This window comes from Azospirillum himalayense (assembly GCF_042657465.1).
GTDB classification, from domain to species: domain Bacteria; phylum Pseudomonadota; class Alphaproteobacteria; order Azospirillales; family Azospirillaceae; genus Azospirillum; species Azospirillum himalayense.
The window spans coordinates 1-57,386 of record NZ_JBHSLC010000003.1 but is presented as its reverse complement, the minus strand read 5'-3'; the positions used below and the strand labels follow the sequence as shown (position 1 = coordinate 57,386).

General features: G+C 69.9%; 45 protein-coding genes. 24 read left to right on the top strand and 21 right to left on the bottom strand.

Annotated features, from left to right (window positions below):
* The first annotated feature begins 64 nt into the window (after positions 1 to 64).
* A complete protein-coding gene (locus tag ACFPMG_RS01280; RefSeq protein WP_376993450.1) occupies positions 65 to 2,074 on the top strand; it encodes an NAD(P)-binding protein in 2,010 nt (669 codons plus the stop codon).
* Positions 2,075 to 2,087: 13 nt separating this feature from the next.
* Positions 2,088 to 3,467, top strand: a complete 1,380-nt coding sequence (locus ACFPMG_RS01275; RefSeq protein WP_376993449.1) for an OmpP1/FadL family transporter — start codon at positions 2,088 to 2,090, stop codon at positions 3,465 to 3,467.
* 39 nt (positions 3,468 to 3,506) lie between these two features.
* Here ACFPMG_RS01275 and ACFPMG_RS01270 read toward each other — a convergent pair whose 3' ends face one another.
* Together ACFPMG_RS01270 and ACFPMG_RS01265 are read right to left on the bottom strand one after the other, a co-directional pair.
* Positions 3,507 to 4,472: an acetoacetate decarboxylase family protein gene (locus ACFPMG_RS01270; protein WP_376993448.1), complete on the bottom strand. Its 966-nt coding sequence runs from the start codon at positions 4,470 to 4,472 to the stop codon at positions 3,507 to 3,509.
* Positions 4,469 to 6,766 carry an NAD(P)-binding protein gene (locus ACFPMG_RS01265; protein ID WP_376993447.1) on the bottom strand — a complete coding sequence of 766 codons (2,298 nt, stop codon included), beginning with the start codon at positions 6,764 to 6,766 and terminating at the stop codon, positions 4,469 to 4,471. The genes ACFPMG_RS01270 and ACFPMG_RS01265 overlap by 4 nt, the downstream gene beginning before the upstream one ends.
* Positions 6,767 to 7,030: 264 nt before the next feature.
* Here ACFPMG_RS01265 and ACFPMG_RS01260 point away from each other — a divergent pair, with 264 nt between their 5' ends.
* Complete coding sequence (locus tag ACFPMG_RS01260) at positions 7,031 to 12,790, top strand: trifunctional serine/threonine-protein kinase/ATP-binding protein/sensor histidine kinase (RefSeq protein WP_376993446.1); 5,760 nt, start codon at positions 7,031 to 7,033, stop codon at positions 12,788 to 12,790.
* A gap of 12 nt (positions 12,791 to 12,802) precedes the next feature.
* Here ACFPMG_RS01260 and ACFPMG_RS01255 read toward each other — a convergent pair whose 3' ends face one another.
* From ACFPMG_RS01255 to ACFPMG_RS01220, 8 genes are all read right to left on the bottom strand, one after another.
* The gene (locus tag ACFPMG_RS01255; protein WP_376993445.1) at positions 12,803 to 13,681 is read right to left on the bottom strand and encodes an isocitrate lyase/PEP mutase family protein; all 879 of its coding nucleotides are present in this window, start codon (positions 13,679 to 13,681) and stop codon (positions 12,803 to 12,805) included.
* A 23-nt stretch (positions 13,682 to 13,704) separates the two neighbouring features.
* On the bottom strand, positions 13,705 to 14,442 hold the full coding sequence (locus ACFPMG_RS01250) for an ABC transporter permease (RefSeq protein WP_376993444.1): 738 nt from the start codon (positions 14,440 to 14,442) through the stop codon (positions 13,705 to 13,707).
* Positions 14,443 to 14,447: 5 nt separating this feature from the next.
* A complete protein-coding gene (locus ACFPMG_RS01245) occupies positions 14,448 to 15,197 on the bottom strand; it encodes an ABC transporter permease (protein WP_376993443.1) in 750 nt (249 codons plus the stop codon).
* Positions 15,194 to 16,054, bottom strand: coding sequence for an ABC transporter ATP-binding protein (locus tag ACFPMG_RS01240; protein WP_376993442.1), 861 nt, complete (start codon positions 16,052 to 16,054; stop codon positions 15,194 to 15,196). Before ACFPMG_RS01240 ends, ACFPMG_RS01245 begins: the two co-directional genes overlap by 4 nt.
* Positions 16,055 to 16,122: 68 nt before the next feature.
* Positions 16,123 to 17,082, bottom strand: coding sequence for an ABC transporter substrate-binding protein (locus ACFPMG_RS01235; protein ID WP_376993441.1), 960 nt, complete (start codon positions 17,080 to 17,082; stop codon positions 16,123 to 16,125).
* A 57-nt stretch (positions 17,083 to 17,139) separates the two neighbouring features.
* Positions 17,140 to 17,766 (bottom strand): 3-isopropylmalate dehydratase small subunit, encoded by a 627-nt coding sequence (gene leuD, locus ACFPMG_RS01230; RefSeq protein WP_376993440.1) that lies wholly within the window; start codon positions 17,764 to 17,766, stop codon positions 17,140 to 17,142.
* A gap of 1 nt (position 17,767) precedes the next feature.
* Complete coding sequence (gene leuC / locus ACFPMG_RS01225) at positions 17,768 to 19,183, bottom strand: 3-isopropylmalate dehydratase large subunit (protein ID WP_376993439.1); 1,416 nt, start codon at positions 19,181 to 19,183, stop codon at positions 17,768 to 17,770.
* A 14-nt stretch (positions 19,184 to 19,197) separates the two neighbouring features.
* Positions 19,198 to 20,070: an isocitrate lyase/PEP mutase family protein gene (locus ACFPMG_RS01220; protein ID WP_376993438.1), complete on the bottom strand. Its 873-nt coding sequence runs from the start codon at positions 20,068 to 20,070 to the stop codon at positions 19,198 to 19,200.
* 159 nt (positions 20,071 to 20,229) lie between these two features.
* Here ACFPMG_RS01220 and ACFPMG_RS01215 point away from each other — a divergent pair, with 159 nt between their 5' ends.
* Complete coding sequence (locus ACFPMG_RS01215; protein WP_376993437.1) at positions 20,230 to 20,931, top strand: GntR family transcriptional regulator; 702 nt, start codon at positions 20,230 to 20,232, stop codon at positions 20,929 to 20,931.
* Between the two features lie 126 nt (positions 20,932 to 21,057).
* Here ACFPMG_RS01215 and ACFPMG_RS01210 read toward each other — a convergent pair whose 3' ends face one another.
* The 5 genes from ACFPMG_RS01210 to ACFPMG_RS01190 all read right to left on the bottom strand — a co-directional run bounded on the left by ACFPMG_RS01210 (position 21,058) and on the right by ACFPMG_RS01190 (position 25,979).
* Positions 21,058 to 22,071, bottom strand: coding sequence for a proline racemase family protein (locus tag ACFPMG_RS01210; protein ID WP_035681829.1), 1,014 nt, complete (start codon positions 22,069 to 22,071; stop codon positions 21,058 to 21,060).
* Between the two features lie 68 nt (positions 22,072 to 22,139).
* Positions 22,140 to 22,928 (bottom strand): ABC transporter permease, encoded by a 789-nt coding sequence (locus ACFPMG_RS01205; RefSeq protein ID WP_035681830.1) that lies wholly within the window; start codon positions 22,926 to 22,928, stop codon positions 22,140 to 22,142.
* Positions 22,925 to 23,788 (bottom strand): ABC transporter permease, encoded by an 864-nt coding sequence (locus ACFPMG_RS01200; RefSeq protein ID WP_145675296.1) that lies wholly within the window; start codon positions 23,786 to 23,788, stop codon positions 22,925 to 22,927. Before ACFPMG_RS01200 ends, ACFPMG_RS01205 begins: the two co-directional genes overlap by 4 nt.
* A complete protein-coding gene (locus tag ACFPMG_RS01195; RefSeq protein ID WP_376993436.1) occupies positions 23,785 to 24,882 on the bottom strand; it encodes an ABC transporter ATP-binding protein in 1,098 nt (365 codons plus the stop codon). The genes ACFPMG_RS01200 and ACFPMG_RS01195 overlap by 4 nt, the downstream gene beginning before the upstream one ends.
* A 26-nt stretch (positions 24,883 to 24,908) precedes the next feature.
* The gene (locus ACFPMG_RS01190) at positions 24,909 to 25,979 is read right to left on the bottom strand and encodes an ABC transporter substrate-binding protein (RefSeq protein ID WP_376993435.1); all 1,071 of its coding nucleotides are present in this window, start codon (positions 25,977 to 25,979) and stop codon (positions 24,909 to 24,911) included.
* A gap of 119 nt (positions 25,980 to 26,098) precedes the next feature.
* On the opposite strand from ACFPMG_RS01190, the gene ACFPMG_RS01185 reads away from it, so the two are divergent.
* Together ACFPMG_RS01185 and ACFPMG_RS01180 are read left to right on the top strand one after the other, a co-directional pair.
* Complete coding sequence (locus ACFPMG_RS01185; RefSeq protein WP_376993434.1) at positions 26,099 to 27,127, top strand: GlxA family transcriptional regulator; 1,029 nt, start codon at positions 26,099 to 26,101, stop codon at positions 27,125 to 27,127.
* 187 nt (positions 27,128 to 27,314) lie between these two features.
* Positions 27,315 to 29,378, top strand: coding sequence for a methyl-accepting chemotaxis protein (locus tag ACFPMG_RS01180; protein ID WP_376993433.1), 2,064 nt, complete (start codon positions 27,315 to 27,317; stop codon positions 29,376 to 29,378).
* Positions 29,379 to 29,469: 91 nt separating this feature from the next.
* Here the strand turns inward: ACFPMG_RS01180 and ACFPMG_RS01175 are convergent, their stop codons facing one another.
* A complete protein-coding gene (locus ACFPMG_RS01175; protein ID WP_376993432.1) occupies positions 29,470 to 30,114 on the bottom strand; it encodes a response regulator in 645 nt (214 codons plus the stop codon).
* Positions 30,111 to 31,475 carry an ATP-binding protein gene (locus tag ACFPMG_RS01170; protein ID WP_376993431.1) on the bottom strand — a complete coding sequence of 455 codons (1,365 nt, stop codon included), beginning with the start codon at positions 31,473 to 31,475 and terminating at the stop codon, positions 30,111 to 30,113. The genes ACFPMG_RS01175 and ACFPMG_RS01170 overlap by 4 nt, the downstream gene beginning before the upstream one ends.
* A gap of 313 nt (positions 31,476 to 31,788) precedes the next feature.
* Here ACFPMG_RS01170 and ACFPMG_RS01165 point away from each other — a divergent pair, with 313 nt between their 5' ends.
* Together ACFPMG_RS01165 and ACFPMG_RS01160 are read left to right on the top strand one after the other, a co-directional pair.
* Positions 31,789 to 33,699, top strand: a complete 1,911-nt coding sequence (locus ACFPMG_RS01165) for a methanol/ethanol family PQQ-dependent dehydrogenase (RefSeq protein WP_376993430.1) — start codon at positions 31,789 to 31,791, stop codon at positions 33,697 to 33,699.
* Between the two features lie 106 nt (positions 33,700 to 33,805).
* On the top strand, positions 33,806 to 34,426 hold the full coding sequence (locus tag ACFPMG_RS01160; RefSeq protein WP_376993429.1) for a pentapeptide repeat-containing protein: 621 nt from the start codon (positions 33,806 to 33,808) through the stop codon (positions 34,424 to 34,426).
* 44 nt (positions 34,427 to 34,470) lie between these two features.
* Here the strand turns inward: ACFPMG_RS01160 and ACFPMG_RS01155 are convergent, their stop codons facing one another.
* From ACFPMG_RS01155 to ACFPMG_RS01145, 3 genes are all read right to left on the bottom strand, one after another.
* The gene (locus ACFPMG_RS01155; RefSeq protein WP_376993428.1) at positions 34,471 to 35,787 is read right to left on the bottom strand and encodes an aspartate aminotransferase family protein; all 1,317 of its coding nucleotides are present in this window, start codon (positions 35,785 to 35,787) and stop codon (positions 34,471 to 34,473) included.
* A 6-nt stretch (positions 35,788 to 35,793) separates the two neighbouring features.
* Positions 35,794 to 36,843 (bottom strand): phosphotransferase, encoded by a 1,050-nt coding sequence (locus ACFPMG_RS01150; RefSeq protein WP_376993427.1) that lies wholly within the window; start codon positions 36,841 to 36,843, stop codon positions 35,794 to 35,796.
* Between the two features lie 108 nt (positions 36,844 to 36,951).
* Complete coding sequence (locus ACFPMG_RS01145; protein ID WP_237906883.1) at positions 36,952 to 37,635, bottom strand: GntR family transcriptional regulator; 684 nt, start codon at positions 37,633 to 37,635, stop codon at positions 36,952 to 36,954.
* A gap of 418 nt (positions 37,636 to 38,053) precedes the next feature.
* Here ACFPMG_RS01145 and ACFPMG_RS01140 point away from each other — a divergent pair, with 418 nt between their 5' ends.
* The 3 genes from ACFPMG_RS01140 (at position 38,054) to ACFPMG_RS01130 (ending at position 41,851) form a co-directional block, all read left to right on the top strand.
* Positions 38,054 to 38,668, top strand: a complete 615-nt coding sequence (locus ACFPMG_RS01140; protein WP_376993426.1) for a glutathione S-transferase family protein — start codon at positions 38,054 to 38,056, stop codon at positions 38,666 to 38,668.
* Positions 38,669 to 38,725: 57 nt separating this feature from the next.
* The gene (locus ACFPMG_RS01135; RefSeq protein ID WP_376993425.1) at positions 38,726 to 40,801 is read left to right on the top strand and encodes a 2Fe-2S iron-sulfur cluster-binding protein; all 2,076 of its coding nucleotides are present in this window, start codon (positions 38,726 to 38,728) and stop codon (positions 40,799 to 40,801) included.
* Positions 40,802 to 40,960: 159 nt separating this feature from the next.
* Positions 40,961 to 41,851, top strand: coding sequence for a LysR family transcriptional regulator (locus tag ACFPMG_RS01130; protein WP_376993424.1), 891 nt, complete (start codon positions 40,961 to 40,963; stop codon positions 41,849 to 41,851).
* A gap of 16 nt (positions 41,852 to 41,867) precedes the next feature.
* On the opposite strand, the gene ACFPMG_RS01125 is transcribed toward ACFPMG_RS01130, so the two are convergent.
* On the bottom strand, positions 41,868 to 42,617 hold the full coding sequence (locus ACFPMG_RS01125; protein ID WP_376993423.1) for a TrmB family transcriptional regulator: 750 nt from the start codon (positions 42,615 to 42,617) through the stop codon (positions 41,868 to 41,870).
* A 337-nt stretch (positions 42,618 to 42,954) separates the two neighbouring features.
* Here ACFPMG_RS01125 and ACFPMG_RS01120 point away from each other — a divergent pair, with 337 nt between their 5' ends.
* The 13 genes from ACFPMG_RS01120 (at position 42,955) to ACFPMG_RS01060 (ending at position 56,731) form a co-directional block, all read left to right on the top strand.
* On the top strand, positions 42,955 to 43,752 hold the full coding sequence (locus ACFPMG_RS01120; RefSeq protein ID WP_376993422.1) for an ABC transporter permease: 798 nt from the start codon (positions 42,955 to 42,957) through the stop codon (positions 43,750 to 43,752).
* A 17-nt stretch (positions 43,753 to 43,769) separates the two neighbouring features.
* On the top strand, positions 43,770 to 44,612 hold the full coding sequence (locus tag ACFPMG_RS01115; protein ID WP_376993421.1) for an ABC transporter ATP-binding protein: 843 nt from the start codon (positions 43,770 to 43,772) through the stop codon (positions 44,610 to 44,612).
* A complete protein-coding gene (locus tag ACFPMG_RS01110; protein WP_376993420.1) occupies positions 44,609 to 45,667 on the top strand; it encodes an ABC transporter substrate-binding protein in 1,059 nt (352 codons plus the stop codon). Before ACFPMG_RS01115 ends, ACFPMG_RS01110 begins: the two co-directional genes overlap by 4 nt.
* An 84-nt stretch (positions 45,668 to 45,751) precedes the next feature.
* Positions 45,752 to 46,483, top strand: coding sequence for a flavin reductase family protein (locus ACFPMG_RS01105; protein ID WP_376993419.1), 732 nt, complete (start codon positions 45,752 to 45,754; stop codon positions 46,481 to 46,483).
* The gene (locus tag ACFPMG_RS01100) at positions 46,480 to 47,451 is read left to right on the top strand and encodes a carbon-nitrogen hydrolase family protein (RefSeq protein ID WP_376993418.1); all 972 of its coding nucleotides are present in this window, start codon (positions 46,480 to 46,482) and stop codon (positions 47,449 to 47,451) included. Before ACFPMG_RS01105 ends, ACFPMG_RS01100 begins: the two co-directional genes overlap by 4 nt.
* Positions 47,452 to 47,692: 241 nt before the next feature.
* Complete coding sequence (locus ACFPMG_RS01095; protein WP_376993417.1) at positions 47,693 to 48,664, top strand: ChuX/HutX family heme-like substrate-binding protein; 972 nt, start codon at positions 47,693 to 47,695, stop codon at positions 48,662 to 48,664.
* A gap of 17 nt (positions 48,665 to 48,681) precedes the next feature.
* Positions 48,682 to 49,557, top strand: coding sequence for a heme/hemin ABC transporter substrate-binding protein (locus ACFPMG_RS01090; RefSeq protein ID WP_376993416.1), 876 nt, complete (start codon positions 48,682 to 48,684; stop codon positions 49,555 to 49,557).
* Positions 49,554 to 50,663, top strand: coding sequence for a FecCD family ABC transporter permease (locus tag ACFPMG_RS01085; protein ID WP_376993415.1), 1,110 nt, complete (start codon positions 49,554 to 49,556; stop codon positions 50,661 to 50,663). Before ACFPMG_RS01090 ends, ACFPMG_RS01085 begins: the two co-directional genes overlap by 4 nt.
* Positions 50,664 to 50,665: 2 nt before the next feature.
* Entirely contained in the window at positions 50,666 to 51,487 is an 822-nt protein-coding gene (locus tag ACFPMG_RS01080; protein WP_376993414.1) for an ATP-binding cassette domain-containing protein, read from the top strand.
* Between the two features lie 62 nt (positions 51,488 to 51,549).
* Complete coding sequence (locus tag ACFPMG_RS01075; protein ID WP_376993413.1) at positions 51,550 to 52,218, top strand: response regulator transcription factor; 669 nt, start codon at positions 51,550 to 51,552, stop codon at positions 52,216 to 52,218.
* Entirely contained in the window at positions 52,205 to 53,677 is a 1,473-nt protein-coding gene (locus ACFPMG_RS01070; protein ID WP_376993412.1) for a sensor histidine kinase, read from the top strand. Before ACFPMG_RS01075 ends, ACFPMG_RS01070 begins: the two co-directional genes overlap by 14 nt.
* Before the next feature lie 87 nt (positions 53,678 to 53,764).
* Entirely contained in the window at positions 53,765 to 54,313 is a 549-nt protein-coding gene (gene hutX / locus ACFPMG_RS01065) for a heme utilization cystosolic carrier protein HutX (protein ID WP_376993411.1), read from the top strand.
* Positions 54,314 to 54,412: 99 nt separating this feature from the next.
* Complete coding sequence (locus tag ACFPMG_RS01060; protein ID WP_376993410.1) at positions 54,413 to 56,731, top strand: TonB-dependent hemoglobin/transferrin/lactoferrin family receptor; 2,319 nt, start codon at positions 54,413 to 54,415, stop codon at positions 56,729 to 56,731.
* The last annotated feature ends 655 nt before the right edge of the window (positions 56,732 to 57,386 follow it).

Below are 57,386 nucleotides of genomic sequence, written 5' to 3'. Positions count from 1 at the left end.
GCGACAACCGGCGATGCCAAGCACAATCCCCCGGCAAAACAACCGGGGGCTCGGGGTGGCTGCGATGGGAAAGACGCGTGTGCTGGTGCTGGGCGGCGGGCTTGGGGGCGTGTCCGCCGCGCTGACTCTCACGGCGACCGAGGCGTTGCGCGAGACGTTCGACGTGACGCTGGTCAGCCACGGCTGGCGGCTGGGCGGCAAGGGGGCCAGCGGCCGCAACGCCAAGCAGGGCCAGCGCATCGAGGAGCACGGGCTGCACATCTTCCTGGGCTTCTACGACAACGCCTTCCGGATGGTGCGCGGCGCCTACGCGGAGTGGGACAAGCCCGCCGACTACGCCTTCCAGACCTGGCAGGACGCCTTCCGCCCGCTGTATCAGGTGACGCTGATGCAGGACATCCCGCGCTTCGGCAAGACCCGCTGGCACTCCTGGAACCTCGACTTCCCCGAGCGCTCCGGCACGCCCGGCGACCCGCGGTCGCTCGGCCCGAACGGCTTCGCGGCCTTCCTGATCGGTGCGCTGCAGAATCTGGTCGCCAAGCACGACCATCTGCCCGGCCACCTCACCGCCAAGCTCGGGCTGGACGCCCTTGACAAGGCGCGCGCCCACATCGAGGAGGCGGGCGACGGCGCCCTGGACCACGGGCTGATCGTCGATCTGCTCAAGCTCGTCCAGAAGGGCTTCCAGGCGGTCCTGGAACCGCTGCTGAAGCTGTCGGACGAGGGCTGGGAATTCGCCTGCTTCGCCGATTTCGGCCTCGCCTTCGCCATCGGCTGCTTCGCCGACGTGCTGCCCTACGGCAAGGACGGCTTCGACCGCATCAACGGCGAGGACTTCCGCGAGTGGCTGCAGAAGAACGGCATCTCCGAGACCTTCGCGTGGTCGGCGCCGGTGCGCCTGCTCTACGACATGTGCTTCTCCTACAAGAACGGCGAAGCGACCGACGGGCCGGAGAACGCGCGCTTCGCCGCCGGTGCGGCGGCGGAGATCCTTCTGCTGATGGGCTTCGCCTACAAGGGCGCGCCGCTGTGGAAGATGAACGCCGGCATGGGCGACACCGTCTTCACGCCAGCCTGGTTCGTGCTGAAGCAGCGTGGGGTGGACATCAAGCTGTTCCACCGCCTGACCAAGCTGGAAACCTCGGAAAACGGCGCCTGGGTGGAGCGGGTGCGCCTGAACCGGCAGGTCGATCTCGTCAACGGCGCCTACGACCCGTTCGTCAAGGTCGGCTACGGCGACGACGGGAAGTGGCTCTACTGCTGGCCGTCCGAGCCGGACTGGAGCCAGATCGTCGACGGCGACAAGATCCGCGACGCCGGCATCAACCTGGAATCGGTGTTCTGCCATTGCACCGCCGGGGAATCGGTGCTGGAGGTCGGCAAGGATTTCGACCTCGTCGTTCTGGCCATGCCGCCCGCCGCGCTGGCCGACCCGGCGGCCGAGCTGATGGACGCCAATCTGCGCTTCAAGCAGATGGTCGAGGTCACCCCGGCGGTGCCGACCCAGGCGGTCCAGCTGTGGATGACGCCGAGCATCGAGGAGATGGGCTGGAAGGCCGGCCCGACCGCCATGACCAGCTATGTCGAGGAACTCGACAGCTGGGGCGAGATGAGCCACCTCATCCCCGCCGAATCCTGGCCGCCCGGCACCGTCAAGGCCGTGGAGTATTTCTGCGGCACCGCCCGCTGGCCAGCCGGCGCCCCGCCCTACGCCTGCGGCCTGCCGCAGCGGATGGCCGCGGACGTCCGCCGGGACGCCACGCAGTGGCTGAACGCCAACATCGGGGTTCTGTGGCCGAACACGGTCAAGGACGGCGTGTTCGACCAGAGCCAGGTCTATTCCTCCTACTACCGCTACAACCTCGACCCGTCGGAGCTTTACGTGCAGTGCTTCCCGGCGACGGTGGAGACCCGGCTGACGCCGGGCGACAGCGGCTTCGTCAACGCCTTCCTGGCGGGTGACTGGACGCGGACCTGGTTCAGCGCGGGCAGCGCCGAGATCGCCGTCCTGTCCGGAAAGCAGGCCGCCGAGGCCATCGCCCGCCAGACCATCGACCTCACCCCGTCCGATTGAGAACCCTGATTCAATGCGCGTAATCGCAGCGTTTGCCGCGGCGGCCACCCTGGCCGCCGCGTTTCCGTCCCATGCCACCGACGTCTACACCTTCGAAGGGTTCGGGGCCGTGTCCATGGGCATGGGCGGCACCGGGGCGGCGTCCGACATCGGCGGCGCCGCCATGATCTTCAACCCGGCAACCCTGACCCAGCGCTCCTCCTCCTACCTGGAGGGCGGGCTGGTGGTTGCCGCCCCGACCGGGCTGCGCGCCACGCAGACGCAAACCGGCGAGGTGGCGCACGGCAAGGACACCTTCCCCTTCCAGGGCTACTACATCCCCCAGGGCGGCTTCGTCTGGCGGCATGAGACTCTCGCCCTCGGGCTGGGCGCCTACGCCCAGGGCGGTTTCGGCACCGAGTACGGCGAGGGCAGCTTCATGGCCCGCCTGCCGTCCGGCGTCGACAGCGGGCTGCGCACCGGCAGCGAGGCGATGTTCATGCGCGTCCCGCTGGCCGCCGCTTGGGACGTGACGCCGAAGGTCACGGTGGCGGGCGCCATCGACTATGTGCGGGCAGGCCTGGGCTTCCGCGTCCTCCAGGGGGCCGACCAGCTCGGCGCGCTGGCCGCCACCGGGCGACTGACTGGACAAGGGCCGATGCTGGGCGCGGCCAGCGCCATGGTCGGGATGGGCGGCGGCGTCTATTTCGACATCTTCGACCCGTCGATCGCCCGCGCCGGCGTGGAGGGCGACGGGGTCAGCGGCCGGCTCGGCCTGACCTGGAAGCCGCAGGCCGACACCACCGTCGGCGCCTTCTACCAGTTCCGCACGGCGCTCAACAACCTGACCGGCGACGGCTCGGTGATCGTGCTGGCGCCCGACGGGTCGCGGCTGACCCAGCCCGCGAAATACACGCTGGGCAATTTCCAGCTCCCCGCCGAGTTCGGAATCGGCGTCAGCCACCGAGTGCGGCCCGACCTGACCGTCGCCTTCGACTACCGGCGGGCCTTTTGGGCGCAGGCGCTGCGCCAGTACAACATCCGTGTCGACGTGCCGGGCCTCGGCACGGTGTGGGAGACGCTGCCGCAGCGCTACCGCGACATCAACATCTTCGCCATCGGCGGCGCTTACCAGGTGACCGACGCGCTGACCCTGCGCGCCGGCTTCCGCTGGGCCGACAAGACCGCCCCGGCGCAGGACATCGTCTCGGTGATCCCGGTGGTCATCACCAAGCACGCCGGCTTCGGCGTCGGCTATGCCGTCTCCGAGACACTGCGGCTGGACGGCGCCTTTTCCCACGGCTTCCAGGAATGCGTGAGCAACGGCACGCCGCCCAACGGCTCCGCGGTCAATCCGGGGAAGTTCTGCAACGGCACCGACATCGTGGCGCTGAGCCTCACCGCCTCGTTCTAAAGAAGGTGCCGGCCCTTTCCGGGGCCGGCACCCCTTTCCTCACTCCGCCTGCCAAACCACCCGGCCGGGGTTGGCGCGGAAGTCCATGTGGATCTGCATGGCGAAATCCACATGGACGGTGGCGCTGCCATCCGGCCCGGCCGCGAAGCCGAAGTCCGAGATGACCTGATGGCTGGCATAGTCGGCCACCCGCAGCGTCCAGTCGCCCCGCATCGGCCAGGCGCCACGGAAGCGGTCGACGTGCATCGGGCAGTCGATCAGCGCCTGATAGCAGGCCAGCTCGCTGTCCGGGGCGTCGCGGAACTGCTTCAGGTTGATGACCGGCACCGTGCCGGCCAGCAAAGATTCCACCGCCTTGACGGCGACCTCCACCCCCTCGACCAGCCCGCCGGGGCGCAGCAGGGCCTTCAGCGCGTCGCCGAGGTCGGCGGCGAGATCCTCAAGGCTCTGCCACGCCGATCCGGGGGTCCACGGCCCGCCCTCCACCGTCAGCAGGGGGGCGAACACCCCCTCGCAGTCGGAGGACAGGGTGCGGAACAGCGTCGTCTCGCAGACGAAGCGCGGCGCCTCGGCCCCCTCCTCCGGCAGCGTGATGCGGCCCAGCGACTTGGCGAAGCCCCAGCCCTCGCGCCCGCAGACCAGCGGAATGGTCGCGTCCGGGAAGACGTAGGGCATCCACAGCACCAGCCGCGGCCAGTGGCCGGGCCGATGCTCGATCAGCGGCAGCCACAGCGAGGCCTCCCGGTAGGGAATCCAACCGAACGGCTCGGTCGGGCTGGTGCAGCGCCCGACCGACAGGAAGGTGCACAGCGCCACCGGCCCGGCCACCGTGTAGCGCACCGCGCCGGCGGGCGCCGCGTTCAGCAGTTTGTCGACCAGCGCCTGGGTGTTCACCGGGTTGCTGCGCACGACGAAGGCGGTGGCGAGGCTGTCGGTGAAGACGCCGGGTGCGGCGATCGACACCTCGCCGTGCCCGGCGAAGGAGACGTAGCGGGGGGCGGTCACGACGGCGCCCCGTTCAGGAAGTTCTCACCGGAGATGAACAGCGGCGTCCCGGAGATCGCCCGCGCCGCCTGCATGCCGGACATCACCGTCGCCTCGATGCAGGAGGTGTTGAAGCCGGTGCGGACCCAGCAGCCGGCCAGGAACAGGTTGTAGAACCCGCTCGCGTCGGTGCGCAGCCGGTACTGGGTGGAGCCGGCGGCGCTGCCCGGCAGCGTTTCGGTGGGATCGACGTTGGCGCGGATGATCTGGTGCGACAGCCGCTCCCGCCCGGTGCCGTTCCACGGGTCGTAGAGGACGTTCCAATTGAAGCCGACGCCGCCATGGCCGGACACCGTCGCCTTCGGCCAGAAATTGCCCATATAGGCGTCCAGCCACTCCGCTGCGCTGTTCGTCACCGTGTCCAGCGCCTCCTTCGGCACCTCGAGGTCGGTGGTCGGACGGGCGACCAGACCGGTCTGCCAGACGCCGCAGATGTAATGCACCGACTTTGGCGTTTCAGACTGGGGCGCACCGGTCCCGCCGGGGCGGAACTCGTAGGGCAGCGTCTGGCCCATCTCCGCCCAGATCGACCAGGGCTCCGGCCCGGCGACGGCGGCCGGCTGGCCCGGCTCCCAGCCCAGCCCCTTGAGGTCGGGACCGCACCACAGCTGCATGGACAGCGTCGGGATGATTCCGATGTTGCTGGTCATCGCGTTGAAGGCCGGCGAGGCCGCCTGCAGCTCCGCCGCCAGGGTCGGCTGGTCGTTCATCGCCTTGAAGCCGCCCATGGAGATGCCGAGGACGGCGATGTCGAAGTCGCGGCCGCGCTGCAGCGTCTCGGTCCCGACCGGCTCCCACGCGCACCAGTGCGATTCAAGCGAGGAGTTGTTGGTGGCGAGCGCCGCCTGGACCTTGTCGGCGTCCTTGATCTGGCCCCACAGCGGTTCCAGCGGCCAAGCCAGCAGGAATTTCTTGTCCTCCAGCGGCACGGTGATCAGCGGCTGGTAGTCGTCCCCGCCGTCGGCCAGATCGACCTGCCGGGCGAGGCGGACGGTCTCGACCAGCGCGCGGTCGTCGGACAGGCCGATGTCCTCGACGCGGCGGAAGAACTTCACCTTCACGCCGTTCTGGAGCAGGGTCTGGTAGATGGGCGCGATGATGACCTCGCCCATACCCGCTTCCATGTTCCACATCACCGATTCGCGGCAGGTGGCGAACATGCGCACGCAGGACAGCGCCGCGACACCGGCACCCCAGTTGGGCTGACGGTAGTCGCCGTCCTTGTACTGCATGAAAGTGTCGTAGCAGGTGCGCAGCGAGCAGCTCTGCTTCAGCGCCTCGGCGTCGCCGCCATGACGGATCAGCCAGTCGGTGAATTCCAGATCGTCCAGCGAATCGGCGGTACGCTTCTCGATCCCGAAATCGGCGATGATGCCGACGGTGAAGGGAAGCACGAAGGCTAGCAGGTCACGCGCCACATGGTTGCGCGGCAAGGTGGCCGCCGCGGCCTCGATCAGCCGCAGCAGCGTCATCAGGTCGTGGAAATGCCCCACCGGCGGAATCGCCGACGGCGCGGAACCCGGCCCATCCGCCAGCGCCCGGATCAGCCGGTGGGCGGCGACGGCGGCGTCCTTCGCGGTGGTCACGGCGGCGCCCTTCACCAGCGCCTCGGCCTGCGCCAGATGGCGGACCTCCCGGTCCTTCCAGCTTCGGATCGCGTCGGCGAAGCGGGTGGCGAGCGGCGCCGGAAGGACCTGCTGGTCGGCCGGCAGGACGGGCATCGGAGCGACGGTGCGGCCGTCGATGTGGACCAGCTTGCCGTCGACGATTAGGCCGCTCAGTTCATCCCAGTTCTCGAACACGTCGCGCACCACGCCGACCAGCGACGCGATGGCCTGCGGCAGGGTCGGCATCACGTTGGCCGAGCCCGGCTCGCCGCCCAGCACCGGCCAGGTCAGCGGCCAATAGGCGGGCTTGCCGCCGTCCAGCACCATGCCGATGGGGGTGAAGCGCTGCGGCTTCAGAACGTCCCGCCAGGACTGGAAGCTGTTGTCCGGCGAGCGCTTCCAGACGTCGAAGACGTCCTGGATCATCTTGAAGGCGTTGTTGTAGAAGCCGAACCAGACGTGCAGACCGTGCTCCTGGATGCGGTTCCACTGGTCGCGCCCGGTGGCGCCCTTGCCGCCCAGCCGCCAGCCCATCTGATAGATGGTGACGTCGTAGCGCGCCCGCTTCTCGTCCGTGTCGGACAGGAAATGCGCCGTGGTGAGGGCACCGACGCCACCACCCAAAATTGCAACCCTCGTCTTCGCCATGCTCTCCCCCCGCAGATCCGGCATCCCCGTGACGGCGCCGCGGAATTTCGCGGCTCTCGTCAGAAATTGCGGAGGAGATTAGCATAAATTGTCTTACCGCAATTGAACTATTACGCCGTTTCGCCGATGCTACAGGTCTATGCCCCGTGCGATCGCCAAGCAAAAATCGTGCAAAACCCCGGCCGGCACGCCCTGCGCTTGCTCCACCGTGGCGCGACCTTCTATAACGGATACTGCAACCACGCGACATAAGGATGCTGCGTCGTGATCGGGGCCATCCCCACCGCAACCGTGCCGGCGTTACCGGGCTTCCGCGTTGTCGAAACGCTGCATGTGGGGTCGCGCTCCACCGTGCTGCGCGCCGTCCGGCGCGACGACGGCCTGCCCGTCATCTGCAAGTTCTTGTCCGGCGACGACATCGGCGGCGAGGACAAGGCGGCGTTCCAGCGGGAATTCGCCATCACCCGCCGGTTGCGCCACGCCGGGATCGTGGAGGCGCTGGACTGCGTCCCCCACGGCAACGGGCTGATGATGGTGTTCCGCGACATCGGCGGCACGGCCCTGGACGCCCTTCCCGACGTGCGGACGGAGGACGTCGCGGTCTTCCTGCGGATGGCGCTCCAGGCCGTCGACGCTCTGGCCGCCGTGCACGACGCGGGAGTCGTCCACAAGGACATCAGCCCCGGCAACCTGATCTGGAATCCGGCGACCGGCCAGTTCAACCTGATCGACTTCGGCATCGCGTCGGAATTATCGCGGGAAGAGGCGGGCGACCCCGACGTCGGCACCATGGAGGGCACGCTCGCCTACATGGCGCCGGAGCAGACCGGCCGCATGAACCGGTCGGTGGATTACCGCGCCGACTTCTACGCGCTGGGCGCCACCTTCCACGACGTCCTGACCGGCCAGCCCCCCTTCCCGTCCGGTGACCCGCTGGAGCTGGTGCATTGCCACATCGCGCGGACGCCGGTCCCCGTGCACAAGCTCAACCCGCTGGTTCCCGAGCCGCTGTCCGCCATCGTGGCCCGGCTGATGGCGAAGAATCCGGAGGAGCGCTACCAGAGCGCCTTCGGCCTGCGCGCCGACCTCGAACGCTGCCTGACCGAATGGCGCAGCCACGGCCGCGTCGAATCCTTCGCGCTGGCCAGCCGGGACGTCCGTCCGGTGCTGCGCATCCCGCAGAAGCTCTATGGCCGCACAGCACAGTTCCGCGTCCTTCTCGACGCCTTCGGGCGCGCCGCCGCGAGCGGGTTCGAGGCCCTGCTGATCTCCGGCTATTCGGGTGTGGGCAAATCGGCGCTGGTCCGCGAACTGCACAAGCCGGTGATCGCCCGCCACGGCTTCTTCATCACCGGCAAGTTCGAGCCGCTGAAGCGCGACATCCCCTACGCCCCGGTGATCGAGGCCTTCAAGACCCTGGTGCGGCAGACCTTCGCCGCCGGCCCGGACTCGCTGGCACGCTGGCGCGCCCGGCTGCTCGCCGCGCTCGGCCCCAACGGGCGGGTCATCACCGACGTCATCCCCCACGTCGAGCGGCTGATCGGCCCCCAGCCACCGGTGCCGGAACTGGGTCCGGTGGAGGCGCACGAGCGCTTCATCTACGTGTTCCGCAATTTCGTCCGCGCCTTCGCCGGGGCGGGGCACCCGCTAGTGCTGTTCCTGGACGACCTGCAATGGGCCGACCTCGCCACGCTGAAACTCCTGGAAGGGCTGGCGGGCGATCCGGAGCTCGGCCATTTCCTGCTGGTCGGCACCTGCCGCGACACCGAGGTCGACGCGCTCCACCCGCTGCGCCACACGATCCAGACCTTCGGCGAGCGTGGCGTTCCGGTCCGCGACGTGTCCCTCGGCGGGCTCGACGCCGACGCGGTGGTGGCCCTGCTGTCCGACACGCTGCACGCGGCCCCCGACGACGTGCGCCCTCTGGCCGAACGGCTGATCGCCAACACGCTGGGCAACCCCTTCTTCCTTGGGCAATTCCTGGAGTCGCTGGAGCAGGGCGGGCTGATCGCCTATGACGGCCTCGCCGGGGTGTGGAACTGGAACCTGGAGGCCATCGAGTCCCAGCGGATGGAACGGATGGTCGACGACGTCGTCACCTTCGTGGTCCGCCGCATTCGCGAGCTGCCCGCCGAGACGCTGGCGGTTGTCCAGACCGCCGCCTGCATCGGCAGCGCCTTCGATCTCGCCACGCTGGCCGACGCGAGCCGGCGGACCTCCGCCGCGACGGCGGCGGCGCTGTGGCCGGCCCTGCGCAGCGGGCTGGTGGTCCCGGTGGGCGACGCCTACCGCTACGCCGACATGGACAGCGTGTCGCCGCGCGCCACCTACCGCTTTGTCCACGACCGGGTGCAGCAGGCGGCCTACAGCATGTTGCGGGACGCCGACGCCCTGGCCTGCCATCTCGCCGTCGGCCTCGTCCTGGAACGGGGCGGCAACGCCTCCGGCGATCGGGCCGCGGACCGGCTGTTCGCGATCACCAACCAATTGAACCGTGCCGTGACCCTGCTGTCGCCGGAGCAGAGGGAGCGGCTGGCCCACTACAACCTGCTGGCCGGGCAGGCGGCGCGCGCCTCGGCGGCGCTGGGACCGGCCTTCGACTATCTCATCACCGGGGTCGGGCTGCTCCCCGCGGACGGTTGGTCGCGCCTGTACGAGCTGGCGCTCAGCCTGCACGCCGAAGCGGCGGAGATCGCGGCGGTGAACGGCGACGTCGCCGCGGCGACCCCGCTGGCCGCGGCCATCGAGGCCAACGCCCGCACGGTCCTGGACCGCGCCCTGGCCTACGAGACGCAGATCCAGATGCACGTGTCGCGGCAGAACCTGCCGGCGGCGCTCGCCGCCTGCCGCACCGCCCTGGGCCAACTCGGCAGCCCGATCCCCGAGCGGGCGGACACCCGGCATGTGCTCAAGGAACTCGCCACGACCAAGCTGGCGCTGCGCGGCAAGGGCGAGGAGGACCTCGTCAACCGCCCGCCCCTCACCGACCCGCGCCTGCTGACGATCGGACGCATCGTGTCGCGCGTGCTGGCGAGCGCCTATCTGCACGACACCAACCTCTACACGGTGCTGCTGCTGCGCATGGTCCGCCTGTCGGCGACCGAGGGAATCCTGCCGGCCTCCGGCATCACCTACGCCACCTACGGGCTGCTGCATTGCGCGATGCTCGGCGACGTTCCGGCGGGCGCCATGTACGGGCGGGTGGCGCTGCGCGTGCTCGACCGGCTGAACGCCAACCAGGGCCGCGCCCAGACGCTGTTCGTGGTCCATCTGTTCATCGAGGTGTGGCACCAGCCGGTGGCCAAATCACTGGCCGGCCTTCTCGACGCCCACCGGATCGGCCTGGAAACCGGCGACATCGAGTACGCCGCCTATTGCCTGAACAACGCCGTCGCCCAAGGGCTGTTTCTCGGCCATCCCCTGCGGCAGCTCCAGCAGACCGCGGCGGGCCACGCCGCCGCCATCGCGCGTCTGAACCAGCAGACCGCGGCCGGTGTCTTGCGGCCCCACCAGCAGCTCATCGCCAACCTGCTGGGCGAGTCCGAAGACCCCACCGTTTTCGCCGGACCCCACGTCACGGAGGCGAGCGACGTCCCGGCGCTGGCCGCCAGCGGCAACCGCCTTGCCCTGGACACGATGCACAGCCATCTGGCCTATCTGAACCTGCTGTTCGGCCGGATCGACGAGGCGCGGCGCTGCATGGCGAAGCGCCGTCCCTTCGCCGACGCCTCCATGGGCATGGTGATGAACCTGCGCATGCGGGTGGTCGCCGCCCTGATCGACTTCGCCGCCTGGGACCGCCTCCGTCCCGCCGAGCGGCTACGGGCGCGGGCCGCGGCGCTCGGGCTGGAGCGCCGGCTCCGCGGTGCGGTCCGCCACGCGCCGACCAATTTCCGCCACCTGCTGGCGCTGGTGGTGGCCGAACGGCTGCGCGCCACCGGGCGGCTGGACAAGGCGCACCGTCATTACCAGACCGCCGCGGAGAGCGCCCGCGAGCAGGGATTCACCCACGACGAGGCCTTCGCCTGCGAGCGGGCCGGCGAGGCCGCGCTGGCGCGGGGCGACCGCTTCACGGCGAAGGCGATGCTGTTCCAGGCCCGCCACGCCTACCGGCGCTGGGACGCGCTGGCGAAGGTCCGGGCGCTGGACGCCCGGCTGGCCGAGCTGTTCGGCGAGACGGCGGCGGACCAGGGTCCCGTCGACGACGGCTTCCCGCCGCAACGCCCGGTCACCGCCTCGTCGCGGCGGCGCTCCTCCTCCGGGTCCAGCTCCCACATGGTGGATGTGGAGACGGTGATCCGCACCTCGCGGGCGCTGGCGCAGGACATCCGCCTGGGCGACCTGCTGTGGACGCTGATGAAGCTGGTCATCACCAACGCCGGGGCGACGCGGGGCTGCCTGCTGCTGCCGACCGACGGCGCGTGGCGGATCGAGGCCGACGCGACGAGCGAGGGCGACGCCGCGGAGGTCCTGCAATCCCGCCCCCTCGACGACGCGGCGCCGGTCCTGGTGCGCGGTGTCGTCGACGCGGTCATCCAGACCGGGGAGCCGGTGGTTCTGGCCGACGCCGCGAACGACGGCGATTTCCAGTACGACGCCTACACGCGGCTGGCGCAGCCGCGCTCCGTGCTGTGCCTGCCCTTGCGCAACCGCAACCAGATGGTCGGCATCCTCTATCTGGAGAACAACCTCGCCGCCGACATCTTCAGCCCGGAACGGCTGGAGCTGCTCGACCTCCTGTCGGTGCAGATCGCCATCTCCATCGAGAACGCCCGTCTCTACGATGGGCTGGAGCGGCTGAACCGCACGCTGGAAGCCCAGGTGGCCGAGCGGACGCGCGAGGTGGCCGAGCAATCGCAGCTGCTGCGCGCCACGCTGGCCAGCATGTATGACGGCTTGGCGGCCTTCGACGCCGAGGAGCGGCTGCGCGTCTGGAACGAGCGGGCCATGGCGCTTTTCAGCCTGCCGGACACGCTGCGCCGGGTCGGCGTTCCGTATCGGGAGCTGAGCGCCGCGGTGAACGCCTCCGGGCAGCTTCTGACGGCGCTGGTGCCCTCGCCCCTGGTCAGCAGCCCCAGCGAGATCGAATTCGCCGACGGGCGGGTCATCCAGGTCCGCAGCAATCCCATGCCGGACGGCGGCATGGTGCAGGTCTATGTGGACGTGACGGTGGACCGCAGCCGCGAAAACGAGCTGCGCGACGCCCACGAGCAGCTCCACGCCACCCATGCCCAGCTCAAGGCCGCCCAGCAGCAGCTCGTCCAGGCGGAGAAGATGGCCTCTCTCGGGCAGCTCGTCGCCGGGGTAGCGCACGAGATCAACACGCCCATCGGCATCGTGATGACCAGCGCCTCCTATCTCGGCGAGAAGATCAGCGCGCTCGAAACGCTGTCCGACACCGGCAAGATGCGCCGGGCCGACTTCCAGGACTTCATGCAGGCCGCGCGCGACGCCGCCACGCTGATGATCAGCAACGCCACCCGCGCGGCGGACCTTGTGCAGAGCTTCAAGCAGGTCGCCTCGGACCAGACGCGCAGCGACCGCCGGCGGTTCGACCTGCACGGCTATCTGGAGGAGGTTCTGGTCAGCCTGCGCCCGACCTGGCACCGCCCCGGCCACGAGGTGCGGCTGGAGTGCCCCAAGGGCATCGAACTGGACAGCTATCCGGGTGTGATCGCCCAGATCGTGACGAATCTCATCACCAACTCGGTCAACCATGCCTACCGAGAAGGCGAGAAGGGCCGGATCGCCATCACCGCGCAGACGCTGGAGAACGACGGGGTGCGGTTGGTCTACCAGGACGACGGCTGCGGCATCCCGGTGGAGAACCACATCAAGGTCTTCGAACCCTTCTTCACGACGCGGCGGGGCACCGGCTCGACCGGCCTCGGCCTGCACATCGTCTTCAACCTCGTCACCAGCCAGCTCGGCGGCACCATCCAGCTCGACAGCCGGCCCGGCGAGGGAACGCGATTCACCGTCGAGTTCCCCTGCCGTGCCCCCGGAAAAACACCGCAGAGCTGAGATGGCGGGCGGTTACTCCGTCTCGGGATGACGCTTCTCGAACTCCCAGACCCGCTCGAAGCCCATCAAGCGGGTGAAGTCGGGGAAGGGGTAGAGGTCGCCCGCATATTCGGCGCTCGACCCCTTGGCGAGGATTTCGCCGTAGGCGCTGCGCAACGCCGCGGCCATCGCCAGGAAGCCGGTGGCCGGGAAGATGGCGATGCGGTAGCCGAGATTTTCCAACTGCGCCCCGGTCATCACCGGCGTCCGCCCGCCCTCCACCATGTTGGCGATCAGCGGCTTGCCGATGGTCCGGCAGATCCGCTCCATCTCCGCCTCGCTCTCCGGGCTTTCCACGAAGATGATGTCGGCACCGGCCTCGGCGTAGGCGTCGGCGCGGCGCAGCGCCTCGTCGAGGCCGAGCGTCGTGCGGGCGTCGGTGCGGGCGATGATCAGGAAGTCGCTCGACGACCGCGCCTCGCAGGCCACACGGATCTTGCGCACCATGTCGGCCATCGGGATGACCCGGCGGCCCGGCGTGTGGCCGCACTTCTTCGGGAATTCCTGGTCTTCGAGCTGGATGGCGGCGGCCCCGGCCTCCTCGTAGCCGCGGATGGTGAAATCGACGTTCAGCAGGCCGCCGTAGCCGGTGTCGCCGTCGGCGATCAGCGGCGTCGAGGTGCCGCGTGCGATGGCCCGCACCCGGCCGACCATGTCGCTGAAGGTGGCGAGCCCGGCGTCCGGCAGGCCGAGATGGCTGGCGACGGTGCCGTAGCCGGTCATGTACAGCGCGTCGAACCCCATGCCGTCCGCCACCTTGGCCGAGATCATGTCGAACACGCCGGGGGCCGAGATCAGGCCCGGCTGCGACAGGCGTTGTTTGAGCGACTTGGGCTTGAGGGATATGGTCATGTCGTTGGAATCTCCGGAAGTCTTTACGAGGCCCGCCGGTGCATGCGCCGGTCGATGTGCAGCAGGCCGGCGCTGATGAGCACGGCGGTGGTGGCGAGGATCAGCACCACGGCCATCATGGTGCGCACGTCGTGCCCGCCGATGGCGTTCATGACGAGGTAGCCGAGGCCGCGCTGCGAGGCGAACATCTCGCCGATCAGCACGCCCAGCAGGGTCAGCGAAAAGCCCACCCGCAGGCCGGACACCAGCTCCGGCAAGGCGGCGGGCAGGATGATGGTGGAGACGAGCTGGGGCGGCGACAGGCGCATCACCCGCGCGCTGCGCAGCATCACCGGCGGGATGGTGCGGACCGCGTTCATCGTGAAGATGATCACCGGGATGATGCCGTGGATCGTCCCGAAGGCCACCTTGGCCGACAGGCCCAGCCCGAAGGCCAGCAGGATCACCGGGTAGAGGGTGATCTTGGGCAGCGAATAGAGCGACACCAGGATCGGCTCCGCCACCTCCCCGGCCAGCCGGTTGATGCCGAGAGCAATGCCGATGGTCAGCCCGCCGAACACCGCCAGCAGCAGCGAATAGAGCAGCGCCACGCCGGTCTCCGCGACGTGCGGCCAGAAGGTGGCGGAACCCAGCAGTTCCACCGCGCGGGCCAGCGTGTCGGCGGGCGAGGTCAGGGCGACGCTGCCGACGATCCAGTGCAGGACCTGCCACAGGGCCACCAGCGCGACGATGACGAGGAGCGTATCGGTCTTTCTGTCCATGGCCGTCAGCGCCTCCGTCGCTGCATGATCCGGCGCTCCCAGGTGAAGAGCACCGCGTTGAGCACCGTCACCAGGACGATGATGAACAGCATCAGCGCGTACATCCGCGCATTGTCGAAGTTGTTGAAGGCATAGGCGATGCTGTAGCCGATGCCCGAGGAGGACATGATGAACTCCGCCGCGATGACGCCGATGAAGCAGTAGGCGATGGCGAGCTTCGCCCCGGTGAACAGGAAGGGCGCCGCGCTGGGCAGCTTGACCATCAGCGCCGTGCGCACCGGGTCCATGCCGTGGACGCGCGCCGTCTTCAGAAGGACGCGGGGAATCCGGTCCAGCCCGTTCAGCGTGTTGATCAGCATCGCCACCACGCCGAACAGCGTGCCGATCACCACGATGGGCGCCGCCCCCAGCCCGAAGATGACGATCAGCACCGGGTAGAAGACGAAGAAGGGCACCGCGTAGTAGGTCGCCAGGAAGGGGTCGAGCGCCCGGCGCACCCGCGGCATGGCGTGGATCGCCACGCCGCCGACGAAGCCGAGCAGGATCGAGGCGATCACCGCCATGGCGACGTTGCCCAGCGTCTCGCCGATGTCGGCGCTGGCCGCCCCCGAGGCGAGAAGGCGGTAGAGGTCGCCGGCCATGACGCTGGGCGCCGGCAGAACCGTCTTGGCGATGACGCCGGCCCGGCACAGAACCTCCAGCAGCAGGACGGCGCCGCCCACCACGATCAGGCGGAGCCAGCCCGCCCAGCTCACGACCCACCCCCGGCGAGGCCCGCCGCCTTCAGGCTCTCCTCGCGCAGCAGGCGCCACAGCCGGGCGGTGATCTGACCGAAGCCGTCCTCGCTGGCGATGCGGGAATCACGGTCGCGCGGCCAGCCCGTCTCGATCTCCTCGATGATCCGCCCGGGCCGCGACGACATGACGCCGATGCGGTCCGACAGCATGGCCGCCTCGTCCAGCGCGTGGGTAATCAGCATCACCGTGGCCCCGGTCTCGCGCCACAGCTTCAGCAGCTCGTCGCCCATGATCAGGCGGGTCTGCGCGTCGAGCGCGCCGAACGGCTCGTCCAGCAGGATCAGGCGCGGGCGCATCACCAGCGTGCGGGCGATGCAGACGCGCTGGCGCATGCCGCCGGACAGCTGCACCGGATAGGCCTTGGCGAAATCCTTCAGCCCGACGAAGCCGACGGCGTAATTGACCCGCCGTTCGATCTCCGCCGGATCGACGCCCGCCCGGCGCAGGCCGAAGGCGATGTTGTCCCACACGGTCAGCCAGGGGAAGGTGGCGTCCTCCTGGAACACCACCCCGACGCCGTCCGGGACCTTGCCGGCCACCGGCTTGCCTTCGAAACTCACCGACCCCTCGGTCGGCACGGACAGGCCGGACAACACGTCGAGCAGCGTGGACTTGCCGCAGCCCGACGGTCCGACGACGGAGAAGAACTCCCCCTGCCGCAGGGTCAGGTCGACGGGGCCCAGCGCGTGCACCCCGCCGTGGCCGGGAACGCCGTAGATGCGGCTCACCCCCTTCAGTTCGGCGTGGACGGCCGGAGCGGGGTTGGCCCCCGCCTCCTCGTGCAGGTCGCGCTTGGCGGCGACGTTGGCTTTCATCGGGGGCTTCCTCCCGGTCATCGTGATGCGTCAGGCGGATGTTCTTCAGGGCGGTTACTTCAGACCGATCATTTCAGGAAAGTGGCGTCAGAGTGCTTCGACCAGTCGACTTCGCCCTTGACTTCACCGATGATCTTCAGGCCCTTGATCAGGTTGTCCATCCCGTCATACTCGAAGTCGCCGGCGCTCCAGTATTTGATCGTCGCCAGATTCTTCAGCGCCTGCAGCGCCACCGCCTCGTCGATGTCGTAGTATTTGGTCATGATCTTGGCGGTCTCTTCGGGGTTGGCGTAGACGAAGTCCACTCCCTTGCGCCGCGCCTCGATCAGCTTCCTCAGCTTGTCGCCGTTCTTCGCGGCGAAGTCCGACGTGGTGACGCCCACGGTCTGCACCATGGTCGGCAGCTCGGTCTCGACCGCGAAGACCATGCGGTACTTGTTCTGCACGCGCGCCCAGATCGGGTCCATCACCGGGGCGGCGGCCACCCCGCCCTGCTCCAGCATGGTCAGGCCGCCGCCGATGCCGCCCGCGGACACGCCGTCCACCGTGATGCCGTGCTTGTCCTTCACCATGGTCAGCAGCATGTCGGTGACCGACTTCGGGCTGGTGAAGGCGACCTTCTTGCCGTCCAGATCCTTGGCGGTCTTGACCGGGGAGTCCGGCTTGGTCACCCACAGGATCTCGCCCGCCGTGCGGACGCCGGTGTGGATGATCTTCACGTCCAGACCCTGGTTGATCGCCGCCACCGCCGCCGACAGGGCGACCTCGCCGTAGGGCATCGGCGCCGCCATGACGTTGCGCATGGTCGTGCCGCCGCCCTTGGAGGTCAGGACGCCGGTGATGTCCAGCCCCTGCTCCTTGTAGTAGCCCTTCTCCATGGCGACGGCGTAGGGGGCGCCGTACATCAGGACGCCCCAATGGGTGACCGTGATCTCCTCGGCCTGCGCCGGGACCAGGGTGGCGAGCGCCACCCCCATGGCCGCCGCCCCCAGAACCGCCTTGCGCTTCATCGTGGTCATGAAAGACATCGCTGTTCCTCCCAATTGCCGCTGGCCTTTCCGGCCATGCGCGTTGACCCGGACCCGTCAGGCGGTGGGCAGGGCGTGAATCCACGGGCGCTGCGCCCGGTCGCGCGCCTCGTACGCCGCCATGGCGGCGTCGTGGCGCAGGCTGGCCCCGATCTCGTCCAGCCCTTCCAGAAGCGCCTGCCGCCGCGCCGCCTCCATCGTGAAGGGGAACTCCCGTCCATCCGGCGCGGTGACGCGGCAGGCCTCGATGTCCACCGTCATGGTGGCGGCCGGCATTGCTTGGGCGCTGGCGACGAGATGGGCGAGCGCGGCCTCGTCCAGAGTCACCGCGGCCAGCCCGTTCTTCTGGCAGTTCTCGTGGAAGATGCTGGCGAAGCTCGGCGCGATCACGCAGCGGATGCCGAAGTCCATCAGGCTCCACACCGCGTGCTCGCGCGACGAGCCGCAGCCGAAATTCTCGCCGGCCAGCAGAATCTTCGCCTCCCGCCAGGGCGCCTGGTTCAGGACGAAGTCCGGCCGTTCCCGGCCGTCGTCGTCGAATCGCCATTCGGAGAAGAGGCCGGCGCCCAGCCCGCTGCGGTGGATGGTCAGCAGATGCGCCTTGGGAATGATCGCGTCGGTGTCCACGTTGGCCCGCGGCAGCGGTGCGGCGATCCCGGTGATGCGGTGGATCGGTTCCGGCATGTCAGGCGCTCCCTTCCAGGCTGCGGGCATCGACGATGCGTCCCGCCACGGCCGCCGCCGCCGCGGTGGCCGGGCTGGCGAGGTGGGTGCGCGCGCCCGGCCCCTGGCGGCCTTCGAAGTTGCGGTTGGAGGTGGCGACGCAGCGCTTGCCCGGCGGCACCCGGTCGGCGTTCATCCCGGCGCACATCGAACAGCCCGGCTCCCGCCATTCGAAGCCGGCGGCGGTGAACACGCGGTCCAGCCCCTCCGCCTCGGCCTGCCGCCGCACTTGGCCCGAGCCCGGCACGACCAGCGCGCGCAGGCCGGCGGCGACCCGCCGGCCCTTCAGCACGGCGGCGGCAGCCCGCAAATCCTCGATGCGGCTGTTGGTGCAGGAGCCGATGAAGACCATGTCCACCGGCAGGTCGCGGATCGGCGTCCCCGGCTCCAGCCCGATGTAGTCCAACGCCCGGCGCATCGCCTGCCGGCGCTTCGGATCGGCCTCGCGCTCCGGATCGGGCACGGTCTCGCCGACGCCGATGCAGTCCTGCGGGCTGGTGCCCCAGGACACCTGCGGTGTCAGGCTGGAGACGTCCAGTTCGATCTCGGCATCGAAGCGGGCGCCGGGATCGCTCGCCAGGGCGCGCCACGCCCCCACCGCCTGCTCCCACAGGTCGCCCGCCGGGGCGAAGGGCCGCCCCTGGAGATAGGCGAAGGTCACCTCGTCGGGGGCGATCAGGCCGAAGCGCGCGCCCAGTTCCACCGACATGTTGCAGACGGTCATCCGCTCTTCCATGGAAAGCGCGCGGATGGCCGGACCGGCGTATTCGACGCCGTAGCCGGTCGCCCCGGCGGTGCCGATGGTGGCGATCAGCTTCAGCACCATGTCCTTGGCCGACACGCCCGCCGGGCGGGTGCCGCTGAAGGTGATGCGCATGGTCGGCGGGCGGCGCAGGATGGCGGTCTGCGTCGCCATGACATGCTCGACCTCCGACGTGCCGATGCCCCAGGCCATGGCGCCCAGCGCGCCGACCGTGCTGGTGTGGCTGTCGCCGCAGACCAGGGTGGCGCCCGGCAGGGCGATCCCCAGCTCCGGCGCGATCACATGCACGATGCCCTGGCGCACGTCGCCCAGGTCGAACAGCGCGACGCCGGTGGATTCGGCGTTGGCGCGCAGGGCGCGGATCATCTCCGGCCCGCCCGGCACCGTGTCGTCGGTGCGGCCGTTCTCGGTGGAGACGATGTGGTCCGCCGTCGCGAAGGTCAGGTCGGGGCGGCGCAGCCGGCGCCCGGCGGCGGCCAGCCCGGCGTAGGCCTGCGGGCTGGTGACCTCGTGCAGCATGTGGCGGTCGATGTGGAGCAGCACCCGCCCGTCGCCGAGATCGGCGACGACGTGCTGGTCCCAGATCTTGTCGATGATGGAACGCGGCGTGGTCATGGCGTTGCCTCTCCTCACTCGGCGGCCCGGTAAGCCTGTTCCCGCTCGTAGTAGTCGGGGAAGCCGACGAGACTCTTCAGCGCCTCGAAATCGGCCTGGACCACGTGGCTCTCCTGCCCGTCCGCCACCGCGGCCAGGGCGGCGCGCATGGCGTCGATGGCCGCCGACATCAGGGTCAGCGGATAGGCGGCGAGCTTGAAGCCCAGCGCCTCCAGCTCGCGCGGCGGCAGCATCGGCGTCTGGCCGCCGCGCACCATGTTCGCCATCGCCGGCCGGTCGATGCCGGCGCAGAAGGCGGCCATCTCCGCCGCGTCGTGCGGAGCCTCCATGAAGATGATGTCGGCGCCCTCCTCCACGAAATCCCGGCAGCGCTCCAGCGCCGCGTCGAAGCCGTGCACGGCGCGGGCGTCGGTCCGCGCCAGGATCAGGATGTCGTCGGACCCCGAGCGGGCGGCATCGACGGCGGCGCGGATCTTCATGCGCGCCTCGGCCCGTCCGACGACCTGCTTGCCCTTGGTGTGACCGCAGCGCTTGGGGCTCACCTGATCCTCGATCAGGACGGCGGCGGCCCCGGCGCGGGCGTAGTCGCGCACAGTGCGCTGCACGTTCATGGCGTTGCCGTAGCCGGTGTCGCCGTCGCCGATCACCAGCAGGCCGGGGGCCGCCTGACAGACGTTGCGCAGCTGGTCCAGCATCTCGGCGAAGGAGATCAGCCCGGTGTCGGGCATCCCCAACCGGGTGGCCGAGACGGCGAAGCCGCTCATCAGGCTGACGCGGAAACCGGCCTGCTCGATCAGCCGCGCCGACAGCGCGTCGAAACAGCAGGGCATCAGGCGAAGGCCAGGAGCCTCCAGCACCGTTTTCAGGCGTTGTGCGGGTGTCGTCACCGGCTGTATCCCTCCCTTGTCGCCGCTTCCGCTGTTGGCTTCCGCTAGAGCGCACCGGAACCGGGCGTTTAATTTGTTGTGTCAACGAACATAGTGCGTCATTGTATACAACGCAACCCGAAAAACGAATTGCCGGGCAGATGGAATAGGGAGGTCAGCATGTCGGACAGCGCCGGGGCTCTGGCACCCCAATGGGACAACGGCTTCAGCGGCGGCTCCAACCGCGCCGCCGACCGCGCTTACCGCTTCATCCGGGAGGGCATCCTGGCCAGCCGCTGGCCGCCGGGCGCCCATCTGCGCGAGCAGGAACTGGCCGAGCTGACCGGGGTCAGCCGCACCCCGGTGCGCGAGGCGCTGCGCCGGCTGTCCGCCGACGGGCTGCTTCAGCTCGTGCCCAATCTGGGCGCCAAGGTGAACGCCTGGACGATCCAGGACCTCGACGAGATTTTCGGACTGCGCGCGACGCTGGAAAGCCAAGTGGCCGGTCTCGCGGCCAGCCGCGCCGAGCCCCAGCACTTGGCGGAGCTGGGGGCGCTGTGCGACGCGATGGAGGCGGTGGTGGGGGACGGCGGCGCGGTGGATTTCTCGCGCATCACGCCGCTGAACGACCGCTTCCACGGCCTGCTGATCGACATCGCCGGGGATCGGCGCCTGGGCCAGATGATCCGGCAGGTGGTGGAGATGCCGCTGGTGCTGCGGACCTTCGCCCGCTACAGCCGGCGCGACCTCGCCCGCAGCATGAACCACCATCGCGAGATCGTCGAAGCTCTGACCGCCCGCGATGGGGAATGGGCGTCGTCGGTGATGCGCGCGCATGTGCGCGCCGGACGGGCCGTCTTCACGGTCCCGAAAACCGAATGAGCGTCATTGTATACAACAGCGGCGCACTGATGGGGGCAGGAGGATCGCCCATCGGCGCAGCACAAAGGTCCCGGCGCCCTCAAGGGACGCCGGGACAAAGGTCGGGACGCTACCGATAGGACCCGGTCAGGCGACCAGGAAGCCGGCGCCGACCGGATCGTTGCGGTCGATGACCCAGCGGGCGGTGCCGAGGATGCTGGCCGTGCCCTTGACGGTCGGGCGCACGGCGCGCACGCCGTTCAGGCGGGTCTCGCCGAGCAGGCTGCCCTCGAAGGTGCCGGTGCCGAGCAGGCCCTCGGAGCGGATGGTGTCGCCGATCGCCATCTTTCCGCGCGCCTCGAACATCGCCATCATCGCGCTGGTGCCGGTGCCGCCCGGCGAGCGGTCGAGCTGGCCGGCGCTGAAGACGTGGACGTTCTTGTAGAAGGCGCCCTCGATGGTCGGCTCGTGCCAGAAGGTCACGAAGTTGAAGTTGTTGATGTGCGCCGACGCCGGGTGCTGGATCGCCACCTTCTGGCGGAGCTGCTCGCGCGCCAGGATGCCGTAGTGCGACAGGGCGGTGCCGTTCTCCGCCCCGATGCGCAGCGAGGTGCCGGTCAGGTCGATGATGCCGAAGTAGTTGCCGCCCCACACGATGTCGGCCTTCAGCGGGCCGATCTCCGGCAGCTCGAATTCCACGTCCTGCGCGGCGACGTAGGCCGGGACGTTCTCGAACTTGGTCCACAGAACCCGGTCGCCCTCATGGGCCACCTCGGCGACGACGAGGCCGGCGGTGGTCTCGAAGCGGATGGTGGTCCGCCCGTTCTCGCCGCGGCGGACGAGGCCGTTGGCGACCATCGCCATGGCGACGGCGATCGTGCCGTGACCGCACATGTGCGAATACTGGGTGCCGTCGATGTAGATCAGACCAGCGTCGTAATCCGGGCCGGACGGCGGGGTCAGGAAGACGCCGAACATGTCCTTGTGGCCGCGCGGCTCGCGCATCAGGGCTTCGCGCAGCCAGTCGTAATGGGTCTCCAGGAACTGGCGCTTCTCCAGAATGCTGGAACCGGCCGGATAGGGGATGCCGCTGTGGATGATGCAGAGCGGCTCGCCCTCGGTGTGGGTGTACAGGACATCGAATGCGTCTTGCATGCGCATGGAAGGACCCTTTCGTGGATCGGATTCAGTGTTGGATCGGGGGATGAAGCGGGGGGTGTCGGGACCGGTCAGCGCCGGTCCGACAGAAGGTGCAGCCCGACGGTGAGGTCGAGGATGATGATCGCCAGGGCCGCCACGCCGATGGTGATGGAGGACACCGCGGCGATGACCGGGTCGATCGTGTACTGGACGTAGTTGAAGAGCTTGACCGGGATGGTCGTCATCTCCGCCGTGGTGTTGAAGATGCTCAGCTCGACGTTGATCCAGGAGGAGATGAAGGCGAAGATCGCGCCGCTCGCCAGACCGCTGCGGATCTGCGGCAGCGTGACGAGGAAGAAGGTCTCCATCGGGCGGGCGCCCAGGTCGGCGGAGGCCTCCTCCAGCGCCCGCTGCTCCGGCGTCAGCTGCGGCAGGACGGAGCGCAGGACGAAGGGCATGATGATGACGATGTGCCCGACCAGCAGCGCCGTGAAGCTGCGCATCAGGCCCAGCGCCGCGCAGTATTGCAGCAGGGCGGCGCCCAGCACGACGTGCGGCAGGACCAGCGGCGACATCAGCAGCGACAGCAGGAATTTCTTGCCCGGAAACTCGCAGCGGGCGATGGCCAGCGCCGCCGGAACGCCGAGCAGCAGGGCCGCCGCCGTGGCGACTAGGGCCAGCAGGGTGCTGGTGCCGAAGGCCGCCAGATAGGAGGTGTCGCCGAGCATCCGCCCGTACCAGTCGAGCGTCAGCCCCTGCGGCGGAAAGGCGAGGTAGCTGGTGGCGGTGAAGGAGGAGCCGACGATGACCAGAAGCGGCAGGATCAGGTAGGCCATGACCGACCAGGACACCACCCGCAGAAGAAGCCGTGCGATCATTGGGCTTTCCTCCCCGTTGCGCTGGCCCCGGCGTTGCCGATCCAGCCGGCCAGACCGACCAGGACCAGCGTCATGACCAGCAGCGTCATGCTGAGCGCGCCGCCGTAGTTCACGTCGAAAACCGTGCTGTACTGCTGGAAGATCAGCATGGGGAAGACCGTGATCTTGCCGCCGCTCAGCAGGGCCGGCGTGACGTAGGCGCTGACCGCCAAAGTGAAGACCATGACGATCCCCGACATCAGCCCCGGCAGGCAGAGCGGGAAGGTGACCGTCCGGAAGGTGTCGAAGGGCGTGGCACCGAGGTCGGAGGAGGCGTCCTCCAGCGCCGGGTCCACCGCGGCCAGCGCGTTGCCGACGGCCAGCACGATGAAGGGCAGCAGGATGTAGACCAGCCCGATCACGATGCCCAGCTCGGTGCCGAGGAAGCGCATCGGGCGGTCCAGGATGCCGACCCCGACCAGCGCGTCGTTGACGAGGCCGTTGCGTCCCAGCAGCACCATCCAGCCGAAGGAGCGGACGATGTTGCTGGTGAACAGCGGCAGCACCAGCAGGATGACGCAGGTCCGCCGCAGCGCCGCCGACTTGACCACCCGCACCAGATAATAGGCCAGCGGATAGCCGAGCAGCGCGCAGGCCACCGTGGTCAGCCCGGCGATGCGGAAGGTCGCCGCCAGCACGTCCCAGTGATACTGGTCGAACAGCACCCGCGCGTAGTTGCCGAGGGACGGCACGCCGCCGGCCATCAGGCTGGACGACACGACCACGATCATCGGGACGGCGAAGAAGGCGGCGAAGAAGGCGACCGGGGCCGCCAGCAGGGGCAAGGCTCGGTTCATGGCGGCGCTCATGGTCGTGCTCATGGTCCGGACCGGTGGGTGGCCGGCTCGGCGATGATGTGGACGTGCCCCGGACGGAAGCCGACGAAGACCGGCGCCCCCGGATTCAGCCCCTCCCCCGCCATGCCCAGCCGGCGGCTGGCCAGCAGATGTTCGCCGACGCGCACCGTCACGACGGTCTGCCCGCCGGTGTCGATGACGTCCTCGACGAAGCCCTGGTCGGTGATCAGGCCCGGCGCCTCCGGCTGGTTCAGCAGCTCGACATGCTCGGGCCGCAGCACCGCGGTGTAGCGCTGCCGGGTGTCGGCGCCGAGATGGGGCAGCAGCGCCGACCCCACCGCCAGCCGCACCCCGGCGTCGCCCTCCGCCGTTCCCGGCAGCAGGTTGGCCTCGCCGATGAAGTCGGCGACGAAGCGGCTGGCCGGGCGGGTGTAGATGGCCCGCCCGTCGCCGACCTGCTCGATCACGCCGCGGTTCATGACGACGATGCGGTTCGCCATGCTCATCGCCTCCTCCTGGTCGTGGGTCACGAACACGAAGGCGATGCCGAGCTTCTCCTGAAGATGCTTCAGCTCGATCTGCATCCGCTTGCGCAGCTTCAGGTCGAGCGCGCTCAGCGGCTCGTCGAGCAGGAGGAGCTTCGGGCGGTTGACGAAGGCCCGCGCCAGGGCGACGCGCTGCTGCTGGCCGCCCGACAGCTCCCGCGGGTAGCGCCCCGCCGCGGAGTCCAGTCCGACCAGCTCCAGCGCCTCGCGGGCGCGCTCCACCGCCTCGCCCCGCGCCACCCCGTGACGGCGCGGCCCGTAGGCCACGTTGTCGAGGATGCTCAGATGCGGGAACAGGGCGTAGTGCTGGAACACCGTGTTCAGCGGGCGCCGGTGCGGCGGCAGCCGCGTCACGTCCTCCCCGCCGATCCGGATGGTGCCGGAATCGGGGGAGAGGAAGCCGGCGATGCAGCGCAGCAGGGTCGTCTTGCCGCAGCCGCTCGGCCCCAGCAGGGCGACAAACTCGCCATGGGCCACATCCAGCGACACGTCCCTCAGCGCATGGTATGTGCCGAAATGCTTGTCGATGGAGCGGATGGAAAGCAGAGCGTCAGGCTTGGGCGTCGCGGGCATGGAAGACCTCCCCGGCTGGCTGCGGTTCACTGGCGGGCGAGTTCGCGGTTCCAGGCGTCGGTGATCGCCGCGCGGTCCCGGTTGATGTCCGCCCAGTTGAAGAGCTGGAGGTTCTTGACCGACCCGCCGACACCCCAGGGAAGCTTGCGCTCGACGTCCGGCGACACCGACACGCCCTGCACCGCCGGGCCGAGATAGAGCTTCTCCGCCAGACAGGCCGAGGCTTCCGGGGTCAGGGCGGTGTCGATGAAGCGCTGGGCGTCGGCCTTGTGCGGGGCGTTCTTGACCAGATGCAGGCGGGCGTCGGTGGCCCACACGCCTTCCTTCGGAACGGCGAAGCCGATGGGCAGGCCCTTGTCCGCCAGATCCCAGGCGCCGACGTTGAAATGCGCGCCGATGATCGCCTCGCCGCTCTGGTAGGCGTTGCTCGCCGCCCCCGAGCTGTCGAAGTAGAGCGCGGTCTTCAGCGTCTTCAGCTTTTCGAAGGTCTTGGACAGGTCGCCCGGCGGGTTGCCCCACATGCGGTTCAGGAACATGACGAAGGGCACGCCGGAGGAGTTGGCCGGCGACGGGATCGTCACCGTGTCCGCGAACTCCGGCTTCCACAGGTCGTTCCACGAGGTCGGCGGGGTCTTGATCTCCTTGGTGTTGTAGGTCAGGCCGAGCGAGTAGTAGCCGGACCCCACGGCGAAGGTCGACCCGTCCGCCTTGTAGACCGCCTCCGGCAGCGCCTTGCCCAGATTCGGCACGCCCGCCGGGTCGATGGCGTCCAGAACGCCCGCCGCCTGCGCCATCTCGCTGATGCCGCCGTCCATGTAGGCGACGTCGAGCGTCGGCGCGTCCTTCTGCTGCTGCAGCTTGGCGAAGGTCACGGTCGAGGTGCCGATCTCCGGAACGACGCGGACGCCGGTCGCCTTGGTGAAGGGCTCCGCGACGCAGGTGCGGAAGGCCTCGCCCCAGTTGCCGCCGTACCAGGCGACGCGGATTTCGCCCTGGGCCGCGGCCGGCAGGGCGTACAGGGAGACCCCGGCCGCCAGGACGGCGGTCAGGGCGGCGAGGCATGAGACGTTGCGGGTGGCGGCGCGCGTATGGGTCATGACCGGTTCCTTCGTGGTGTCGGTCCAGCGGGCGTCAGAGCCGTGGTTCGTTCGAAAGCTAATTGTTCCAACGTATTTTCCGATAGAAGAATGCTGCCGAATCCTTGAATATTTCCGACATGCCGACGCCCAGACCCGACATGCCGGACGCCCCCGACCGTGACGCTTCATCGCCGGCCGATCCCCGGTTGCGCATCGGCTTCGTGCTGCTCGACCAGTTCACGCTGACCGCCTTCTCAGGGCTGATCGACGCGCTCCGGCTCGCCGCCGACCCCGGCGGGCGCAGCCGGCAGATCGATGCGAGCTGGACGGTGATGAGCGTCGGCGGACAGCCGCGCCGGTCGAGCTGCGGCGTGCTGGTGACGCCCAACAGCGACCTGCTCGCCCCGGCGCCCTTCGATTACGTCGCGGTGTGCGGCGGCAACGATTACCGGAACGAGGTGCCGGGGCCGGTGACCGCCTATCTTCGCGCGGTGGCGGCGCAGCGGGTGCGGCTTCTCGGCATCTGCACGGGCACCTTCGCCATCGCGCGCGCCGGCCTCGTCGGCACGCGCCGCGTCTGCGTCCATTGGAACGTGCTGGACACCTTCCGCGAGCGCTTCCCGGCCGCCAACGCCTCGGTGGACCATCTCTTCATCGACGAGGGCGATCTGATCACCTGCGCCGGATCGACGGCGGCCATCGACCTCGGCCTCTATCTGGTCGGGCGGCACTGCGGCGGGCAGAAGGCACGGCAGGCCGTCCGCCACATGATGCTCCAGGACATCCGCCCCGGCGCGCTGCCGCAGGCGCATTTCTATGCCAACCTCGACGGCGTGACCGACGCCCGCGTCCGACAGGCGACGCATTTCATCGAGCAGCGTCTGGACTCCCCACCCTCCGTCGAGGCCATCGCCCGCTACGTCGGGGTCAGCGCCCGGCAGCTCGAACGGTCCTTCCAGACGGCGCTGGGCATCTCGCCATCGGCCTTCCAGCGCCGGCTGCGGCTGGATTACGGCCGCTGGCTGCTGGAGCACACGCGCCGGACGATCACCGAGATCGCCTTCGACTGCGGCTTCGCCGACGCCGCCCATTTCTCGCGCGACTTCAAGACCCAGTTCGGCGAGATGCCCAGCCGGGCGCGCAAGGGCAAGGGCGGCGGGGCGTGAGGCGGCCTCGGCGTCCCGATCCGGTGCAGGGGGCCGGCACGCCCATGCCGGAGTTTGGGAGAAATCCCGCCCGGCGTCGAAACCGGCGGGTGACCGCACCCGCCGGAAGTGGCCGTACGGCTTGCGCTGTGCCAAGATGATCAACCGCCCCCGATCCGGGGAGGCGGCTCGGGGACAGGGTGGGGGCATGAAGGGGCGTTTCAGAACCAAGATCATCATCGGCATGACCGCCGTCCTGGCCGTCGGGGCGGCGGCGGTCACCTCCGTCTCCCTGCTCCTGTCGCGCGACGCGGCGGAGCGGGCGGTCACCACCCTGGTGGCCGAAACCGCCGACCACCATGGCGCGCGGGTGGCCGCCGACATTTCCGCCGCTCTGGCCGATGCCCGCTCCGCCGCCGCGCTGGTGGAGGTCGAGCGCTCCACCGGCTCCCCGCGCCGGCAGACCGTCAACCGCTACCTCAACCGCCTGATGGCGTTCGGTCCGCTCTACGCCGGGGTGTGGGTCGACATGGCCGACGACGGGTTCGACGGCCGCGACCGCGAGGTCGCCGGGCTGGACCGTGGCGGCGAGATCCTGGGTCTTCCCGGCACCGGGCGGATGAGCCTGCTGTGGCTGCCCGGCCCGAAGGCGGACGACAGCGAGGGCTATCCCTTCTCCGACGTGAAGGAGAAGGAATATTACCGGGCCGCCGCCGCCGCGGGGAAACCGGTGCTGACCGAACCCTATATGGATGATCTGACCAAGGCGCTGATGACCAGCGCCGCGGCGCCGGTGAAGGACGGCGACCGGGTGATCGGCGTCGCCGGCGTCGACCTGACGCTGAGCGGCCTGACCGATCTGGTCCGCCGGGTGAAACCCTATGGCGACGGCCACGCGGCGGTGCTCACCGGCGCCGGGGTCTATGTGGCCCATCCCGACTCCGGCCGCCTGTCCCGGACCGCCGACGACCTGCCGGAGGAGGCGCGCCGCGCCGTCGCCGAGGGGCGGGCCTACGACGGCGTCGTCACGCTGGCCGGCGCGCCCCATTACCTGCGCCTGTCGCCGGTGCGCTTCACCGGCGCGGACGGCGCGTGGTCGTTCCTGGTCGCCGCGCCGCAGGCCAGCGTGATGGCCGACGCCAACCGGCTGACTTTGCTGACCGTCCTGGTCGGAGCGGGCTGCATCCTGCTCGGCGGGCTGGTGGCGTGGCGGGTGGGCGACGGCATCGCCCGGCCGGTCGCCGGGCTGACCGCCGCCATGGACCGGCTGGCCGCCGGCGATCTGGACGCCGCCATTCCCGGCGCCGACCGCAAGGACGAGGCGGGCGCCATGGCCCGCGCCGTCGGGGTGTTCAAGCAGGGGCTGGTGCAGGCCCGCGATCTCGGCCTCCAGCAGGAGGCGGAATGGCGCGCCAGGGAGGCGCGGACCGCCGCCCTGCTCGATCTGCAACGCGGGTTCGAGGAACGGGCGGGCGGCCTGACCGGGGCGCTGGCATCGGCGGCGCAGCAGCTCGAATCCACCGCCCGCGCCCTCACCGGCATCGCCGAGCAGACCCATGGCCGGTCGGAGCGGATGACGCTCTCCGCCCACTCCGCCGCGGACAACGTGCAGACCGCCGCCGCCGCGACCGAAGAGCTGTCGGCGTCGGTGGAGGAGATCGGGCAGCAGGTGGGCGAGTCCGCCCGCATCGCCGAGGCGGCGGTGGCCGACGTGAAGCGCGCCGACGCCGCCGTCGTCGTGCTGGCCGACAGCGCGGAGCGGATCGGCGCCGTCGTCGGCCTGATCAGCGACATCGCCGGCCAGACCAACCTTCTGGCGCTCAACGCCACCATCGAAGCGGCCCGCGCGGGCGAGGCCGGAAAGGGCTTCGCCGTGGTCGCCGGCGAGGTCAAGAACCTGGCCAACCAGACCGCCCGCGCGACCGAGGACATCGTCGGCCAGATCAACGGCATCCGCGACGCGACGGGCGATGCGGTCGAGGCGGTGCGGAGCATCAGCCAGACCATCACCCAGGTCAGCCGCATCGCGTCCGGCATCGCGGCGGCGGTGGACCAGCAATCCGCCGCCACCCGTGACATCGCCCGCAGCGTCCTGCAGGCCGCCGACGGTGCCCGCGAGGTCAGCGGCGGCATGGGCGAGATCCGGGCCGGGGCGGGCGACACGGGCGCCGCCGCCGACCAGCTCCTCGCCGCCGCCGGCGGTGTGGCCAGCCAGTCCAAGGAACTGGCGCGCGAAATCGACCGCTTCATCGCCGGGGTCCACAAGGCCTGACCGCCAAGTCGTGATGGGCGGGGCGTGATGGGCGGGGGACGGCCGGACACGAGGCACCCCGTTGTCAAGACGGGGTTCAGCTCGTGCGCCGTCAGGCCGCCAGCCCGTGGTCGATGGCGATGCGGATCAGGGCGCGCGTGCTGTCGGCGCCCAGCTTGTCCTTGATCTGGGTGCAGGCGTTGGCGACGGTCTTCTGGCTGATGCCCAGCGCCTCGGCGATGGTCGCCGCGGTGAGGCCGCGGCCCACCAGCCCCAGGATCTCCCGCTCGCGCTGGGTCAGCACCGCCAGCGGGTCCTCGATCGGGGCCAGCGCCATCAGCGCCAGTTCGCGCGCCAGCGCGTGGTCGAGATGGATCCGGCCCGCCAGAACGCAGCGCACCGCCGTCACCAGCGTCTCGGGTGCGTCGTTCTTGGTGACGTAACCCTTGGCGCCGGCCTTCAGCGCCCGTGCGGCGATGGCCGGGTCCTCGTGCATGCTGAAAATCAGCACCGGCACCGCCGGACTCTCCGCCCGCATCACGCGCAGCACCTCCATGCCGCCGCCATCCATCTTGCCGCCGCCCGGCAGATTGAGGTCGAGGATGACCACGTCCGGCCTTTCCGAACGCCACAACGCCAGCGCCGCCGCCACGTCGGCGGCCTCGACGACGCGGCCGAGCCTGGCTTCGGCCAGCAGGCTCTGACAGCCGGCGCGCACCACCGGATGATCGTCCACCAGGAGGATGGTCAAGGTCATGCCACGCCTTCCAGCCCGGCCGGGACACAGGGAAGGCAGGCGGCCACGCGGGTGCCCTGCCCGCCGTCCGGTCCGATGCGCAACGTGCCGCCCAGCGCCCTCACCCGCTCCGCCATCCCGGCAATGCCCAATCCACCCTGCTCCGCCGCACCCGGCCCTTCCCTGAACCCCGGCCCATCGTCGGTCACCAGAACCTCCACCCGGTCGGGAAGACGCCGCACCGTCACCGACACGTTGGTCGGCCGGGCGTGGCGGAGGGCGTTGACCAGCGATTCCTGCGCCAGCCGGAAGACCGTCAGGCGCAGCACCTCGTCCAGCCCGTCGATGCCGTCCGGCGTTCCGTCCTCGGCCACGTCCAGCGACCAGCGCACCTCCGGCTCCCGCCGCGCCCACTCGTCGATCAGTCCGGACAGCGCCTCGCCCAGGGGCAACTGGTCGAGCAGGGCCGGACGCAGGCGGACCAGGATGCGCCGGCTCAACCGGTGCACGTCCGCGGCCATGGACAGCACGGCGCGGGCGCGTCCGGCGATCTCCACCCGCTCGCTGATGAAAGCCTCCGGCTTCGGCTCCTCGCTCAAGCGCAGGATGCGCCCGGCGTCCACCTTGATCGCGAACAGCGCCGCCCCCAGTTCGTCGTGGATTTCGCGGGCGATGTCCCGGCGCTCGCGGTCCTGCGCCTCGATCAGCCTCTGGCCGAGCCGGCGGTTCTCCCGACCGGCCGCGGCCACCTCCTCGGCCAGGGCGGCGATGCCGGTGCCCAGCCGGACCAGCTCCGGCACGCCGCCGCCGGCAAGGCCGTCCCGCGGTCCGGGTTCGTAAACGCCCTGGCGCAGGCGCCGCACCGCCGCCTCGATGCGGGCGAGCGGGGCGAGCGCCCGGCCCACCGCCATCCAGGCGGCGCCCAGCAGCAGCAGCCCCGCCACCAGCATCGCCAGGGCGAGGTCCCGCATGTCCTCCCAGACCTCGGCCACCTCGTCCTGCGGTTCGGCGACCACGGTCAACAGCACGCGCCCATCGCTCCCGGTCAGCGCATGGGCCTGCGGCGTCACGCCGACCAACGCCGCGAACCAGCCGGGAACGACCCCATGGCCGGCATCCCCCTCGCCCAGGGAGTCGGGCGGTGCCTCGCCCGCGATGAAGCGCAGGTGGCGCAGGCCCAGCCGCTCGAGCGACGCGACGGCGTCCGGACTTGGCCTACGCCCGGCTTCCGCTCGCCCGACAGCAATGCCGAGATCGAGGGCAGAGGCCATTTCCGCGCGAACGGCGTCGCGCGCGTTGGCGATCATCACAGCCGCGCCGGCCACCGCCAGCAGCGCCAGGAACAGCCCGATCAGGGCCAGCATGCGCATTCGCAACGACATCGCCGTCTGATCCTTCCGACACGCCCCATAGGACCATCGACGGAATGTTAACCAAGCAACCGGTCTCCGCGCTATGCGTCCTTCGACCAAGAAGCGGCGGGCGGACGGGCCTTTTGCCGCGGCACCGGGATTTTTTCCCGCCACCTCCGGGATGCCGTCATACGCGCGTTGCAAGAATCTCGTCCCCGTATCGTCCAATGGAACCGAAGAACCGCCAAGACGAACATGCAGGGCGTAAGACGCGGTGCCGGAACCGGGGCGGATCGGGCGGACGATCCGCCCCGGCAAAATCGGCCTTTCACGGGGGAAACGCATGACTTTATCCTTGCACACCAAGCCGGGAACCAAGGCGGACACCGGGGCCGGACTTGTCCGGCGCCGGATCGTCACCGCGGTGGTGGCCGGCTTCCTGGCTTCCACCGCTCCGGCGTCCTGGGGAAGCGCCCAGGCCGCCGACGTCACCTGGGACGACATCGCCAACGACGCCAAGTCGGCCGGCGACGTGCTGATGTACGGCATGGGGGTGGAGGGCAAGCGCTTCAGCCCGCTGAAGCAGATCGACACCAACAGCGTGTCGCGGCTGGTCCCCGCCTGGTCCTTCTCCTTCGGCGACGAGAAGCAGCGCGGGCAGGAGACGCAGGCGCTGGTCCATGACGGGGTGATCTACGTCACCGCCTCCTACTCGCGGATGTTCGCGCTGGACGCGCGCACCGGCAAGCGGCTGTGGACCTACGCCCACCGCCTGCCCGACGACATCCGGCCCTGCTGCGACGTGGTCAACCGCGGGGCGGCGATCTACGGCGACAAGGTGTTCTTCGGCACGCTCGACGCCTCCATCGTCGCGCTGAACAAGGACACCGGCAAGGTCGTCTGGCGCAAGAAGTTCGCCGATCACAAGGTCGGCTACACCATGACCGGCGCCCCGACCGTCGTGAAGGACCAGAAGACCGGGCGCATGCTGCTGATCCACGGCTCGTCCGGCGACGAGTTCGGCGTGGTCGGCCGCCTGTTCGCCCGCGACCCCGACACCGGCGACGAGATCTGGATGCGCCCGCTGGTCGAAGGCCACATGGGCCGGCTCGACGGCAAGGACAGCACCCCCACCGGCAACGCCAAGGCGCCGTCCTGGCCGCGCGACAAGGACGGGCAGTTCGTCGAGGCCTGGAACCACGGCGGCGGCGCGCCCTGGCAGAGCGCCACCTTCGACGTGGAGACCAACACCATCGTCATCGGCACCGGCAACCCGGCGCCGTGGAACGGCTGGGCGCGCTGGCCCGGCGACAGCCTCTACACCTCGGGCCAGGCCTACGTCGATCCGACCACGGGCGAGCTGAAGGGCTTCTACCAGCACACCCCCAACGACACCTGGGACTTCTCCGGCAACAACGAGCTGGTGCTGTTCGACTACAAGGACGCGTCGGGCAAGACGGTGAAGGCGACCGCCCACGCCGACCGCAACGGCTTCTTCTACGTCACCGACCGGACGAAGCTGGCGACGGCGGGCGGCGAGGCGAACAAGCCGAACAGCGTGCTGGCGGCCTTCCCCTTCGTGGACGGCATCACCTGGGCCAAGGGCATTGACCTGAAGACCGGCCGCCCCATCGAGGTGGAGGGCCAGCGCCCGCCGCCCCCCGCCGAGGGCGAGAAGCGCGGCAAGGCGGTCGAGGTCTCCCCGCCCTTCCTCGGCGGCAAGAACTGGAACCCGATGTCCTACAGCGAGGACACCGGCCTGTTCTACATCGCCGCCAACCACTGGAAGGAGGACTATTGGACGGAGCATGTCGGCTACAACCCCGGCTCCGCCTATCTCGGCATGGGCTTCCGCATCCACAAGATGTTCGAGGACCATGTCGGTATCCTGCGCGCCATCGACCCGACGACCGGCAAGGTCGCCTGGGAGCACAAGGAGGAACTGCCGCTGTGGTCCGGCACCCTGGCGACCGCCGGCGGGCTGGTCTTCACCGGGACCGGCGACGGCTACGTCAAGGCGTTCGACGCCAAGTCCGGGGCGGAGCTTTGGAAGTTCCAGACCGGCTCCGGCATCATCTCCTCCCCGGTCACCTGGGAGGTGGACGGGGTGCAGTATGTCGGCATCACCACCGGTTACGGCGGCGCCGTGCCGCTGTGGGGTGGCGATCTCGCCGACCTGACCACCCGCGTGACCCAGGGCGGCTCCTTCTGGGTGTTCAAGCTGGCCGACGTGAAGGTCTCCAGCGCCAAGTGACCGCCACCAGGTGACCGCCCGCCGGGGCGGGGAGGCGGGCTCACCTGTCCCCGTCCTCCTCCCTGCCCCGGCTTTCCTGCATCGCAGCGATGGGAGTTCCCCCCCCATGAACCGCCTCTTCCGGCCCGCCTTCGCCCTGTGCGCCCTGCTGTCCCTGTCCGGCCCCCTCACCGCCCCGCTGGCGGCGGAGGTGGAGACCGCCAGCCTCGGCGGCGGCGAGGAGGAGCGCGTCACCGAGGTCGCCGGCTGTGTCCTGACGGCCAAGGCGGTCTGCCCCGGCATCGACCTGCGCCACCGCAACCTGCGCAGCCTGTCGCTGGCCGGCGCCGATCTGCGCGGCGCCAACCTGATGCGGGCCGACCTGCGCCACGCCGATCTGCGCGGAGCCGACCTCAGCGGGGCCATCCTCGACGGCGCCGATCTGCGCACCGCCTTCCTTCAGGGCACCCGCCTGTCCGGCGCCCGTCTGCGCGGCGCCAACCTGGAATTCGCCCGCGCCAACGGCGCCGACCTGCGGCAGGCCGACCTGACCGCCGCCAATCTGGAGGCGTTGCGCGCCGACAAGGCCGACCTCACCGGCGCCAACCTGGAGGGCGCCAACCTTCAGGAGGCCAAGCTGTCCCTGACCAACCTGTCGCAGGCCAACCTGGAGGGCGCGAAGATCCGCTTCGCCATCTTCCAGGACGCTCTGATGACCGATTGCCGCTCCTGCCCCACCGACTGGTGACGGCGAGGCCGCCCGACGGAAGAGGCTCAGCGGGGCGGCGCGGCTTAAAGCGCCGTCAGCACCTCGTCGAGTGTCGCGAGGAACAGCTTGGCGTCCTCGGACGAGAAGACCAGCGGCGGGCGGATCTTCAGGATGTGTCCCTCCTGCCCGGTCGCGCTGATCAGCACCCGGCGCTGGCGCATCCCGTTCACCACACGGGCCGTCTCCTCCGACGCCGGGGTCTTCAGCTTGCGGTCGCGCACCATCTCGACGCCGATGAACAGGCCGCTGCCGCGCACGTCGCCGATCAGCTCGTGCTTGGCGGCGAGCGCGCGCAGGCCGTCGATCATCTCCGTGCCGACCGCCAGGGCGTTCTCCTGCAGGCGGTCCTCCTTGATCACGCGCAGCACCGCCAGCGCCACCGCGCAGGACACCGGGTTTCCGCCGAAGGTGTTGAAATAGCGCTGGCTCTTGCCGAACGCCTCGATCACCTCCGGCCGGAACACCGCGCCCGCCACCGGGTGGCCGTTGCCCATCGGCTTGCCGACCGTCACGATGTCGGGCACCAGCCCGTGGCGCGCGAAGCCCCACATGTGCGTGCCGAGCCGCCCGAAGCCGGGCTGCACCTCGTCGGCGATGAAGAGACCGCCGGCCTTGCGCATCGCCTCCACCGCCGGGGCGAGGAAGCCGGCCGGGTCGGTGAAGACGCCGCTGCTGGAGAAGATGGTGTCGACCAGCAGCGCCGCCGGGGCGATCCCCTTCTCCCGCAGATCGGCGATGGCCTCCTCGACGGAGCGGGCGAAGGCGGCGCCGACCTCGGCCTCCGGCATGCGGTAGCCGTCGGGCGCCGGCACCACGCGGACATGGTCGCCCAGCTTTACCGCGGCGCCCAGCGAGGGCGACATCTCGGCCAGCGCCGCAGTCACGCCGTGGTAGGCGTTGTGCGCGATGACGACGCCGGTGCCGCCGGTGTGGACGCGGGCGACGCGCAGGGCCAGATCGTTGGCCTCGCTGCCGGTGCAGGTCAGCATCAGGTGCGACAGCTCCGCCGGGAACTCCGCCAGGAAGGCTTCGGCGAAGTCGAGGATGCCGTCGGTCAGGTAGCGCGTGTGGGTGTTCAGCACGGCCGCCTGCCGGGCCATCGCCTCCACCACCTCCGGCCGCGAATGCCCGACCGAGGCGACGTTGTTGTAGGCGTCCAGATAGCGGTTGCCCTCGGCGTCATAGAGGGACGAGCCCTCCCCGCGCACGACATGGATCGGGTCGGCGTAGAACAGCCGGTAGGCCGGGCCGAGCAGCCTCTCGCGACTGGCGATCAGGGCGCGCTCGCGCTCCGGCAGGGTTCCGGCGGCGTCGGGCGCGTAGGCGTTGATCATGGTCATGGCGGTTCACACTTTCTGGCAGGCGAGATGGAGCAGGCGGCGGGCGGTGGCGGCCTCATCGCCGGTCAGCCGGTCCAGGCCGGCGAAGGCGCGTTCGGCGTTGCGCAGGATGTAGGCGGCGTTGGCGGGGTATTCGGCGGCCCGCCAGCCGGTGATGCCGATGGTCAGGGCGAGGCGGCCCGCCACCAGATCAGGCAGCAGCTCCACCTCGTCCTCCGTCAGCGGCAGCACGGCGTTGTAGGCGCGGGTCATCTCGACCACGGAACCGAAGGGCGTCTCGCCGCTGGTGACGTGGTAGGCGAGCGCCGTCGCCAGATCGTTGACCAGCGGCGCCCGCAGCGCGTCGCCGAAATCGATGATCCCGGTAACCGTCTCATGCCCGACCGGATCGACCACCGCGTTGTGTGGGTTGAGGTCGTTGTGGATCACCTGATGGCGCAGGGCGGGCAGCCGGGGGGCGATCTCGTCGGTGAAGCGGGCGACGAAGCGCTCGACCATCCCACGGCGCCGGTCGTCCGCCACATAATGCAGCCGGTCAGCGACGCTGGCGGTGCGGGTGATGTCCCACAACAGGTCGCGCTCCGAGCCGGGATGCTCGTAGTCGGCCAGCGCCCGATCCAGCCGGGCCAGCGTCGTTCCCAGCGCCCGCATCAGCCCCGACGAAGGCGGCGCGGCGTGGAGCGGCGTTCCTTCGAGATAGGTCAGCAGCCGCAGCACCATGGCGCCGCCGTCGATCTGGACGATCGCCTGGGCTTCCCCGTCCAGCGTCGGCACGACCCGCGGCACCGGCAGGGCCGGGTCGCGGTCGGCCACATGCTGCATGGCTCCGGTCTGGAAGCCGGTGACGAGCTGTGGCTCCGCCGGGTTGGTGAACTTCAGCACATAGCCCTGCCCCTTAGGCGTGGCGATGTGGAAGTTGCGGTCGCGCTCGCTGCTCAGTTCGCGGACGGTGCCGGTCACGCCGAACCACCGCTGCAGGATGGCGCCGGCCTCCTCCGTGGAGATTGCCGGCGCGGCGGTGGTCAGAACGTCACCCTGGGTCGGGGCCGGTGTCATCGCCGGTGTCTCCTTGTGGTGCGAAGCGGTCAATGTTTGATGCATCATAATGGCGGGTGGATCGGCTGAGGAAGCGGATGGGGTCGCCGGGGAATCAATCGGCGAGAATCAAACGGCGAGCGCCTCGGGGTGCACGCCGTCGATCCTCTCCAGGATCGGGCCGCTCGCCAGCAGGATGTCGGCCTGGATGGCGCGGGCGGCGGCGGGGCCGTCATGGCCGCGGATGGCGTCCATCAGCGGGTAGTGATGGTCGATCATCGTGCGCCCGGCGCCGCCGTAGACGTCGGCGATCAACGGCCCCATCTGCAGCCAGAGCCGCCGCAGAATGTCGCCGAGCACCGGCATGTCCGCGAACTCGGACACCTTGAAATGGAAGATCTGGTTCAGTTCGGTGGCCAACGCGGTGTTGCCGGCGGCCATCGCCTCCTCGTTGCGCTTGAGCAGGGCGTCCAAAGCCGCGATCTGGGCGGGTGTGGCCTGTTCGGCGGCGCGGGCGGCGGCCAGCCCCTCCAGATTGACGCGGATGTCGCGGATCTCCAGGTACGTGGCCCGGGTCAGCATCGGGACGCGGATGTCGCGCGGCGAACGCAGCACCAGGGCCTGATCCTGCACCAGCCGCAGGATGGCGTCGCGCACCGGCGTGACGCTCGTCCCCAGCCGGTCGGCCAGATCGCGGATCTTGAGGCGGTCGTTCGGCTTGAAGGCGCCCTTCATCAGGGCTTCGCACAATTTCTGGTAAATCGTGCCGCCGAGATTGTCGTGTTCGAGAAGGGTGAGATCGAACCCGCTCATCCTCCGCCCTTCCCGCCGTTGCCGGTCACCCGATGTATGATGCATCATAATGCCGTGAAAGCGACCGAAGGTCAAGACGGTCTGAGCGATCAAACGGAACTGTTGCGATTACCCCCTCTCCCGCCCCGGGAGAGGGGAGGGGCCCGCGCGAAGCGTGGGAGGGGTGAGGGTGCTGACAAGGATTGATCCATTGATCCTCGGCTTTACCCTCACCCGCCCGCTCCGCGGGCACCCTCTCCCGGGGCGGGAGAGGGATTAAACGCCAAACGCACTCACCCCAAACGCCTCTCTCCAACCGGCATTATTGCACTGGGTGTAATGATGAACTGCTAAACCGGGTCATTCCCGTGATCGGCTGACGGGCGCACTCTCGGTGTGCGGATCGGGATGATCCCGGCCGGCATCGCAGGAGTCAGCCATGAAGCTCTATCATCACCCGCTGTCGGGCCACGCTCATCGCGCCCGCCTGTTCGTCTCCCTGCTTGGACTGCCGCACGAGCTGGTCGAGGTCGACCTGAAGGCGGGCGCGCACAAGACCCCCGAATTCCTGGCGCTGAACCCGTTCGGCCAAGTTCCCGTGCTGGAGGACGACGGCGTGGTCGTTCCGGACTCGAACGCCATCCTGGTCTATCTGGCGAAGAAGGCCGGCCGCAGCGACTGGCTGCCCGAGGACGCCCGGACCGCGGCGGCCGTCCAGCGCTGGCTGTCGGTCGCGGCCGGCGAGGTCGCTTACGGTCCGGCGGCGGCGCGGCTGGTCACGGTGTTCGGCGCCGGCTTCAACCCCGACGAGGTCATCGGCCGCGCCCACACCCTGCTGAAGCGGCTCGACAGCCACCTGTCCGGCCGCGACTGGCTGGTCGGCGTCCAGCCGACGATCGCCGACGTCGCCATCTACAGCTACGTCGCCCGCGCCCCGGAAGGCAATGTCGATCTGTCGGGCTATCCGGCCGTCAACGCCTTCCTCCGCCGGGTCGAGGCGCTGCCGGGCTTCGTCCCCTTCGCCCAGACGCCGGCCGGACTCACCGCCGCCTGACGTGCCGCCTGGGCGCGCACACCGGCGCGCCCGCTTCTTTCACCGGGGAGACGGGACATGGGCGAGACCGCCAAGACGCTGCCGATCTGGCATGAGGGCGAGACGTTCCTGCAGCAAAAGGTCGGCGCCGGCGTCGCCGAGCGGATGGCGATGGTGGGGCAGCGGGTCATCCGCGACTTCATGCCCGACCAGCACCGCGACTTCTACGCCCAGCTCCCCTTCCTCGTGATCGGCAGCGCCGACCCGGACGGCGATGCGTGGGCGACCGTGCTGGAAGGCCGGCCCGGCTTCCTGTCCTCGCCGTCGCCGACCCTTCTCGACATCGCCGCGCGCCCGAGCGCTGGCGATCCCGCAGCGGCCGGACTGACCGACGGGGCGCCGGTCGGCCTCCTCGGCATCGAGATGAACACGCGGCGGCGCAACCGCATGAACGGCGTCGCCTCGACAATGCCCGCGGGCTTCCGCGTCGCGGTCGACCAGAGTTTCGGCAACTGCCCCCGCTACATCCAGCTGCGCGACGCCACGCTGGCCCGCGACCCCGCCCAGCCCTTCGCCGGCGCCGTCGAGGAGCTGACGGCCCTCGATCCAGCGGCGCGGGCGGTGATCGAAGCGGCGGACGCCTTCTTCGTCGCCTCCTACGCCGACCGTGGCGACCATCGTCAGGTCGACGTGTCGCATCGCGGCGGCAAGGCCGGATTCGTCCGCGTGGCCGGGGACGGCACGCTCACCATTCCCGACTTCGACGGCAACCTCTTCTTCGCCACGCTCGGCAACATCCTGCTCAACGGGAAGGCGGGTCTGCTCTTCGTCGATTTCGTCAGCGGCGACCTGCTGCAGATGACCGGAGACGCCGCGCTGGTCCTGGAGTCGCCGGAGATCGCCGCCTTCCAGGGCGCCGAGCGGCTGTGGACGTTCAAGGCGCGCAAGGTCGTCCGCCGGCGCGGCGCCCTGGCCTTGCGCTGGACGCTGCGGGCGGACGGCTGGTCGCCCAGCTCCCTGATGACCGGCGACTGGGGCCAAGCCGCCGACCGGCTGCGCGCGGAGGAGCTGGCGACGCGCTGGCGGCCGATGACGGTGACGGACATCGTGGAGGAAAGCGCCGCCATCCGCTCCTTCCATCTGCGGCCGAACGACGGCGCGGGGCTGCTGCCGCATCTGGCCGGCCAGCATCTGCCCATCCGCGTCACCCCGGCGGGCGCCGACAAGCCAGTGGTGCGGACCTACACGCTGTCCGTCGCCCCGTCGGACGGGATTTACCGGATCAGCGTCAAGCGCGAGGGGCTGGTGTCGCGGCACCTGCACGACCATGTCCGGGTCGGCGACGTCATCGAGGCGCGCGGGCCGGCAGGCGGCTTCACCATCGACGCCCGCGCGACGCGGCCGGCGGTGCTGCTGGCCGGCGGCGTCGGCATCACGCCGCTGCTCGCCATGCTGCGACACGTGGTCTATGAGGGGCTGCGCACGCAACGCATCCGCCCGACGATCCTGGTCCACGCCGCGCGCTCCAAAGCGGAGCGCCCCTTCGACCGGGAAATCGCCGATCTCGTCACGGCGGCGAACGGCGCCGTCCGGCTCGTCCGAGTCCTCAGCGATCCCGGCGAGGCCGCGCCGGGAGTCGATTACGACGCCGTGGGCCGCATCGACATGACGCTGCTGACACGCATCCTCGGCTTCAACGATTACGACTTCTACGTCTGCGGACCGCCCGCCTTCACCCAGGCGCTCTACGACGGCTTGCGCGGCTACAGCATCGCCGACGAGCGGATTCACGCCGAAGCGTTCGGGCCGTCGTCCCTGAAGCGGACCGATGAGTTCAAGGGAGCCGCCGCACCGACGCGCCGGCCGCCCTCGACCAAGCCGGTGCCGGTCGCCTTCATGAACACGCTCAAGGAGGCGCGCTGGACACCCGGCTCCGGCACGCTGCTCGACCTCGCCGAAGCGCGCGGTCTCGATCCCGCCTTCAGTTGCCGCGAGGGCACCTGCGGGACCTGCCGCACCAAGCTGCTCAAGGGTGCGGTGACCTACGTCAAGGAGCCGAGCGCGGCGGTCGCCGCGGACGAGGTGCTGCTGTGCTGCGCCGTCCCCGCCGAAGCGGAGACGGACGAGGATGACCGCCTGCAACTCGCGCTTTGAGAGACTGTCATCGGAAAGGTTCGACCGGCTGCACGCAGACGGTTGATATCCGGACCTGGTTCGGCCACAGACTGTGACGGGGACGCCGTGAAGCGGTACATCCGCATTGTCCCCGAGGTCCCGATGGGACTCCCGCAGTGGCACGAAACAGGGGCGCGCATGGACCGCTTGCAGGCGATGCGGATCTTCGTGAAGGTCGCGGAAACGGAAAGCTTCGCCGAAACCGCCCGCCACCTGCATCTGAGCGCGCCGGCGGTGACGCGCGCCGTGGCGGCCCTTGAGGATCTCATCGGCGCCCGCCTGTTCGTGCGCACCACCCGCTCGGTGAAGGTCACCGAAGCCGGGGCGCGTTACCTGGAAGACTGCCGCCGCATTCTCTCGGACATCACGGAGGCGGAGGCCGCCGCGGGCGGCGTCTATGCCACCCCGACCGGGACGCTCGCCGTCACCGCCTCCGCGCTGTTCGGGCCGATGCATGTTCTGCCGATCGTGACCGAGTATCTGGATCGCTATCCCGGCATGCGCGCGCAGACCTTCTTCGTCGACCGCCCGGTGAACATCGTGGAGGAGGGCATCGACGTCGCCGTGCGCATCGGGCACCTTCCGGATTCGGGGCTCACCGCCATCCGGGTCGGCACGGTTCGGCGCGTGGTCTGCGGCGCCCCGGCCTATTTCGAACGCCACGGCGTCCCGGAGACGCCCGCCGACCTCAAGCACCACCGCATCGCCGTGTCGACCGGCGCCTGGGCGTCGCCGGAGTGGCGGTTCGCCCGGGACCAGCGGGTGACCATCGACCCGGTCCTGCAATGCAACACCAACGAGGCGGTGATCGCGACCGCCAAGGCGGGCTGGGGCCTCACCCGGGTGCTCCATTACCAGATCGGCCCGGCCCTGCTGGCCGGGGAGCTTCGCATCGTGCTCGCCGACCATGAGGAACCGCCCCTGCCCATCCACGTCCTCCATCCCGAGGGGCGCCACGCCCCGGCCAAGGTGAGGGCCTTCGTGGACCTCGCCGTGGCCCGCCTGCGCGAGAACCACCTCCTCAATTAGGCGCATGGCCGAGGGGTCAGGGGATGGTCGGCGCCGGTGTGCTCAGGCTCCACATGGCGTCGAACATGGACGCCTGGAAGGCCGCGAAATCGGCGCTGTCGAGGATCAGGCCGTAGCTCTCGCGGGCCGACGAGATGACGGAAACCTTGGTGCCGTGGATGAAGCAGGTCATCGCGAGGTTGTAGGTGGCGGGCGCGTAGCGCAGTTCGCGCCGCTCCTCCTGGCTCGACGGCCAGATCGGCGCGATGTCGCGCTCCTCCGAGCGGATCACCCGCAGCCAGATGCCGCGCCGCGCCCGCTCCTTCAAATAGCGCTCCATCTCCTCCAGCCCCGGCTGGACCATCAGCTCCCGCATGGACAGTGTGGCGCGCAGCTCCTTCTCGTCGCCGCTCAGCGTCTCCCACAGGACGGTGCGGATGCCTTCGGGACCGGGGTGGAAGCGGACGTTCGGCTGGCCGTTCTCGTGATGGTACATCGACCGCAGGACCGGCATCACGTCCTCGAGCATCTGCCGCCGGGCCTCGCTGCGCTCCAGCAGGATGCCCGGGTCCTGGGCGACCACGAAGCGGCGCTTCCCGTGATCGACGAAGCGGACGAGCCCCTCCGCCTCCAGCTTGGCGAGAGCGTCGTGCGCCGTGGTGCGGGCCATGCCGGCGCCCGCGGCCACCTCCGTGACGGAGCCGCCGCCGAGGCGGATCGTCGTCAGATAGAGCTTGTAGAGCGTCCCCGATATGCCGATCCGGGACAGCTTCTCCTCCAGATTCACCCACGTGCTCCCTTTTGAATCGCGTCGCAACATGCCCGATTCCGCGCCACTCGTCCATCGTCGGTTTTTGCCGATAAAACGCCGCCTCCTCGCGGCACCACTTTGGCGCAAAGACGATAAAATGGGCTTTCATCCCGCCATATGCCCGTTAAAACGGCAAGTTTTGCGCTGCCAAGCGTCATTCATTTGTATTTTTCGAATTGACGGATTTTTCCGACACTGTCATCGTTTTGTCGTCGTCCAAGGACGCTGACGTCCCGCGAGGCGGCGCCGAACGGTGGAACGAGGGAAGGTGATGGAAGCGAACACGAAAGCGCATGCGGCAGCACCGCCTTTCATGCAGAGGGCGCCGCGCCGCGCCGTGACTCCCCGCATTCTGACGGACCGGTCCTTCCGCGCGGCGATGGGCCTCACGGCCTTCTTTGCCGTCTGGCAGGCGCTGACCTCGCTCGGCCTCATCGACGCCTTCCTGCTGCCGTCGCCGGTTGCGGTGGCGGGCGCGCTCTGGGACATGGCGCTCGACGGCTCGCTGTGGGTCCATCTCGGCGCCAGCCTGCAGCGGGTGGCGGTCGGCTTCGCGCTCGCCTGCGTCGTCGGCATGGCGCTCGGGCTGATGTGCGGCTGGTGGCGCGGTGTCGCGGACTTCGTGCGGCCGGTGGTCGAGGCGCTCCGCCCCATCCCGCCGCTCGCCTGGATCCCGATCACCATCCTGTGGTTCGGGCTCGGCGATGCCGCGTCCTACTTCCTGGTCTTCCTCGGCGCCGTCTTCCCGGCCTTCGTCGCCACCTACACGGCGGTGCGCGGCCTCGACCGGAACCAGATGAACGCGGCGCTCTGCCTCGGCGCGACGCCCTGGCAGCTCTTCACGGACGTGCTGATCCCGGCCTCCCTGCCGATCATCCTGCCGGGGCTGCGGATCGCACTGGGCGTGGGCTGGATGTGCGTGGTGACCGCCGAGCTGATCGCGGCGCAGACCGGCCTCGGCTACCTGATCCAGCAGTCGCGCATGCTTTTCCAGATCAACAACGTCGTTGCGGGCATGGTGGCCATCGGTCTCGTCGGCTTCGCCATGTCCGCCGTCCTCGAGCGGATCGAGCGTCGGGTGAACGCCTGGGCGCCTTCCGAGCGCAATTGAGCAGGAGGCGAAGGAACATGGCCGCCAACACCGCACGCAAGACCCCCGCCCCGCCCCCCGGCGCGCCGCAGGCCCAGCCGGCCGACATCCAGATCGACATCCGGAATCTGGGCAAGGTCTATGGCGGGACCTCGTCCGACAACATGGTGGTCGCGCTCGACGGGGTCGATCTGCGCATCCGCCGCGGCGAGTTCATCTCGCTGCTCGGCCCCTCGGGCTGCGGGAAGTCGACCCTGCTCGGCATCGTCGCCGGTTTCCAGTCGGCGTCGAGCGGGACGCTCCTGCAGAACGGCCGCCCCATCGTCCGTCCGGACCCGTCGCGGACGGTCGTCTTCCAGGACTACGCGCTGTTCGGCTGGATGACCGTGCAGCAGAACGTGGAGTTCGGCCTGAAGGCCAAGGGCATGGCCAAGAAGCAGCGCGCGGAGATCGCCCGCTCGCTGATCGACATGGTCCGGCTGACCGGCTTCGAGGAGAAGTACCCGCACCAGATCTCCGGCGGCATGAAGCAGCGGGCGGCCATCGCCCGCGCGCTCGCCCCGGACCCCGACATCCTGCTGATGGACGAGCCGTTCGGCGCGCTGGACGCGCAGACCCGCGTGCTTCTGCAGGAGGAGATCGCCCGCATTTCGTCCGAGGCCGGCAAGACGGTGATCTTCGTCACCCACGGCATCGACGAGGCGGTGTTCCTGGCCGACCGCGTGGTGGTGATGAGCCCGCGGCCCGGCCGGGTGCGCGAGGAGGTCGCCGTGCCGCTGCCGCGGCCCCGCACGGCCGAGATGCGCTCCGATCCCTGGTTCGTCTCCACGGTCAACGACCTGTGGGAGACCCTGAAACCCGAATGGCAAAAAGGGGAATGAACGTGACCTCGACACTCTCGCGCCGTCGTTTCGGCCAGCTGGCCGCCGGCATCGCCGCCGCCGCTACCCTCGCCAAGCCGGCGATCCTCCGCGCGCAGGGCGCGGACGTCGTCAGGATGGGCTGGTTCAACACCACCACCGTGTCGGCGCAGATCGCCCATGTGCTGATGCGCACGGACATCGCGGCCCGCAACGGCCTGCGCATGAACATGATCCAGCTCAACGCCTCGCCGGCGGTGAACGAGGCGATCGTGTCGAACGCGGCCGATGTCGGCACGCTGTCCGACTTCGCCGCCGTCACCACCATGGCGGTCGGGGCGCCGGTCACCACCATCGCCTCGCAGGCGCGGTTCCGCTCGGCGGTGCTGGTGACCAAGAAGTCGGGGATCACCGACGTCGCCGGCCTGAAGGGCAAGCAGGTCTACGGCACCTTCGGCATCACCGCCTTCCAGAACGCCCAGGAGGCGATGATCAAGGCCGGCCTCACCCCCGGCCGCGACATGACCTTCGTCAATGTCGGACCGGCGGAGCTGGCCGACGCGGTGGGCGCGCAGCGGATCGACGCCTTCTTCACCTACGACCCGTTCGTGAGCTTCTTCGAGAACGCGGGCTTCGCCCAGGTGGTCTCGGAGAATCTGACCCCGGTCATCGTGCTGACCGCGAACAACCGCTTCTTCAAGGACCGACCCGAGGTGGCGGAGCGCTTCCTGCTCGCCAACTCCCAGGCGCTGTATTTCGCCAGCCAGAACCACGACCTCGTCAACGGCTGGTTCCGCTCGCTGGAGCCGGCGAAGAACATCCCGGAGGCCGTGCTGGAAAAGGCGTCGGGCTACGACCCCGCCTGGAACGCCAAGGCGCCCACCGACATCAAGGCGGCGCTCTCGGATGAGCAGATCAAGAAGCTGAACCTGCTCGCCGAATGGGGCGTCGAGGCGAAGCTGCTGCCGCGCCTGCCGGACGTGTCGAAGTTCGTCGACACGACCATCGCCGGCAAGGTGGACGGCGCTTTCGCCACCCAAAACTTCGATCCGAAGACGGTCAAGATCGTCGGCTGAGCGGCCGGCGGTCCCGACGCATCGCGCAGGACGGGCGCGCAGGACGGGGCGGCGGCCATGCCGGGCCGCGCCGAAGGAGACTTCATGACTCTACAACTTGACGACGCGGCCCGGCCGGCCATCGACCACGCCGCCATCCCCGCCCCTCCAACGCGCCATTTCGACTTCGCCACGCTGCCGGCGCCCGATCGCTACCGCCTTCTCACCGCCGCGGTCCTGCCGCGGCCGATCGCCTGGGCGGTCACCCGCTCGGCCGAGGGCCGGGTGAACGCGGCCCCCTACTCCTTCTTCAACGTCTTCGGCTCCGACCGGCCGGTGGTCTGTCTCGGCGTGCTCGCGCGCCCGGACCGGCCGAAGGACACGGCGGTCAACATCCGCACGACACGCGAGTTCGTGATCAACCTTGTCCCCTTCGATCTCGCCGAGGCGATGAACCTCACCTGCGTCGAGGCGCCGCCCGAGGTGGACGAAACCCGGCTCGCCGGGCTCGCCACCCTGCCGAGCGTCGCGGTCCGGCCGCCGCGCATCGCCGCATCGCCGGTCGCCTTCGAATGCCGTCTGATCCACGAGTTCGAAAGCGGTCCCGGACAGTGGCTGTTCGTGGGCGAGGTGCTGCACGCCCATGTCGCGACGCGCGTCCTGACCGGCAACCCCGAACGCCCCCGCATCGACCATGAGGCGCTCGACCTCGTCGCCCGCATGCACGGCCCCTCGGCCTATCTGCGCACCCGCGACGTCTTCGATCTGGTGAGGCCGGTCTGGGCCGACACCGCGCCTCAACCCACCGAAACACACTGCAAGGAACGACAAGCATGACCAAGGTTAAAGTGGCCGCGGTGCAGGCGGCGACGGTGCCATTCGATGCCGCCGCGGCGACCGCCCGCACGGTCGACCTGATCGCCGAAGCGGCGTCCACCGGCGCGTCGCTCGCCGTCTTCCCGGAAGCCTTCATCGGCGGCTACCCGAAGGGGCTCGACTTCGGCTGCTCGATCGGCCGGCGCACGCCGGAGGGACGCGCCGACTTCGCCCGCTACGTCCGCGGCGCGATCACCGTTCCGGGACCGGAGACCGAGACGCTGTCGGCGGCCTGCGCGCGGCACGGCATCCACGCGGTCGTCGGCGTCATCGAGCGTGACGGCGGAACGCTCTACTGCACGGTGCTCTACCTGTCGCCGGACGGCCAGATGGGCAAGCACCGCAAGGTGATGCCGACCGGGTCGGAGCGGCTGGTCTGGGGGTTCGGCGACGGCTCGACCCTCACCGTCATGGACACGCCGTTCGGCCGTGTCGGCGGCGCCATCTGCTGGGAGCATTACATGCCGCTGATGCGCGCGGCCTACTACGCCAAGGGCGTCCAGCTCTGGGCGGCGCCGACGGCGGACGACCGCGAAAGCTGGATCGCCACCATGCGCCACGTCGCCATGGAGGGCCGCTGCTTCGTGATCGGCGCCTGTCAGGTGATGCGCCGCTCGGACTTCCCGGAGGACTACGCCAGCCGCATCGACGCCGGGCCGGACGAGTGGATGATGCACGGCCGCTCGGTCATCGTCGGGCCGCTCGGCGAAATCCTGGCCGGCCCGCTGGTCGACGCGGAGGGCATCCTGACCGCCGAGGTGGACGTCGAGGATCTGGTCGGCGCCAAACTCGATTTCGATCCGGTGGGCCATTACGCGCGGCCGGACCTGTTCAGCATGCGCGTCGACGAGACCCCGCGCGCGCCCGTCGCCACAGTGCGCGAGGCCGCCCTTCCGGAGCGCAACGAGAAGGTCGAAGAGGCGGCCTGACGGGCAAAGTGATCGTATTGAAATCCCCTCTCCCCTCTGGGGAGAGGGTTAGGGTGAGGGGGTTGCGCTTTTGCCGGACGTATCGCTACGCGCAATCCCCGGTTCCGGCGGGCGCCGGGCGATTAATGTCGGTTAATGATCGGCGCCTTGTAACTGATAATGCTTCTCATGATCATTTGCGGGAGATTTGGCCCTGTCCGGACGGGCCGACCACACCGCATCTTGTCAAGGGAAGCCCCCAATGCCCGACACCCGCCTGCCGCCCGCTCTTCCGATTGCCGATCCGATCCAATCCGCCTTCCCCAGCTGGCAGAACGGCGCCGCCCACCCGACGCGGCTGGAGGTGGACTGGACCGACGCCCTGAGGAAGCTGGACGTCCTGGGGACGGTCCGCGTCGTCACCGGCAACCGCAGCATCACCCATGAGAAGACTGGTCGCTTCGGCAACGTCGACGGCAACGGCCCGGCCCTGATCGTGCTGAACCGCGAGGTCGACCTGCGCGTCTTCCCGCGCCACTGGACCATCACCGTCCACACGCCGGAAACGGACGGCGAAGCCGAGGCCATCCGCGTCTTCGACCGGCACGGCCGTGCCATCCACGCCATCCACCGCACCGCGGAGACCAACGCCGCCGCCTGGGACGCCTTCCTGATCCTGCATCGCGCCGCCGAGCAGGACGCGCCGGTCCTGGAACCCCTGCCCGCCCCCGCCGCCGAGCGGCCCGACGCCGAGATCGACGTGGAGGGGCTGCGCGCCGCCTGGAGCGCGATGACCGACGTGCACGAGTTCTTCGGCATGTTGAGGACCTTCGGGGTCGGGCGCCGGCAGGCGCTGCGCCTCGCCGGGCCGGGCTTCGCGCGGGAGCTGCCCACCACCACCCTCCTGCCGTTGCTGGAGGCGGCGCGCGACCGCCGCCTCGACATCATGATCTTCGTCGGCAACCCCGGCTGCATCCAGATCCACACCGGCACGGTGGACCACCCGACGACGGCCGACGGGCTGCTGCGCATCGACGACCCCGGCTTCACCCTGCGCGCCATCCAGGCGCGGCTGTCCAGCGCCTGGGTCGTCCACAAGCCGACGGACAAGGGCGGCATCACCACCGTCGAGCTGTACGACGACCAAGGCGACAACGCGGCGATCCTCTGCGGCCAGCGCGACGAGGACAAGCCGGAGCGGACGGAGTGGCGCGCGCTCGCCGCGTCCCTGTGACGAACGGAGGCCGGCCGATGAGGCGCCTGCGCTTTCTCCCCGCGGCGATCGCCGCCACCCTCGCGCTCACCGCCGCCACCCTGGCCGGGGCGGCGGAGCGGCGGATCGTCACCGTCGGCCCTCCGGTGACCGAACTGGTCTACGCGCTCGGCGACGGCGGCTCGGTCGTCGGGCGCGACACCAGCAGCCATTATCCGCAGCCGGTGAACGGCCTGCCCGACGTGGGCTACATGCGCGCCCTCTCGGCGGAGGGCGTGATGTCATTGGCCCCGACCCACGTCCTGGCGATCCAGGGCGCCGGCCCCGAGACGACGCTCGACCAGTTGCGGGCGCTCGGCGTCACGGTGGAGGTCGTGCCGGAGACGCCGACGCTGGCCGGTCTGCTCGACAAGGTGGAGCGGGTCGCCCGCCTGCTCGGCCGGGAGGCGGAGGGGCGGCGCTTGGCGGACTCGCTGAATCGCGACCTTGCCGCCCTGGCCGCCGTCGCCGCCCAAACCGGAGCGAAGGACGGCGCGCCGGTCGTGCTCGGCGTGGTCGGCGGCGGGCCGGGCGGTCTGATGGCGGCGGGCAGCCGCTCCGTCCCCGCCGCGCTGATCGCCATGGCCGGCGCGCGCAACGCCCTGGAGGTGGAGCGCGACTATGTGCCGATGTCGTCCGAGTCCGTCCTGGCCGCAGCGCCCGACATCCTGCTGGTCAGCCGGTCGCTGGTCGACCGCTCGGGCGGGCTCGACCCATTCCTGGCGACGCCGCAGCTCGCCCTGACCCCGGCGGCCAAGGCCCGGCGGGTGGCGGTGGTGGACGGCGCGCTGCTGATGGGTCTCGGCCCCCGCACGGCCGAGGCGGTCGCCGAACTCACCCGCGTCCAGGGCACCCCTCCTCAAGGACAACCATGAGCCTGACCTTGTCCATGCCGTCCTTCCGGAAAGGGGACCGGGCGGCGCCGACCTTCCGGCGCCCGCCCCTCGTCCCGGTGCTGGCGGCGCTGGCCGTGGCGCTGGCGCTGGCCGTGCTGATTGCCGTCGCGACGGGCGGCGTGTCGGTCCCGCTCGACCGCAGCCTGTCCCACCTCGCGTCCCTGCTCGGCCTGCCCGGCACGCCGCTGTCGGAGCGCGACTGGATGGTGCTGACCATGCTGCGCCTGCCGCGCATCGTCCTGGCCGCCGCGGTCGGGGTGACGCTGGGCGTCGCGGGGGTGGCGTTGCAGGCCGTGTTCCGCAACCCGCTGGCCGATCCCGGTCTGGTCGGCGTGTCGAGCGGCGCGGCGCTGGCCGGCTCCGCCGCCATGGTGCTGGGGGTGTCGGGGCTGGGGCTGGCCCGCAGCGGCCTGTCGCTCGCCACCGTGCTGCCGCTGGCCGCCTTCCTCGGCGCGCTGGCCGCCACCGTTCTGATCCTGGCGATCTCCCGCCGCGACGGGCGCAATTCCCCCGCCACCATGCTGCTGGCCGGCATCGCGGTGAACGCCATGGGCGGGGCCGGCATCGGGCTGTTCAGCTACCTCGGCGACGACCTCGCGCTTCGCCAGATGACCTTCTGGATGATGGGCGGCTTCGGCGGGTCGGGCTGGGCGCAGATCGGACCGGCGATGCTCCTGATGGGGCTGGCGACCGCCGGGCTGCTGGCCGGGGCGCGGCGACTCGACCTGTTCGCCATGGGCGAGCGGGAGGCCTTCCTCCAGGGCCTCGACCCGCACCGCTTCGCCGTGCGCACGGTGCTGCTGGTGGCGCTGGGCGTCGGAGCGGCGGTGGCGGTGTCCGGCCTGATCGGCTTCGTCGGGCTGATCGTGCCGCACGTCATGCGGATTCTGCTGGGGCCGGTGCACCGCCGGCTGATGCCGGCGACGGCGCTGGCCGCGGCGGTCCTGCTGGTCCTGGCCGACACGGTGGCCCGCACCATCGCCGCCCCGGCCGACGTGCCGGCCGGCCTGCTGCTGGGCGCCGTCGGCGGTCCCTTCTTCCTGTGGCTTCTGCGCCGCCGCGCCGGCGCGCTGGGAGGGGCCTGACCATGCTGGAAGCGATCGACGCCGGCCTGACCATCGGCCGCGCCCGCCTTCTCGACGGCGTCACCGCCGCGGTTCGGCCGGGTCGGATGCTGGCCATCCTGGGACCCAACGGGGCCGGAAAATCCACGTTGCTCTCCCTCCTCTCCGGGGAGCGGCGGCCGACCGCCGGCCGCGCCCTGCTGGACGGGGTGGCGATGGCGGCCATCCCGGCGCCGCGGCTGGCCGTCCGCCGTGCCCTGGTGGCGCAGCACCAACAGGTCGCCTTCGCCTTCTCGGTGGAGGAGGTGATGGAGCTGGCGACCGAGCCTTGGCTGATCCGCCCCGGCGACCGGCGCGCCCTGATCGCCGACTGCCTGATGCGCGCCGGGGCCGGCGGGCTGGCTGGCCGGCTGATGCCTCAGCTCTCTGGCGGCGAGCGCCAGCGCGTCGCCTTCGCCCGCGCGCTCGCCCAGCTGGCCGCGGGGCGGCACGGGCGCGACGTGGCGGGGCCGTCCTACCTGCTGCTGGACGAGCCGACGGCCAGCCTCGACCCCGCCCACCAGCACCATCTGCTGCGGGCGGCGCGCGACTGGGTGGAGCGGACCGGCGGCGGCTGCGCGGTGATCCTGCACGACCTGACGCTGGCCGCGCGCTACGCCGACGACGGTCTGCTGCTGGCCGGCGGGCGCGTCGCCTGGTCCGGATCCATGGCCGGCCTGCCGGTGCCGGTGCTGGAGCGCATCTTCGGCACGGCCTTCGTCCGGCTCGACCTGCCGGAGGAGGAGGGCGTGGTCTATGCCGCCACCGGACGCGCCGCGGCGTCTGGAAAAGCCAATTGCGAATGATTATTAATAGCAGACCGAGGACGAGACGGGTCGCCCCAAAGAGGCGTCAAAGGGAGGGGACGGTGCGTGTTCTGATCGTTGAGGACGACGCGGCGGTCAGCTACTGGATCGGGGCGAAGCTCGGCGGCTCCGGCCATTCCTGCCGCTTCGCCGGCGATGGCGAGGACGCGCTGCGCCTGCTGCGCGAGGAGGCGTTCGACGTGGTGGTGCTGGACCGCATGCTGCCCAAGCTGGACGGCATGGAGGTGCTGAAGCGCCTGCAGGGCACCCGCCACCCGCCGGTCCTGGTGCTGTCCGCCCTGGACGAGACGACGGAACGGGTGGCCGGGCTGCGCGCCGGGGCCGACGACTATCTGGGCAAGCCCTTCGACTTCGCCGAGCTGCTGGTCCGGCTGGAGCATCTGGCGACCCGCCGCGCCGCCCTGGCCGGGGCCGGCGACGTGCTGGAGGTCGCCGATCTGATGATGGACGTCACCCGCCGGGAGGTGACCCGACGCGGCGTCCCCATCGAACTGACCGACAAGGAGTTCAAGCTCCTGCACATCCTGATGAGCAACCCCGGCCGCACCGTGACCCGCAGCATGTTGCTGGAGAAGGCCTGGGGCTACGGCTTCAACCCGCCGACCAATCTGGTGGAGGTCCATGTCTTCAAGCTGCGGGCGAAGATCGACAAGGATTTCGACCCGCCCCTGCTGAAGACCGTGCGGGCCATCGGCTATGTCCTGGGCTAGCCCGTCCGGGGCAGGGCCGGCCTGGGTCCGGAGGTTTCGCCGCCATCTCGACACGCGCAGCTTCCGCCAGGCCATGGCCATCGGCGCGGTCTTCCTCGTGGTGGCCGGCGCCGCCGTGCTGTGGAGCCGCGATCTGCTGGTGGAGCTGGTCAACGAGCATGTCGGCGACCTGCTGGAGCGCGACCAGGAGACGCAGCGCCTGCACGGCGGGTTCGGGGACGCCGCCGCCCTGGTCGCGGAGCTGCGCCGCCGCGAGCGCTTCGCGCCGGAGGGCACGCGGCGGCGCATGGTGATCGACCGCGACGGGCAGGTGCTCTACGGCGACGAGGCGATGGCCCGGCGGCTGCTCGCCGTCGTCGCCTGCGATGCCCCCGCTCCCTGCGAGACCGGCCGCATCGACCAGCGCGGCGACGGCTGGAAGGTGCGTGGGATGGTGGTGCGGCTGGGCGACGGCGGACGCTACGTCAACGCCTACGACCTCCAGCCCATGCTCGACCAGCTCCGCGCCGTGCCGCTGGCAGCGGGCTGCGGCGTGCTGGTGTTCCTGCTGACCAGCGTCGCCTTCGGCCTCCGCTTCAGCGCCGGCACGCTGCGCCGGGTGTCGGCCATCACCATGGCGCTGACCGCCTACGCGGCGGGCGACCGCGACCGCCGCGTCGCCATCGGCGGGCCGGACGACGAGTTCGCCCGCCTCGGCCGCGAGGTCAACCGCACGCTCGACCGCGTGACCCGGCTGGTCGAGGAGGTGTCCAGCGTGTCGAGCAGCATCGCGCACGAGATGCGCACGCCGCTGACCCACCTGCACAACCGGCTGGTCACCATCGCCGAGAACTGCCCCGACGACGCCCTGCGCCGCGAGCTGGAGGAAGGGATCGAGGAGACGCGGCGCATCCAGCACCTGTTCCGCGCCATCATGCGGCTGGGCGAGATCGAGACCGGGCGCTGCACCCTGGCGGTGGAGCCGCTCGACGCGAAGGCACTGCTCGACGAAGTGGCCGAATCCTACCTGCCGCTGGCCGAGGGCACCGGCACGGTCATCACCGTCGCCGTGGAGCGCGACCTCGATCTGCGCGGCGACCGCACGCTGCTGTTCCAGACCGTCGCCAATCTGGTGGACAACGCCCTGAAATATGCGCCGGGCCGAGCGCTGCACCTGTCGGCCGGGCGGCGCGACGGCTGGAACGAGATCACCGTCGCCGACCGCGGTCGGGGCTTGGCGCCCGGCCAGCGCGCGCTCGCGGTGCAGCGCTTTTGCCGGCTCGACCCGTCGGACCGGGTGCCCGGCCATGGGCTCGGCCTCGCCATCGTGGACGCCATCGCCCGGCTGCACGGCGGTGCCCTGCGGCTGGAGGACAACGGGCCGGGCCTGCGCGCGGTGGTCCGGCTGGAACGCCGCGGACGTCCGGTCCCCTCCCCGGCTTCCGCCGTTCCCGGCGCCATCACCGGCATTCTCCATTAAGCGAAATTAAGCGAAGCGCCGTTGAGCCAATTTGCGAATGCGAACTATTCTCAAATTAGTTCGCAACCGACGCTTCGGATCGCTTCCATGCCGCACAGCACCCCCACCGCCCCGCCCCTCGACACGCTCGCCGCCCTGCGCGAACGCCTCGCCGCCGCGCCGAACGGCGTGCTGGAGGCGGTCGCGGCGGAGACCGGCGTCAGCCTGCTCGCCGTCACCGAATGCCTGCCGGACGGCTTGCGCGCCTTCGCGCCGGGGGAAACCGCCGAGGCGGCGATGCTGGACATGGCGGAGTGGGGCACGGTCACCGTGCTGGTGCACAGCGCCGACCTCGTTTTGGAGTGCAAGGGGCCGCTGCCGCGCGGGCAGTTCGGGCGCGGCTTCTACAACCTCGCCGGCGGCAGCCCGATCGGCGGCCACATCCGGCTGGACCGCTGCCGCACCGTTGGCTTCGTCCGCCGGCCCTTCATGGGCAGCGCCGACAGCGCCTCCGTCGTTTTCTTCAACGGCGACGGGGAGGCGATGTTCAAGGTCTTCGTCGGCCGCGACGACGCCCGCCAGCTTCTGCCCGATCAGGTGGAGCGGTTCGAAGCGCTGAAGGCCCGCCTGTGCGGGGCGACGCCCCGCACCGCCTGAACCGGCACGGGGCGGTTTCAGCCCGTCAATTGCGAATAAGACGCAATCGCATTTTTATAAGAACAACACGCCAGAAAAACCTCGTGCAGAGAGACAGAGATGATCGAGCCACCCATGTCCCACCGCCCTGCTCTCCGCCCCGCCCGCTCCCGCCTGCGCGCGGCGCTGTGGCTGTCGGCCTCCGCATTGACGTTGCTGGCTCCTGCCGCCCAAGCGCAGCAGCAGACTCAGCAAACCGCCACCCAAACCGCGCAGGCGACCACCTCGCCGCCCCCGACCATCCTCGACGCGGTGACGGTCTATGGCGAGCGCGGCCTGCGCAGCGTGGGCGAGAACACGGGCACGGTGTCGGTCATCCCGGATTACGAGCTTGAGAAGCGCGGCGTCCACCGCCTCCAGGACCTGCCGCGCTACGAACCCGGCGTGACGGTCAGCAACTCCCCGTCCCGCGCGGGGGCCGGCGGTTTCACCATCCGCGGCATCAGCAACAACCGCATCCTGATGCAGGTCGACGGCACGCGCCTGCCGGAATCGCCGGCCTCCGCCGCGCCGTCCGCCGGCTACAACCGCGACGTGGTCGATCTGGACTCGGTCAAGCAGGTGGAGATCATGCGCGGCCCGGCCTCGGCGCTCTACGGATCGGACGCGCTGGGCGGCGTGGTGACCTACGTGACCAAGGATCCGGCCGACTATCTGCAACCCGGCCGCGACAGCTTCGTGTCGCTGAAGACCACTTACGACAGCGTCGATTCCAGCCTGTCGGAGACCGGCACGGGGGTGCTGCGCTCCGGCGACTTCTCCCTGCTCGGCATCTACACGCGCCGCGACGGGGAGGAGTACAAGTCCAAGGACAAGGCCTACCGCAACCCGCAGGACTATGAGGGCAACAACGGCCTCGCCAAGCTGGTCTGGGACCACGGGCCGGACAAGGTGACGCTGACCGGCGAGTATTTCCATCGCAGCACCGACACGACGCTGCGCAACGACGTCGGCGGCAGCGCCAGCTACATCTTCTCCATGGTGCCGATGCGGATGACGCGCGGCGCCTTCACCGGCTCCACCGCCGACGACACGGCCACGCGCTGGCGCGTCAGCCTGGAGCACGCGCACGACACGCCCATCGGCTTCATCGACCACATCGACTGGCGGCTCTACGGCACCCAGTTCGAGCGCGAGGAGAAGCGCACCCGCAACGCCCGTGTCGCCACCTCCACCAGCCCGCTGTTCACCGCCGGCACCGGCCTGCGGGAATCCACCAGCAACGAATCCAAGCAGACGATCGTCGGCGCCGCCGTCAACCTGCGCTCCGACACGCAGGTCTTCGGGCTGCCCAACAGCATCTCCTACGGCTTCGGCATCGACTCCATCCGCACCGAGCGCCTGCGCGACGTGACGTTGACCAACCTCGCGACCGGGGCCACCGCGAAGAGCTACAACGGCGACTCCTACCCCAGCCGCACCTTCCCCAACACCGACACCCTGATGGCCTCGGCCTACGTGCAGGACGAGATCACCATCGACCGGCTGCGGCTGGTGCCGGCGCTGCGGCTCGACTATTACCGGATGGACCCGGACAAGGACGCCGCCTACTTCGCCGCCCGGCCGTCCACCCAGCCGGAAAAGTTGGACAAGCTGGCCCTGTCGCCGAAGTTCGGCGCGACCTACGACCTGACCAGGGAATACGCGCTGTTCGGCCAGTACGCGCACGGCTTCCGCGCGCCGCCCTACGACGACGCCAACCTCGGCTTCTCCAACCCGACCTACGGCTACGAGGTGCTGCCCAACGCCGACCTCAAGCCGGAGAGCAGCGACGGCGTCGAGGCCGGCCTGCGCGGCAAGTTCAGCGACGGGTCGAGCTTCCAGGTCTCCAGCTTCTACAACCGCTACAGCGACTTCATCCTGCAGAAGGCGGTCGGCACCGGCGCCGGCGGCATCCTGCGCTATCAGGCGCAGAACGTCTCGAAGGTCGAGATCTTCGGCGCCGAGGGCAAGGGCGAGTGGCGGTTCCGGCCGGGCTGGGCGCTGTTCGGCGCGGCCGCCTTCGCCCGCGGCTTCGACATCGACGCCGGCACCGCCATCGACGAGGTGGCGCCCTTCACCGTCAACGCCGGCCTGTCCTACACTGCGCCGGATGATTTCTGGGGCGCCCAGGTCGCCGCAACCCATGTGATGGCCAAGACGGCGAACGACGTGAGCAACCCGACCTACCTGAAGGCCCCGGCCTACACCACGGTGGATCTGGCCGCCTACGTCAACCCGACGGAGACCATCAGCCTCGGCACCTCGGTCTACAACCTGTTCAACCAGGGCTATTACAACTACGTCAACGTCGTCGGCGTCAGCGAGACCTCGGCCGACCGCCGCCGCTATCTGGAGGCCGGCCGCTCCTTCCTGGTGCATGCCACGCTGAAATGGTGACGACCGGACATTGAGAGCATGTTCGCAGCCAACTCGTCCCTGGCGGTTCTGATCGGGATACCATTTTAAACCGAGCCGAACCGCACCGGGATACCCGGACGCCCCGTATTTCTGGGAAGGGGGGCATCGTGACGACACCAGGGCAAGCGGCCCAATCCGCCGACGGACGGGAAGCTGACCACGTAAAACTCCTCGCAGTGTAAAACTCGTCGCAGGTCGGTTTAGCCGGGGCATGCCACGGGTATCCCACGGAATATGGACCTCAAGCCTCGCAAACCGCTTCGCCGTCAATCAGAACTTGCTGCCGCTCATCCAAGGCCCCTTTCCAGAGCCTTGAATCACAACGAGCACCCTACGAAGAGACTCCTTAAGGGCCGCCCCCCTGGACACACGCGGTTTCACGCATGGCGGCAGACCGGGCTGCAAATGGGAGTGCGCCTACGTCACCAGCCGGCGGTTCTGCAGCTTGCTGCTGGCGGTCCCAAGGACCGCCAGCTTTTCCTGCGACCTCTTCGGAAAGGTCGTTTCAGACGGAAATTTCAGGCGGAAATCCACCTCAGCCGAACCAGGCGGCGACGTTTCCGGTCTGGCCGAGGATGGTGATGCGGTTGCCGCCGCCGAGGTCGAGGGTGGTGCCGCCGCCCTCCACGCGGGC

Excerpts from the sequence above, each read along its gene's own strand:
- ACFPMG_RS01280 (WP_376993450.1), top strand. The coding sequence starts at position 65 with ATGGGAAAGACGCGTGTGCTGGTGCTGGGCGGCGGGCTTGGGGGCGTG.
- ACFPMG_RS01275 (WP_376993449.1), top strand. The coding sequence starts at position 2,088 with ATGCGCGTAATCGCAGCGTTTGCCGCGGCGGCCACCCTGGCCGCCGCG.
- ACFPMG_RS01265 (WP_376993447.1), bottom strand. The coding sequence starts at position 6,766 with ATGGCGAAGACGAGGGTTGCAATTTTGGGTGGTGGCGTCGGTGCCCTC.
- ACFPMG_RS01255 (WP_376993445.1), bottom strand. The coding sequence starts at position 13,681 with ATGACCATATCCCTCAAGCCCAAGTCGCTCAAACAACGCCTGTCGCAG.
- ACFPMG_RS01250 (WP_376993444.1), bottom strand. The coding sequence starts at position 14,442 with ATGGACAGAAAGACCGATACGCTCCTCGTCATCGTCGCGCTGGTGGCC.
- ACFPMG_RS01240 (WP_376993442.1), bottom strand. The coding sequence starts at position 16,054 with ATGAAAGCCAACGTCGCCGCCAAGCGCGACCTGCACGAGGAGGCGGGG.
- ACFPMG_RS01235 (WP_376993441.1), bottom strand. The coding sequence starts at position 17,082 with ATGTCTTTCATGACCACGATGAAGCGCAAGGCGGTTCTGGGGGCGGCG.
- leuD (WP_376993440.1), bottom strand. The coding sequence starts at position 17,766 with ATGCCGGAACCGATCCACCGCATCACCGGGATCGCCGCACCGCTGCCG.
- leuC (WP_376993439.1), bottom strand. The coding sequence starts at position 19,183 with ATGACCACGCCGCGTTCCATCATCGACAAGATCTGGGACCAGCACGTC.
- ACFPMG_RS01215 (WP_376993437.1), top strand. The coding sequence starts at position 20,230 with ATGTCGGACAGCGCCGGGGCTCTGGCACCCCAATGGGACAACGGCTTC.
- ACFPMG_RS01210 (WP_035681829.1), bottom strand. The coding sequence starts at position 22,071 with ATGCGCATGCAAGACGCATTCGATGTCCTGTACACCCACACCGAGGGC.
- ACFPMG_RS01205 (WP_035681830.1), bottom strand. The coding sequence starts at position 22,928 with ATGATCGCACGGCTTCTTCTGCGGGTGGTGTCCTGGTCGGTCATGGCC.
- ACFPMG_RS01200 (WP_145675296.1), bottom strand. The coding sequence starts at position 23,788 with ATGAGCACGACCATGAGCGCCGCCATGAACCGAGCCTTGCCCCTGCTG.
- ACFPMG_RS01195 (WP_376993436.1), bottom strand. The coding sequence starts at position 24,882 with ATGCCCGCGACGCCCAAGCCTGACGCTCTGCTTTCCATCCGCTCCATC.
- ACFPMG_RS01190 (WP_376993435.1), bottom strand. The coding sequence starts at position 25,979 with ATGACCCATACGCGCGCCGCCACCCGCAACGTCTCATGCCTCGCCGCC.
- ACFPMG_RS01185 (WP_376993434.1), top strand. The coding sequence starts at position 26,099 with ATGCCGACGCCCAGACCCGACATGCCGGACGCCCCCGACCGTGACGCT.
- ACFPMG_RS01180 (WP_376993433.1), top strand. The coding sequence starts at position 27,315 with ATGAAGGGGCGTTTCAGAACCAAGATCATCATCGGCATGACCGCCGTC.
- ACFPMG_RS01175 (WP_376993432.1), bottom strand. The coding sequence starts at position 30,114 with ATGACCTTGACCATCCTCCTGGTGGACGATCATCCGGTGGTGCGCGCC.
- ACFPMG_RS01170 (WP_376993431.1), bottom strand. The coding sequence starts at position 31,475 with ATGTCGTTGCGAATGCGCATGCTGGCCCTGATCGGGCTGTTCCTGGCG.
- ACFPMG_RS01165 (WP_376993430.1), top strand. The coding sequence starts at position 31,789 with ATGACTTTATCCTTGCACACCAAGCCGGGAACCAAGGCGGACACCGGG.
- ACFPMG_RS01160 (WP_376993429.1), top strand. The coding sequence starts at position 33,806 with ATGAACCGCCTCTTCCGGCCCGCCTTCGCCCTGTGCGCCCTGCTGTCC.
- ACFPMG_RS01155 (WP_376993428.1), bottom strand. The coding sequence starts at position 35,787 with ATGACCATGATCAACGCCTACGCGCCCGACGCCGCCGGAACCCTGCCG.
- ACFPMG_RS01150 (WP_376993427.1), bottom strand. The coding sequence starts at position 36,843 with ATGACACCGGCCCCGACCCAGGGTGACGTTCTGACCACCGCCGCGCCG.
- ACFPMG_RS01145 (WP_237906883.1), bottom strand. The coding sequence starts at position 37,635 with ATGAGCGGGTTCGATCTCACCCTTCTCGAACACGACAATCTCGGCGGC.
- ACFPMG_RS01140 (WP_376993426.1), top strand. The coding sequence starts at position 38,054 with ATGAAGCTCTATCATCACCCGCTGTCGGGCCACGCTCATCGCGCCCGC.
- ACFPMG_RS01135 (WP_376993425.1), top strand. The coding sequence starts at position 38,726 with ATGGGCGAGACCGCCAAGACGCTGCCGATCTGGCATGAGGGCGAGACG.
- ACFPMG_RS01130 (WP_376993424.1), top strand. The coding sequence starts at position 40,961 with ATGGACCGCTTGCAGGCGATGCGGATCTTCGTGAAGGTCGCGGAAACG.
- ACFPMG_RS01120 (WP_376993422.1), top strand. The coding sequence starts at position 42,955 with ATGCAGAGGGCGCCGCGCCGCGCCGTGACTCCCCGCATTCTGACGGAC.
- ACFPMG_RS01115 (WP_376993421.1), top strand. The coding sequence starts at position 43,770 with ATGGCCGCCAACACCGCACGCAAGACCCCCGCCCCGCCCCCCGGCGCG.
- ACFPMG_RS01110 (WP_376993420.1), top strand. The coding sequence starts at position 44,609 with ATGAACGTGACCTCGACACTCTCGCGCCGTCGTTTCGGCCAGCTGGCC.
- ACFPMG_RS01105 (WP_376993419.1), top strand. The coding sequence starts at position 45,752 with ATGACTCTACAACTTGACGACGCGGCCCGGCCGGCCATCGACCACGCC.
- ACFPMG_RS01100 (WP_376993418.1), top strand. The coding sequence starts at position 46,480 with ATGACCAAGGTTAAAGTGGCCGCGGTGCAGGCGGCGACGGTGCCATTC.
- ACFPMG_RS01095 (WP_376993417.1), top strand. The coding sequence starts at position 47,693 with ATGCCCGACACCCGCCTGCCGCCCGCTCTTCCGATTGCCGATCCGATC.
- ACFPMG_RS01090 (WP_376993416.1), top strand. The coding sequence starts at position 48,682 with ATGAGGCGCCTGCGCTTTCTCCCCGCGGCGATCGCCGCCACCCTCGCG.
- ACFPMG_RS01085 (WP_376993415.1), top strand. The coding sequence starts at position 49,554 with ATGAGCCTGACCTTGTCCATGCCGTCCTTCCGGAAAGGGGACCGGGCG.
- ACFPMG_RS01080 (WP_376993414.1), top strand. The coding sequence starts at position 50,666 with ATGCTGGAAGCGATCGACGCCGGCCTGACCATCGGCCGCGCCCGCCTT.
- ACFPMG_RS01070 (WP_376993412.1), top strand. The coding sequence starts at position 52,205 with ATGTCCTGGGCTAGCCCGTCCGGGGCAGGGCCGGCCTGGGTCCGGAGG.
- hutX (WP_376993411.1), top strand. The coding sequence starts at position 53,765 with ATGCCGCACAGCACCCCCACCGCCCCGCCCCTCGACACGCTCGCCGCC.
- ACFPMG_RS01060 (WP_376993410.1), top strand. The coding sequence starts at position 54,413 with ATGATCGAGCCACCCATGTCCCACCGCCCTGCTCTCCGCCCCGCCCGC.